The sequence below is a fragment of the Mycobacterium sp. NPDC003323 genome, assembly GCF_053589535.1.
In genome coordinates this window covers 182915-237354 of the sequence record NZ_JBSFSB010000005.1, presented here as the reverse complement: position 1 = coordinate 237354, position 54440 = coordinate 182915, and the positions used below count along the sequence as shown (strand labels likewise).

Below are 54440 nucleotides of genomic sequence, written 5' to 3'. Positions count from 1 at the left end.
TGCTGGTGGTGCTGGCGGCGGTGGTGCCGCGGGTGGCGGTGCTGGTGGTGCTGGCGGCGGTGGTGCCGCGGGTGGCGGTGCTGGTGGTGCTGGCGGTGGCGGTGCGGCTGGCGGTGCAGGTGGCGGTGGTGCCGCTGGTGGTGGTGCGGCCGGTGGCGGTGCGGCTGGCGGTGCAGGTGGCGGTGGTGCCGCTGGTGGTGGTGCGGCCGGTGGCGGTGCTGGTGGTGCCGGCGGTGGCGGTGCGGCTGGCGGTGCAGGTGGTGCCGGTGCGGCTGGCGGTGCGGCTGGCGGTGCAGGTGGCGTGAATGCCGCGATCGTGGGTCCGCTGATGGCAAGTACCGGTGGGCTGGGAGCCGTGCAGGCAGTGACGGCACCCGCGGTGGCGGCGGTTCAGGCCGCCGCGCCGGCCGGAGCGGTTGGTGTTGCCGGCCCGGGGGCCGCCGCAGGTGGTGGCACGGCATTCGCTGGCATCCCCGGCGTCATCGCACCCGCAGCCGGCGCGGCGCAGGGTATTCCGGGCTTGGTGATGGCGCCGCTGGCGGGTGTGACCGGTGTCCTGGCGGAGATGCTGCCGCAGCCGTCGCTGGGGGCGCCCAGCGGCATCGGCGGTGTGACCGGGATGCTGCCCACCCCGCAGCTCAACATGCCGAACATCTCCGGACTCGGCGTCCCGGTGCCGTCGCAGGTATCGATGCCCACCGACATGGTCTGTGAAGGTGTCGGCGGATGGTCGCTTTCGACGCCCGGCACCGACAGCGTCATGCCGGACGCCACGGCCGCCATTCGCTCCGACGACTGGTGATCGGGCGGCCGGCCACCGCGTAAGGCCTCGCCGGCCCGTCCGGATCCGACGTGATCCGCACGGGCCGGCGATCGCCGTCTCACTGCCGAAATGGTGCAGATCGCGGGGACGGCAACGGCTTGCGCTCGAGTGCATGGCAGCGAACCTGCGGGTCGACCCGGTGCAAATGGCGGCGGCCGCCGCCGCGGAAAGCGATACCGGCTCGTTCATCGCCGGCACCGCCGCGGGCGAATGCCTCTGCGTTGCCGCCGACGGCGTCGCGCAATTACTCAGCGGTGCGGCCATCCGGTCGGTGGCCATGGCCGTCGATCAGGTCACAGCCACGGTCCACGAGGAACTGCTCGCGCACGCGGAGAACCTGACGGCTGCCGCCGATACCTACTGCGCCGCCGATGAAAGCCTCGGTCGACGGGCGGCCGGGGCCGTGCGCTGAACCGACCCGGCGCTGGTCGGCCGTTGCGGGTCGCGTCAGCGGCGACGCAACGCGATCACGGTGACATCATCGTCGGTGTCATTCGGCGTCATGGCCGCCGAAATCCATGACGCAGTGAACCTCTCGGCCGCATCCAGCTTGTCGGACAACCGGTCCAAACCCTCGTCGATCGAGGTGGTCCGCCGCTCGACGAGTCCATCGGAGAACATCACCAGGCTCTGGCCGCGTTCGATCACGAACTCACTGGTGACGTACTGCGCGGCGCGCAGTCCCACCGGCGGAGACAACGCGATCGGTGCCCCGAAGGTTCCGCCGTCCGTGCCGGTGAGAAACGGCATCAGGTGCCCGGCCGAGGCCGCCTCGACGTGACCGGTCGTGGTGTCGATCCGGGCCACGATCACGGTCGCGAAGGTGCGGGGCATCAGGTGCACGCTGAAGGTGTTCAGCTCGGCGATGGCCGCACCCGGCGCAGTGCCGGCAAACAAGTTGGCACGCAGCACGTTTCGCAGCTGCGCCATGGTGCCGGCCGCGGTCAGTCCATGCCCGGCGACATCGCCGAGCAGCACCACCAGTCGGCCGTCACGTAGTTCGAAGGCGTCGTACCAATCACCGCCGACCCGGCCGCCCGCCGCCGGTAGGTAATCGGCGGTCAGGTCCCAATTCTCGATCATCGGAATCGACTCGGGCAGCAGGCTGCGCTGCAGCACCTCGGCCACCCGCAGTGCGCTGCGGGTGCGGCGGTACAGCTCCTCGACCAGGTGGAGGCGCAGCGCCTCGGCGGATTCTAGTTGGATCGGCGCCCAGGCCTCGCTGCACTTGTCGACGACCTCCCGCCAGCGCTCGAACGACTTGCGTGGACTCAACCGGACCTCGTCGCCCTCCTGCACGGCGATCGCCTTGTTGTGCGGATCGCCGCCCCAGTCGACCGAGCGCACCGCTTCGTCCCGGAACCAGATCACGTACTGGTCGTCGGGCAGCTTGAGCGCCAGTGCGCCGGCGGCCACTTCGGGATCGACCTGCAGGTCCGGCAGCTCTCGCGACAGACACTCGGTGACGGCGATCCCTTCGCCGGTTCCGCGGGCCCAGCGGGCCACCGCAGCGACCACCTCGGCCGGCGGCACCGATCCCAGCACCCGGTACTCGCCGCCGACATTGACCACGACGCCGGTGGCCGGCAGCAAATCGAGCACGCTGGGTGTGCCGAGCAAGGTGGCGGCCAACGGTTCCGCATCGTTGAGCGTCGCGGCGGTGAGGTGATTCAACAGTGACTGGGCGGCCAACTGCTCGCGCAGTTGGTCCTCGTCGAAGCGGTCGACCAACCGCAGCGACAGCGTCGATCCCAGGAATTCGGCGGCAGCCCTGGCGCCGTAGGGCGGCAGGTGCGGGCCGGAGTAGTGGTGGCACGCGATGAGGCCCCACAGCTTGCCGTGGCGCAGCAGCGAGATCGACATCGATGCCCGTACGCCCATGTTCTGCAGGTACTCGATGTGGATGGGGGACACGCTGCGCAGCGTGGCGTTGGTCAGGTCCACCGGTGATCCACTGTCGGGGTTCATCGCCGGGACCAGGGGCGCGGCGGTGTAGCTGACATCGGAGATCAGGCGCAACCAGTTCTTTTCATACATCGCACGTGCCTGCGCCGGGATGTCGCTGGCGGGATAGTGCAGGCCGAGAAAGGAGTTCAGGTCGTCGCGTTTGGCCTCGGCGACCACTTCGCCGTTGTAATCCTTGTCGTAGCGGTACACCATCACGCGGTCGAACCCGGTGAGCTCGCGCACCGCGTGGGCGGCCGCGTCGTACAACGCGGTCAGTCCGTTCGCCCGGTTGAGCACCTCCACCGAATTGCGGACGGCCTGATAGGTGTTGGGGAAGGAGAACGGGCGCTCGCCGTAGGCGATCTCGACCTCGACCAGCAGCACGCCACCGGGTTCGCGGTGTAGCAGCGCGTCGAAGGCCCGTGCCCGGCCATCGACCATGATCTCCAGTTCCAGCGGGTTGCGTTGACGCAGATCGCCGAAGGCGGAGGCGGCCTGTCGGATCAGCGCGGCCTGATCGGTGCCGATCAGCGCGGACAGATCCTGGTTCAAGACGTCCTCGACGGAGCGGCCCAGGAGTTCTGCGACGTTGGCGCTGACCTGACGGATCTCGAAGCTCGGCTCCCGAACCACGGCGAGCACACCGCGCGGCTGGATGCTGCCCGGGATGTGGATCGGTTCACGGGCACAGTTGTCGAGATCGATGACGGTTCCGGCGGGCAACAGCCCCTCGAGGGCGACATCATCGGTGCGTTGACGTGAAATGGGTGTGACCTCCGCTGTTCTGCCACTGACAACCTGCGACCAGAGTGCCAGGCGGCCTCCAGGGTGTCGCTTCGCGGTCGTGCGCGATGGGCTTACGTTAGGCTCGGTGGTACTCGGCGTTCTAACTTGACTGGTTAAGAAACAGCCCGCGAGACATTGCGCCCCGAGTCGACGCATCCGCGAGGTATTCGATGTCCGACCAACGTGAGCCCTTCCCATCACCGTGTGTATGTGCCGAATCCTGGCACGACACCACGGTCGTGGTCAGCTGTTCTGGTCCCGTGGACATGGTGACCGCGCCAGATCTGCGTCAGATCGTCAACGCGGCGCTCAAGAAGCAGCCCACCGGGGTCATCGTGGATTTGACCGATACCGATCTGCTGGCTTCCTACGGCATGTCGGTCCTGGTGGAAACGCATGAACAGCTGACCCCGGACGTGCCGTTGGTGGTCGTTGCAGACGGTCCCGCGACGCGCCGTCCGCTGGAGCTCATCGGACTGGCCAGTGTTCTGACGATTCGGCCGAATCTGGCCGCCGCGTTCGACGAGCTTCGGCTCGCGCAGGAGTGATCCGCAGTCGTCGGTAACTTACGCGCATAAGCGGAGCTTGATCGACGTGGGCTGGCGGTGAGCCTCGCCTTGTCGGACCGGCGCGATAGCGTGCGGTTGAACCGAGGAAGGGGGGCAAGATCCGCAGCGGCGACGACGTAACCGGTGAGAAGTACCCCCGACAGGATTCGAACCTGCAACCTACCGGGTAGAAGCCGGCTGCGCTATCCGTTGCGCCACGGGGGCAAAGCGTGGACCACCGTAATTTACACGTCGCAGACGTCCTTCCCGCATCAGAGGCACGGCAGGTCACCCGACGTACCCATGACCCACCGACAGGCGATGATGGCTCGACACCACACCAAGGACAAGGGTGATCTCGGCGTTGCGAAGGCTTTCGGCGATCTGGTCGCCGACGGATTCATGGTGCTGTTTCCCGCGACCGAGCACGCGCCCTTCGACCTCGTCGCGTACAAGGCGGGTCGCTTCTATCGGGTACAGGTGAAGTACCGGTCGGCACGGCACGGCGTCATCAAACTCAATCTGCGCTCCACCTGGGCAGACCGCCATGGCGTGCATTCCACGGCGCTGGACAAGGACGCTGTCGACGCCATCTGCATCTACTGTCCGGACACCGATGAGTGCTATTACATTCGGCCGACCGATCACGGTGCCTGGGTGAACCTGCGGATCGTGCCGGCCAAAAACGGCCAACAGAAACGGATCCTGGAGGCCGCGGCCTATCGCGGATTGCCGGACGAACGCCTCCCGCCGACGGGGGAAATCCGCACCTCTGCATGACGGTGCTGTGAGGTTCGGCGCTCGGGTCGGCCAACAGCGACGAAAGGGACGTCGCGTAGGCGCGACGCCGACTAGCGTGGACGCTGCATCAGGGGCGTTGGCCGGGTCGGTATCAGGAGGAGAGTTCGCGCGATGAGCAAGGTGCCGTTGGATGCGGCGGGGTTGCCCCAGAAACTGAACGGCGTCGACACACTGCTGCACCGCGGCGAGGCCAATCCGCGTACCCGCTCGGGCATCATGGGCGTCGAACTGCTTGACACCACCCCCGATTGGGATCGGTTCCGCGCCGTGTTCGAGCAGGCCTCGCGCAAGGTGCTGCGGCTGCGCCAGAAAGTGGTCATGCCGACGTTGCCGACGGCATCACCGCGCTGGGTGGTCGACCCCGATTTCAATCTCGACTTCCACGTGCGGCGGGTGCGAGCCCCCGAGCCTGGCACGCTGCGCCAGGTTCTGGACCTGGCCGAGATCGCGCTGCAGTCGCCGATGGACATCACCCGGCCGCTGTGGAGCGCGACCCTGGTCGAGGGCCTGGCCGACGGCAGGGCGGCCACCATCTTGCACCTGAGCCACGCCGTGGCCGACGGGGTCGGCACCGTCGAGATGTTCGCCCACATCTACAACCTCGAACGTGATGTCGAGATCGGCACGCCTGCGCCGCTGCCGATTCCGCAGGATCTGTCCTCCAACGACCTGATGAAGATGGGTATCAACCGGATGCCCATGAAGATCACCAACAGCGTGCTCGGTCTGCTGGGTGGGGCGGTGAACGCGGTCACCAACGTCGTGCGCGATCCCGCCGCGACGGTCAGCGGCGTCGTCGACTACGCGTTGTCCACCACCAGGGTCTCCCGGCCGGTGGCCGACCATTCGCCGCTGCTGCGCCGGCGCAGCTTGTCCTCGCGCAGCGAGGCCATCGACATCGTCTTTGCCGACCTGCACACCGCGGCCAAGGCGGTCGAAGGGTCCATCAACGACGCCTACCTGGCCGGCCTCTGCGGGGCGCTGCGGCTCTACCACGAAGCCAAGGGCATGCCCATCGATGCGCTGCCGATGGCCGTCCCGGTGAATCTGCGATCGGCCGACGATCCCGCGGGCGGAAACCGTTTCGCGGGTATCAATCTCGCGGCACCGGTCGGCATCGCCGACCCCGAACGCCGGATCAAGGCGATCCGCTCGCAGATGACCAGCAAGCGCGAGGAACGGGCCATCGACATGGTCGGCTCGATCGCGCCCATCGCGAGTTTCCTTCCCGACGCCGTGCTGGAATCGGTCGCCGGTTCGGTGGTCAATTCCGACGTGCAGGCAAGCAACGTTCCCGTGTACCCGGGCGACACCTACATCGCCGGGGCAAAGGTGTTGCGGCACTATGGACTCGGCCCGCTGCCCGGCGTCGCGATGATGACGGTGCTGGTATCGCGCGGCGGCTATGTCACCGTAACGACTCGCTATGACCGGGCCGCGTTCCTCGACGACGGCCTGTGGCAACGCTGCCTGCTGCAGGGCTTCGATGAGGTGCTGGCTCTCGGCGGCGACGGACGCGCCGCCCCGGCATCCTTCGAGGTGCCCGAGACCAACTCGCCGAAAGGGAGTGCCGCGCAATGAGTCCGGCTAACGGTGAATCTCCGGTGATGCGGCTTCCGGGTACGGTCGCCGAGATCGAGGCCAGCCCACCGGGCCCGGAAGTGGGCGCGTTCTTCGATCTGGACGGCACCCTGGTCGCCGGCTTCACCGGCGTGCTGATGACCCAGGATCGGTTGCGGCGCAGGCAGATGAGCGCGGGTGAGTTCATCGGCATGGTGCAGGCCGGAATCAACCATCAGTTGGGCCGCTCGGAATTCGAGGACCTGATCGGCAGGGGCGCCCGGATGCTGCGGGGCAATTCGATCAGCGATCTGGACGAGCTGGGGGAGCGGCTGTTCGTCCAGCACGTCCGCGACCGCATCTACCCCGAGATGCGTGCGATGGTGCGGGCGCATCAGGCCCGCGGACACACCGTGGTGCTGAGTTCCTCGGCGCTCACGGTCCAGGTCGAGCCGGTCGCGCAGTTCCTGGGCATCGACAACATCCTGAGCAACAAGTTCATCGCCGACGAGCACGGGCTCATCACCGGTGAAGTCGAGGAACCCATCATCTGGGGTCCGGGCAAAGCCAATGCGGTGCAGAAATTCTCAGCCGAGAACAGTGTCGACCTGTCCAAGAGCTACTTCTACGCCGACGGCGACGAAGATGTCGCGCTGATGTATCTGGTCGGCAACCCGCGCCCGACCAATCCCGCCGGGAAACTGGCCGCGGTCGCCGCCAAGCGGGGCTGGCCGGTCCTGAAGTTCCGCAGCCGCAGCGGCAGCAGCCCCATCTCGCAGATCCGCACCCTGGCCAGCCTGGCCACCATCCCGACGGTGGCGGCCGGTGCCATCGGCGTCGGCCTGCTCACCGGCAACCGACGCGCCGGGGTCAACTTCTTCACCACCAACTTCGGCCGGCTGCTCATGCTGACCACCGGCATCGACCTCAACGTGCTGGGCCGGGAGAATTTGACCGCGCAGCGGCCGGCGGTGTTCATCTTCAACCACCGCAACCAGGCCGATCCGTTGATCGCCGGCCGGCTCGTGGGCGACAACTTCACCGGCGTCGGGAAAAAGGAGCTCGAGCGCAACCCGCTGATGGGTCCCCTCGGCAAGGTGATGGACGCGGCGTTCATTGACCGCGAAGACACCCAGGCCGCCGTCGAAGGCCTGCGCAAGGTGGAAGAGCTTGCCAAGAAGGGTCTTTCCATCCTCATCGCGCCCGAAGGCACCCGGCTGGACACCACCGAGGTCGGTCCGTTCAAGAAGGGGCCGTTCCGAATCGCGATGGCCGCCGGTATCCCCATCGTGCCGATCGTGATCCGCAATGCCGAGATCATCGCGGCCCGCGACTCCAGCACGTTCAACGCCGGCAAGGTCGACGTCGCGGTGTTCCCGCCGATCCCGATCGAGGACTGGACGCACGAGAACCTGCCCGACCGCATCGCCGAGGTCCGTCAGCTGTATCGGGACACGCTGCAGTCCTGGCCGGTGGGCGATCTGCCGGATCACGCCATCTATCAGCATGGGAAGGACGCCCGTGAAACCGGTCGCTGAGGATTTCGCCAGCTTCAGCCCGACCGGCGACACTCTGGTGTTGGCCGCCGTCGGATCCCCGGCCGAACAGGAGCTGCTCGATGACTGGTTGGCCCGCCAGCACCGCGAGCGACCCGACGCACGCGTCGAGGTGCTGCTGCTGCCCGACCATTCCGACGACCCACCGGCCACCGTGATGGCACGCTTGGTCGAACTGCTCTCCGCCGACCCGGACCGCTCGGTGGTGCCGGTGCGCATCTTCTGGGTGCCCGGCGGCCTGCCGACGCGGTCCAAGGTCGTCGCGTTGATCTCCGGACGCGACACCTACCGCCCGCCGGAGTTGCTCCAGCGCCGCATCCTGCGCAAGGACCCGTCGCGGGCCCGTGTGGTGGCCGGTGAACCGGCCAAGGTCTCCGAGCTGCGCCAGCAGTGGAACGACACGACCACAGCCGAGAACCCTAGGGAATTCGCGCGTTTCGTCATCCGCCGCGCCATCCTCGCCATCGAACGGGTCGAACTGCGTCTGCTCGGACCCGAATACAAATCGCCGCGACTGGTCAAACCGGAGATGCTGGCCTCGGCGCGATTCCGCGAGGGTCTGGACCGTATCCCGGGTGCCACCGTCGACAAGGCCGGCGAGATGCTCGACGAGCTCTCCACTGGCTGGAGCAGATTCTCCGTCGACCTGATCCCGACGCTGGGCCGGGCCATCTTCAGCCGGGGCTTCGACCCGCACATCGATTACGACCGCACCGAGATCGAGGCCATGCGGGGATCGCTCGAAGTGCACCCCGCCGTCCTGCTGTTCTCGCACCGCTCCTATCTGGACGGTGTCATCGTTCCGGTTGCCATGCAGGAGAACCGGTTACCGCCGGTGCACACCTTCGCCGGGATCAACCTGTCCTTCGGATTCATGGGGCCGATCTTCCGGCACTCCGGGGTGATCTTCCTGCGCCGCAAGCTCGACGACCCGCTCTACAAGTACGTACTGCGCGAATTCGTCGGCTATATCGTCGAAAAGCGGTTCAACCTCAACTGGTCGATCGAGGGCACGCGCTCACGCACCGGAAAGATGTTGCCGCCCAAGCTCGGTCTGCTGTCCTATGTCGCCGACGCCTATCTCGACGGGCGCAGTGAGGACATCCTGCTGCAGCCGGTGTCCATCAGCTTCGACCAACTGCACGAGACCGCCGAGTACGCCGAATATGCCCGCGGCGGGGAGAAAACCCCCGAGAGTGTCAGCTGGCTCTACAACTTCATCAAGGCCCAGGGCGAACGCAACTACGGCAAGATCTACGTCCGCTTCCCCGAGGCGGTCTCCATGCGCCAGTACCTCGGTGAACCCAACGGCCCGATCGCCGCCGACCAGGACGCGAAACGGTTGGCCATGCAGAAGATGGCCTTCGAGGTGGCGTGGCGCATCGTGCAGGTCACCCCGGTCAACGCCACCGGCCTGGTGTCGGCGCTGCTGCTCACCGCCCGCGGCGTCGCGCTCACCGTCGACCAGTTGCACCACACGTTCGCCGACGCGCTGGACTACCTGGAGCGCCGAGAGATCCCGATGACCAACAGCGTGCTGCGGTTGCGCACCCCCGAAGGGGTGCGCGCGGCGGTGGATGCGCTCTCCGGCGGTCACCCCGTCACCCGCGTCGACGGCGGCCGCGAGCCGGTGTGGCGCATCGCTCCGGAGGACGAACACGAGGCGGCGTTCTACCGCAACTCGATCATCTACGCATTCCTGGAGACCTCGATCATCGAGCTGGCGCTGGCCCACGCCGCCGCCGCGGAGGCCGACTGGCTCGAGGTGTTCTGGTCACAGGTGATGCGGCTGCGCGATCTGCTCAAGTTCGAGTTCTACTTCGCCGACTCGGCCGCCTATCGGGACAACGTCACCCGGGAGATGTCCTGGGTGGACGGCTGGGAGGAGCGCATCGCGCAGGGACCCGACGCCATCCGCGAACTGTTGCGCACCAAGCAGCCGCTGCTCGGCGCGGCGATGCTGCGGCCGTTCTTCGAGGCCTACGAGATCGTCGCCGACGTACTGCGCGACGCCTCGGCCGAGATCTCCGAACCCGATCTGACCAAACTCGCGCTCGGCGTCGGACGCCAGCACGTCGCGCAGGGCAAGGTGCGCAGCGCCGAGTCGGTCTCGGCACTGCTGTTCGCGACCGCCCGCCAGGTCCTCGCCGACCAGAACCTGCTGCAGCGCGCACCGGATCTGTCCGAGCGCCGGCAGGCCTTCCTCGACGAGATCCGCGCCATCCTCGCCGACGTCAACACCGTCGAGAAGACCGCGCTGCGCCAGTACCTCAAGCGTGAGCGGGCGTCACGCCACTCCGCAGCCCGCTGAGGCCGCCGAATACCCTGGAGGTCATGACTACCGTTGCGCCACCGGTGCGCGTCCGCACCGTGTGGCCGACGCTGTGGGGCGTCGCGCTGCTGGCCGGGGCGGTCGCCGCCGGCTTCGGTGGGCTGTCGCTCGTGGACGCGCTGGCCGCCACCGGACTCCCCAATCCCGGTCCCGCGACCACCTACGGACTGCCGTTCGTCCGGGCCGCCGGGGAGATCGCCGCGGCCATCGCGGTCGGCTCGTTCCTGATGGCGGCGTTCCTGGTGCCCCCGCAGCGCAGCGGCGTGCTCGACGTGACCGGCTACCGCGCGCTGCGCACCGGCACCATCGCCTCCGGCGTCTGGACGGTCTGTGCGGTGCTGCTGGTGCCGCTGACCGTCTCCGATATCACCGGCGCACCGCTGACCAGCCGACTCAGCCCGATCGACATCTGGTCGGTGGCCAGCCTGGTCGAAACCGCGGGCACCTGGCGGTGGACGGCACTGTTCGCCGCCATCGTGACGGTCGTCAGCATGCCGGTGCTGCGATGGTCATGGACCCCGGTGCTGCTGGCCGGGTCGCTGGTCACCCTGCTGCCGCTGGCGTTGACGGGGCATTCCTCCTCCGGGGGCAGCCATGACGTGGCGACCAACAGCCTGTTCATCCATCTCGTGGGCGGGTTGGTGTGGGCCGGCGGGCTGTTGGCGTTGTGGACGTTGGCGGTCCGTGGCGGTGACCACCTCGATCTCGCCGCGCGCCGGTTCTCGGCGATCGCGCTGTGGTGCTTCGCCGCCATGGCGTTGTCCGGCATCATCAACGCCCTGGTCCGGGTGCGGCCGGCCGACCTGTTCGACTACACCTACGGCTGGCTGCTGCTGGGCAAGACGGCCGCGCTGGTGGCGCTGGGCATCCTGGGCTGGCTGCAGCGACGATCCGGGGTGGCGGCGCTCGCCGCGGACCCGACCGACCGTCGTCCGCTGATCCGGTTGGCGTTCGTCGAGTCACTGGTCTTCGGCATCACCTTCGGGTTGGCGGTCGCGCTCGGCCGGACCCCGCCGCCTCCGCTCGTCGAACTGCCCTCGATCACCGCCGTCGAGATCGGCTACGACCTGGCCGGGCCGCCGACGCTGGCGCGGATCCTGTTCGACTGGCGCTTCGACCTGGTCTTCGGCACCGCCGCGCTGATCTTCGCCGCGGTCTACATCGCCGCAGTGGTGCGGCTGCGCCGACGCGGGGACGGCTGGCCGGTCGGGCGCACCATCGCCTGGCTGTGTGGGTGCGCGGCGCTGCTGTTCGCGACGTCCTCGGGTCTGGGCCGCTACATGCCGGCGATGTTCAGCATGCACATGGCGGCCCACATGCTGCTGTCCATGCTGGTGCCGGTGCTGCTGGTGCTGGGCGCCCCCGTCACGCTGGCGCTGCGTGCGCTGCCCACCGCGGGCAAGGACCGGCCGCCGGGTCTGCGGGAATGGCTGCTGGCCGCGTTGCACAGCCGGGTGTCGCAAATCCTCACCAACCCGATTGTCGCGACGGCGATCTTCGTGGCCGGGTTCTACGGGTTGTACTTCGGCGGCATCTTCGACGCCGCGGCCGACAGCCACGGCGCACACCTGGCGATGAACGTGCACTTCCTGCTCAGCGGCTACCTGTTCTACTGGGTCGTCATTGGCATAGATCCGACACCGCGGCCCATCCCGCCGCTGGGCAAGTTGGCGATGGTCTTCGGGTCGCTGCCGCTGCACGCCTTCTTCGGTGTGGTGCTGATGGGGATGAACTCGGTGATCGCCGAGGACTTCTACCGTTCGTTGAATCTGCCCTGGCACACCGACCTGCTGGCCGATCAGAAACTCGGTGGCGGTATCGCCTGGTCCACCGGTGAGGTTCCGCTGGTCCTGGTGATGCTGGCGCTGCTCATCCAGTGGCGCCGCAGCGACAACCGCACGGCCAAACGCCTCGACCGCGCCGCCGATCGCGACGAGGATGCCGAGTTGGCCGCCTACAACAACATGCTCGCCAAGCTCGCGCAGGCCGAGGACCGCAACAAGACGTCCTGAGTTCAGCTGCCGTAGCGCACCGTGATGGTGCCGTCGCGGTTCACCCCGGTCTGCGGCGGCGGGTCCTGCTGCACCACGCGGGCGCGGTTGTCACCGCCGGCGGCGACGTCGGGTCCCTTGAGCAGCGGACCCGTGAAGCCCAGCGCCTGCAGCTGCTGCAGCGCCTCGCCGTAGAACAACCCGGTCAGATCGGGCATCGCGAACTGGTTGCCGCGCGACACCTTGAGCGTGACCGGGGCGTCGGTGGCCACCGATGTTCCCGGCGGCGGGTCGGTGCCCGCGACCTGACCGATGGGCAGCACGCTGTCGGCATCGGCCTGCAAGATCGTGGTGAACCCCGCGGCGTTCAAGTTCTGGGTGGCCTGCTCCACCGGCTGACCGGTGACATCGGGTAGCGGCCGTGACGACGGCCCGGACCCGACCAAGATGACGATCTCGTTGCTGGTCGCCGCATCCTGGCCGGCCGCGGGGTCGGTGCCGATGACCCGGTCGAGTTGCTCGGCAGGCGACGCCTGCGGCCGGCGCCGGACGTCGGCGAACCCGGCGTCGCGCAGCGCCTGCACCGCGTCTTCATAGGACATCGACGCGACATCGGGGATGCGGCGCTGCTCCGGGCCGGTCGACACATTGACAGTGATATCGCCGCCCGAGGCGATCGATGATCCCGCCGCGGGTTCGGTGCCGATCACCTGTCCGGCCTCCACCGTTCCGTCGGGCCTGGTGTCCACCGTCGGGTTGAGGCCGCTGTCCTGCAATTGGCTCACCGCGGTCGCCCGGTCCAGCCCCTGCACATCCGGCACCTGGATCCGGTTCATGGCGCCGACGACGTAAATACCGGCGACCACCAGCGCCAGCACGGCGGCGAGCGCGCCGGCGATCAGCCAGGGCCGCGACCACCGACGCGGCTGTTGGGCGGGCAACTGCATTGTCCGCGGGCCGCCGACCGTCGGGGTTTCGTCGGTGACGTCCGCGTCGGCGGATTGCGGGGCGGTGGCGGCGATCGGCGCCTGCCCGCTGCCGACCCGCCGCAGATCGGCCTGCATGTCGGCCGCGCTCTGGTAGCGCTTCTCGGGTTTCTTGGCCAGCGCGGTCAGCACCACGGCATCGAGTTCTGCGGAGATGCCCGCACGGCGCTGCGACGGCGGCACCGGCCGTTCGCGGACATGCTGATACGCGACCGACAGCGGGGTGTCACCGGTGAACGGCGCCTGTCCGGTCAGCATCTCGTAGAGCACACAACCCAGCGAGTACACATCGGTGCGGGCGTCCACGCGCTGACCGCGGGCCTGCTCGGGGGAGAAGTACTGCGCGGTGCCGACCACCGCGGAGGTGGCGGTCAGTCGTTCACCGGTGGTGGCGTTCATGGACCGCGCGATCCCGAAATCCATCACCTTCACCGCACCGCTGCGGGTGACCATGATGTTGGCCGGTTTGATATCGCGGTGCACGATGCCGCGGCCGTGGCTGAACTCCAGCGCCGTGCACACCTCGGCGATGACGGAGATGGCCTGCTGCGGGGGCAGCGCCCCGTGCCGTTCGATCAGCGAGCCGACGGTGTCGCCGTCGACGAATTCCATCACCAGGAACGGCAGTTTCCCGGTCGGGGTCTGCGCCTCGCCGGTGTCGTAGACCGCGACGATCGACGGATGGCTCAGCGATGCGGTGTGCCGGGCCTCGCGGCGGAAGCGCTGGTAGTAGTTCGGGTCGCGGGACAGGTCGGCACGCAGGATCTTGATGGCCACATCGCGGTGCAGCCGGACATCGCGGCCCCGATGTACCTCCGACATCCCGCCGAAGCCCAGGACTTCGCCCAGCTCATAGCGATCGGTCAGGCGTTGCGGCATGGTCATTGCGCGCGTCCGATCACAGCGGTGCCCTCATCTGCCACACCGTCGATCATCGCCTAAGACGTACCGCGGGCGGGCAACGGGCCGTCATCCACAATGGCGGATTCATCCACAGGCGGTCGCGCGTCCGGCACATCGGCGGCGGTGTCGTCGGTGTCCGTCGGGTCAATGGAGGGCACAGGCCGGCGAGACGTCGGCACCGAGATGACCGAAAGGCACCGCCATGTTCGAGACCCCGTTTTCCCTCGTCGGCACCGTCGCCACCGACCCCGTGCCGCGCCGTATCGGCGATGACGACTATCTGCGATTCCGGGTGGCCAGCAACTCGCGGCGACGCACCCCCGAGGGCAGCTGGGAGCACGGCAACTCCCTGTTCGTGACCGTCCACTGCTGGGGCAAGCTCGCCACCCACGTGTCCAACGTCTTGTACAAGGGTGACCCGGTCGTGGTGATCGGCCATGTCTACACCAACGACTACGACGACAGGGAAGGCAATCGCCGCACGGCTGTCGAGGTCCGCGCCTCGGCCGTCGGCCCTGATCTGACCCGGTGCCGGGCGAAACTGGACCGGTCGCGCTCCGAGGACGGGCAGGCAGCAGCGGCCGAGCCCGAAGTCGAGCAGGAGACCACCGTCGAGGTCGAAGACCCGGAGCTCTCACTGTCGGCGTAACGGGTGGATCGGCCGTGCCTAGGATGGGACCCGAGTTCGACGCGATTCCCAGCCCGACGAAAGGCACGACGACGGCATGGCCGATTTCATCTACACGATGCGGAAGGTCCGCAAGGCGCACGGCGACAAGGTCATCCTTGACGACGTCACCCTGAACTTCCTTCCGGGCGCGAAGATCGGCGTTGTCGGTCCCAACGGGGCCGGTAAGTCGAGCGTCCTCAAGATCATGGCCGGTATCGACCAGCCCAACAACGGTGACGCCTTCCTACAACCAGGCGCGACGGTCGGCATCCTGATGCAGGAGCCGCAGCTCGACGAGACCAAGACGGTCCGCGAGAACGTCGAGGAGGGCGTCGCCGTCAAGGCCAAGCTCAACCGGTACAACGAGGTCGCCGAGCTGATGGCGACCGACTACACCGATGAGCTCATGGAGGAGATGGGCCAGCTCCAGGAGGAGCTCGACGCCGCCGACGCCTGGGATATCGATTCCCAGCTCGAGCAGGCCATGGACGCGTTGCGGTGCCCACCGCCGGACGAGCCGGTCACCCACCTGTCCGGTGGCGAGAAGCGCCGCGTCGCGCTGTGCAAGCTGCTGCTGTCCAAGCCCGACCTGCTGCTGCTCGACGAGCCCACCAACCACCTCGACGCCGAGAGCGTGCTCTGGCTGGAACAGCACCTCGCCGACTACAAGGGCGCGATCCTGGCGGTCACCCACGACCGCTACTTCCTGGACAACGTCGCCGAGTGGATCCTGGAACTCGACCGCGGCCGCGCCTACCCGTACGAGGGCAACTACTCGACCTACCTAGAGAAGAAGGCCGAGCGACTGGAGGTCCAGGGCAAGAAGGACCAGAAGCTGCAGAAGCGGCTGAAGGAAGAACTGGCCTGGGTCCGGTCGGGGGCGAAGGCCCGCCAGGCGAAGAACAAGGCCCGCCTGGACCGGTACGAGGAGATGGTCGCCGAGGCCGAGAAGACCCGCAAGCTCGACTTCGAGGAGATCCAGATCCCGGCCCCGCCGCGACTGGGTAACACCGTCGTCGAGGTCAGCCATTTGGACAAGGGCTTCGAGGGCCGCACCTTGATCAAGGACCTGTCCTTCACCCTGCCCCGCAACGGCATCGTCGGCGTCATCGGCCCCAACGGCGTCGGTAAGACGACGCTGTTCAAGACGATCGTTGGGCTGGAAGCGCCCGACAGCGGCGAGGTCAAGGTCGGTGAGACGGTCAAACTGAGCTACGTCGACCAGAGCCGCGCCGGTATCGACCCGAAGAAGAACGTCTGGGAGGTCGTCTCCGACGGACTGGACTACATCGAGGTCGGGCAGAACGAGATCCCGTCGCGCGCCTACGTGTCGGCGTTCGGCTTCAAGGGCCCGGATCAGCAGAAACCGGCCGGGGTGCTCTCCGGTGGTGAACGCAACCGGCTGAACCTCGCGCTGACCCTCAAGGAGGGCGGCAACCTGATCCTGCTCGACGAGCCCACCAACGACCTGGACGTCGAGACGCTGTCCTCGTTGGAGAACGCGCTCGAGCAGTTCCCGGGCTGCGCGGTGGTGATCTCCCACGACCGCTGGTTCCTGGACCGCACCTGCACGCACATCCTGGCGTGGGAGGGCGACACCGACAACGAGGCCAAGTGGTTCTGGTTCGAGGGCAACTTCGGTGCCTACGAGGAGAACAAGATTCAGCGTCTCGGTGCCGAGGCGGCCCGCCCGCACCGGGTCACCCACCGCAAGCTGACCCGCGACTGATACCCCTGCAGAACCGACGAAACGGTTGCCGGGCGGTGACGCCCGGCAACCGTTTCGTCGTCTGTGGCGACGTTGTGGCATCGATCCGGTGGCGGACACCCGGCCCGACCCACCGGACAGATAGGGTCGTACAGGTGTGCTCTCGGCAGCGCGAAGGTCTCAGTGAGGAGCCCTCAACATGACGGTGAATCCCGGAACCACCGACCGGTTGCAGTTGGGTCAGGACGTGACGGCGCGCCTGACCGACGCCTATACCGAAACCCACCACGGTCCCTACGGTGACGCCCCCGCGGCGGACACCGCGGTCACCGCGCCCATCGTGCGCGGCGGCACCAAACTGGCGACTCCGGAGTTGTTGGCGGCGCACACCACGCTGGGGCACCGCCGCGCACCGGGGGAGACCCTCGTCGCGGTGTACCCGGCCGATGACCCGGCCGGGCTGGGCCCGGCGATCCAGGTGGTCACCGACCACAGCGCGATGCTGATGGACTCGGTGACGGTGCTGCTGCATCGCATGGGCGTGGCCTATGCGGGCGTGATGAATCCGGTTCTGCGGGCCCGCCGCACGGGCGACGGTGACCTGGTGGCGCTGTTGCCTGCCGCCGATCACGACGCGCCCGCCGACGGCGTCGACGAGATGTGGGTGCACGTCCGGCTCGCATCTGCGGTGGATCCCGACGCCGTCGACCGCGTCGCCTCGCTGCTGCCCGCGGTCCTGGCCGACGCACGCGAGGTGGCCGCCGATTCCGCGGCGCTCAACGCGACGCTGATCGGGCTGGCCAACGCCCTGGATTCCGATCACGCGGGGCACTTCCTCGGCCCGGACCGCCGCGATGTCGCGGCGCTGCTGCACTGGCTCGGAGACGGTCACTTCGTGCTACTCGGCTACCAGCGGTGCGCCGTGCACAACGGTCAGGCCACCGTCGATGCGGCCAGCCGGCTCGGTGTGCTCAAATTGCGCAGCGATGTGCTGCCGCAGCTGACCGATGCCGACGACCTGCTCGTGCTCGCCCAAGCGACCATGCCCAGCTTCGTGCGCTACGGCAACTACCCCTACATCGTGGTGGTCCGCGAGAACCCGGCCGGCCCGGCGTCCAGTCAGGCCATCGAGCACCGTTTCGTGGGGTTGTTCACCGTCGCCGCCATGAACGCCAATGTGCTTGAGATCCCGCTGATCTCACGTCGCGTCGACGAGGTGCTGGCCCGGTCGCACTCGGATCCGAGCCATCCCGGTCAGCTGATGCTGGACGTCATCCAGACCATTCCGCGCTCAGAGCTGTTCGCGCTGCAGACCCCGGACCTGATGGAGATGGCCAGGGCCGTCGTCGACCTCGGCTCGTTGCGGCGCACCCTGCTGTTCCTGCGGGCCGACCAACTCGGTCACTTCGTCTCGGCGCTGGTGTACCTACCGCGTGACCGCTACACCACCGCCGTCCGGTTGGAGATGCAGGACATCCTGGTCCGCGAGCTCGGCGGGGCCGGCATCGACTATGCGGCGCGGGTCAGCGAATCGCCCTGGGCCGTGGTGCACTTCACCGTCAAGATGCCCGACGGGGCGCAGCGTGGTGATATCGACACCTCGTCGGACAACGAGGAGCGGATCCAACATCTGCTCACCGAGGCCGCCCGCACCTGGGCCGACCGGCTGATCGGTTCGGTCAAATCCGGGTCGATAGCGCAGGGCGCTGCCGAGCACTATGCCACCGCGTTCTCCGAGGTCTACAAGCAGGCCTTCACGCCGCAGCACGCCATCGACGACATCGCGATCATCGAGGAACTGCAGGACAATTCGGTCAAGCTGGTGTTCCGCGACGGCGGAGACGACCGGATCGACTGGTTGACGTGGTACCTGGGCGGGCGGTCCGCCTCGCTGTCGGAGCTGCTGCCGATGCTGCAGTGCATGGGCGTGGTGGTCCTGGAGGAGCGCCCGTTCACCGTCACCCGACCCGATGGCCTGCCGGTGTGGATCTACCAGTTCAAGGTGTCACCGCACCCGTCCATCCCGTCCACCCCGGACGCGCAGATCGAGGATGTCGCGCGCCGGTTCGCCGACACGGTCACCGCGATCTGGCACGGCCGTGCCGAGATCGACCACTTCAACGAACTGGTGCTGCGTGCGGGACTGACCTGGCAGCAGGTGACCATCCTGCGCGGCTACGCGAAATACCTTCGGCAGGCCGGGTTTCCGTACAGCCAGACCCACGTCGAGGGTGTGCTCAACGGAAATCCGGGGACCGCGCGCTCGCTGGTCGAGCTGTTCGAGGCCCTGTTCACCCCGGAGGCCGATGTGGCCGACTCGGGCAAGACACTGGATGCGCAGGCCGCCGCCGCTGCGGTCGCCGCCGATATCGATGCACTTGTCAGCCTGGACACCGACCGGGTGTTGCGGGCCTTCGCCGGCCTGGTCCAGGCCACGCTGCGCACCAACTACTTCGTCAGCGCCGAGGACTCGGCGCGCGCGCAGGATGTGCTGTCGTTCAAACTGAACCCGGGCCTGATCGACGAACTACCGTTGCCCAGGCCGAAATTCGAGATCTTCGTCTATTCGCCGCGGGTCGAGGGTGTGCACCTGCGGTTCGGATTCGTCGCGCGCGGCGGGCTGCGCTGGTCGGATCGCCGGGAAGACTTCCGCACCGAGATCCTGGGCCTGGTGAAGGCGCAGGCGGTGAAGAACGCCGTCATCGTGCCCGTCGGCGCCAAGGGCGGATTCGTCGTCAAACGACCGCCGCTGCCCACCGGGGACGCGGTGGCCGACCGTGATGCCACCCGCATCGAGGGTGTGGCCTGCTACCGGCTGTTCATCTCTGGCCTGCTCGACCTCACCGACAATGTGGACAAGTCGACCGGCACGGTGGTGACCCCGACCGGGGTGGTGCGCCGCGACGGGGACGACGCCTATCTGGTGGTCGCCGCCGACAAGGGCACCGCGACGTTCTCCGATATCGCCAACGATGTCGCCAAGTCCTACGGGTTCTGGCTCGGCGACGCGTTCGCCTCCGGTGGCTCGGTGGGGTATGACCACAAGGCCATGGGCATCACCGCCAGGGGCGCCTGGGAATCGGTGAAGCGGCATTTCCGCGAGATCGGCGTGGACACCCAGTCCCAGGACTTCACCGTCGTCGGCGTCGGTGACATGAGCGGTGACGTCTTCGGCAACGGCATGTTGCTGTCCAAGCACATTCGGCTGCTGGCCGCCTTCGATCACCGCGACATCTTCTTGGACCCCAACCCCGACCCGAAGGCGTCGTGGGCCGAGCGGGAGCGGATGTTCGCGTTGCCGCGCTCCAGCTGGGCCGACTATGACAAATCGCTGATCAGCGAGGGCGGCGGGGTATTCAGCCGCGCGCAGAAGGCCATTCCGATCAGCCCACAGGTGCGCCATGTGCTGGGCCTGCCCGACGATGTCGAGGAGATGACGCCGCCGGCGTTGATGAAGGCGGTGCTGCTGGCACCGGTCGACCTGTTCTGGAACGGAGGTATCGGCACGTACGTCAAGGCCGAGACCGAATCCGATGCCGATGTCGGCGACCGTGCCAACGAGGCGGTGCGCGTCAACGGAAATCAGATGCGGGTCAAGGTCATCGGCGAGGGCGGCAACCTGGGCGTGACCCAGCGCGGCCGCATCGAGTTCAACCTCGCCGGGGGACGCATCAACACCGATGCCCTGGACAACTCGGCCGGTGTGGACTGCTCGGATCACGAGGTCAACATCAAGATCCTGGTCGACTCGCTGGTGACGGCGGGCAAGGTGGGCGCCGAGGAGCGCACCGAGCTGTTGATGTCGATGACCGACGAGGTCGGCCGACTCGTGTTGGCCGACAATATCGATCAGAACGATCTGTTGGGCACCAGCCGCGCCAATTCGGCCAGCCTGCTGCCGGTGCACGCACGCCAGATCAGGGAGTTCGTCACCCAGCGCGGACTGAACCGCGAACTGGAGGCACTGCCGTCGGAGAAGGAGATCCTGCGTCGGCGCGAGGCCGGGATCGGTTTGACCTCACCGGAACTTTCGACCTTGATGGCGCACGTGAAGCTGTCCCTCAAGGATGAAGTGTTGCGCACCGATCTACCCGACCAGGAGGTGTTCGCGGCCCGCATCCCGCAGTACTTCCCGCAAGCGCTGCGCGACCAGTTCGGCGGTGACATCCGGGCGCACCAGCTGCGCCGCGAGATCGTCACCACCATGCTGGTCAACGATCTGGTGGACACCAGCGGCATCACCTACGCCTACCGGATGACCGAGGACACCGGCGTCGGACCGGTCGACGCCGTGCGTGCCTACGCCGCCACCGACGCGATCTTCAAGGTGCGCGATGTGTGGCAGGACATCAAGCAGGCCGGTATCGATGGGCTGCCGACCACGGTGACCGATCGCATGACACTGGATCTGCGCCGGCTGATCGACCGGGCAGGACGCTGGTTGGTGAACTACCGGCCGCAGCCGCTGGCCGTCGGCGCCGAGATCAACCGGTTCGCCGATCAGGTGGCGGCGCTGACACCGCTGATGCCGCAATGGCTGCGTGGCGACGACAAGGCCATCGTGGCCAAGGAGTCCGGTGAGTTCGAGGCCCAGGGAGTGTCCGCGAAGCTGGCCTACACCGTGGCCAACGGCCTGTACCGGTACAGCCTGCTCGATGTCATCGACATCGCCGATATCGCCGACCGTGATGCCGTCGAGGTGGCCGACACCTACTTCGCGCTGATGGATCATCTGGGCATCGACGGTCTGCTGACCGCGATCTCGAGCCTGGAACGCGATGACCGGTGGCATTCGTTGGCGCGGTTGGCCATTCGGGATGACATCTATGGGTCGCTGCGTGCCTTGTGCTTCGACGTGCTGGCGGTCGGTGAGCCCGATGAGACCGGCGAGCAGAAGATCGAGGAGTGGGAGCTGACCAACACCTCCCGGGTGGACCGGGCGCAGCGGACGCTGGACGAGATCCACAGCGAGGGGCAACGCGACCTGGCCACCCTGTCGGTGGCCGCACGCCAGATCCGAAGCATGACAAGGACTTCAGGAACGGGGACAAGTGGCTGAGCGTTTCGTCACACCGGTGCCGGTGCGGTGGTCGGACATCGACATGTACCAGCACGTCAATCACGCGACGATGGTCACCATCCTGGAAGAGGCGCGGGTGCCCTTCCTGCAGGAGCCGTTCGTCAACGACATCGACACCATCGGGCTGCTCATCGCCGAGGTGAAGGTCAGCTACAAGGGCCAGCTGCGGCTGATGGATTCGCCGCTGCAGGTGACCATCTGGGTCAGCAGGCTGCGGGCGGTGGACTTCAACCTGGGTTACGAGGTGCGCTCGGTCGGCGCCGATCCGGACTCCAAGCCTGCCGTCATCGCCGAGACACAGCTGGCGGCGTTCAACATCGAGGAGCAGAAGTTGGTGCGGCTGTTGCCGCATCACCGCGAATACCTGGAGCGTTACCGGCGGTGACATCGCCCGACCGCGGCCTCTGGCTCGACAACGCCGCCCACCGTGACGATCTGTCGACATTCGTCGACCGGGCGCTGCGCCTCGACGATGCCGCGGTGATCCGGTTCCGCGAGCGCACCGGCACCGGTCAGGTGGTGGCCTGGGTGTCGACGGGTTTCGACGTGTTGGCCTGCCGGGTGGTGTCCGGGCGGGTGCGACCCAACGATCTGTCGGCCGGCGCGGACACCCTGGCGCGGGCGTTGCCGGCCATGGATGAATCGGGTTTCGTCGAACCCGGTTTCGCGATGGACTCCGCCTGGCGCGGGGTGCTGCCCCCGGACACCGGATTCACGCACTACGACGATGTGCCGGCCTGGGCCATCCTGGATCTCGCCGAACGCGGCACCGCGCTGGCCAAGGAGCACAGCAGCGCGCACGGACCGCCGGCGTCGCTACTGGACCAGGAGGTGTTGGCCGTCAGTTCGGGGGAGGCCAGCGTCGGTATCCCGATGCGCTGTGTCTTCGCGTTGACCGCCATGGGCTTCCTGCCGCAGAACGCCGACGTGCTGGCCACCGATGAGATCGTGCGGGTACGTGCGCATCCGGCGTGGCTGCGCGTCGACGCCCGGTTCGGCAGCGTCTACCGGCGCCTCGGTGATCCGGCGCTGGTGCTGCGCTGACGCGGGCTGATCGCTCCGTGGTTTCAGTCTGGTTGGGGAATTGCCGAGGCGGCTGAAGCCAGGTAGGTCGTCGGGTCTTGGTTGGCTGCGTGGTTTCAGTTTGGTTGGCGAGCGGCCGGGGCGGCTGAAGCCAGGTAGGTCGACGTGTCTTGGTTGAGTGCGTAATTTCAGTCTCGTGGCCGAACCGCCGAGCTGGCTGAAGCCAGGCTGCACCACGATCCGGCTGCGCTCAGACCACCCACACCGCAGTGTCCGGCGGCAGCAGACCGTCATCGAGCGGCCCGCTGCTCAACAACACCTCCCCGTCGGGCAACAGGCTGGGCGCGTCACCGGTGTTGAACACGCACATCAAGCCGCCCGGACGCCGGAAGACCGACTCGCCGAGCCATTCGACGCCCTCGCCGCTGAACTCCGAACGCGTGGAACGCAATTCGATCGCCCGACGGTACAGCGTCAGCGTCGACGACGGATCCCCGGACTGAGCTTCCACGGTCAACGGCCCCCAGCCTGCGGGCATCGGCAACCAGGTATCCGTCGACGACGAGAACCCGTAGGGCGGCTGCGACCCACGCCACGGCATCGGCACACGACAGCCGTCGCGACCGCGCTCGGACCGACCCGAGCGCTCCCACACCGGATCCTGCAGCACCTCGTCGGGTAGCTCGACGTTCGGCAATCCCAGTTCGGCACCGTTGTAGACGAACACCGACCCCGGCAGCGCCAGCTTCACCAGAGCCATCGCCCGAGCCCGGGCCAGCCCGCCGGTGCCATTGCCATATCGCGACACCTCGCGCACCACATCATGATTGGACAGCGTCCAGGTGGGTGCCGCACCGGCCAGTGCGGCCGCGGCCAGGGAGTTGTCGACGGCCACCCGCACGGCGTCGGCGGAGAACTCAGCCTGCGCCAGTTGGAAATTGAAGCCCAGATGCAGTTCGTCGGGACGCAGATACTTGGCGAACTGCTCGTTGCCATGGACCCAGATCTCGCCGATGGTCACCGCATCCGGGTAGTCGTCGAGCACCCGGCGGATGAACCGGTGGATGTCGTGGACGGCCTCGTTGTCGAACCGCGGATCGTCGGCCTTGTTGCGCAGCAACTGATTGGCGGTCAAGTCCATATCGGGCAGGTCGACCGGTTTGGCCATGCCGTGTGCCACGTCGATGCGGAAGCCGTCCACTCCGCGGTCCAGCCAGAACCGCAGCGTGGTTTCGATATCGGCGAACACCTCGGGGTGCTCCCAGTTCAGGTCGGGCTGGGCGGAGTCGAACAGGTGCAGGTACCACTGCCCGTCGGGCACCTGGGTCCAGGCGGGTCCGCCGAAGACCGACACCCAGTTGTTGGGCGGCCCACCGTCGACTCCCTCACGGAAGATGAACCGGTCGCGCCGGGCGGGATCGGCCAGGGCCTCGACGAACCATGGATGCGCCGAACTGACATGGTTGGGCACCAGATCCATGGTGACCCGGATGTCGCGGGCGTGCGCCGCGACCAGCAGCCGGTCGAGTGCGGCCAGATCACCGAACAACGGATCGATATCGCGCGGGTCGGCCACGTCGTAGCCGTGGTCGGTCATCGGTGACACCATCACCGGGTTGAGCCACAGCGCCTGCACGCCGAGGGCGCCCAGGTAGTCCAGGTGCGCGGTGATGCCGTCCAGGTCGCCGACACCGTCACCGTCGCTGTCGGCGAACGAGCGCGGATAGACCTGGTAGAAGACCGCATGCGACCACCAGGGCGGGCGACGGGAGCTGGGCCGCGCCATCAAAACGCCGAGTTCACCATCGAATCGGCGGCCATCTGGAAGTAGTCCAGCAGGGCCTTGCGGTGCCGGTCGTCCAGCGTCTGCGAGTCGATCGAGGCGACCGCGGTGTGCATGCAGCGCAGCCAGGCGTCGCGTTCCAGGAAGCCGATGCGGAACGGCGAATGCCGCATCCGCAACCGCGGATGGCCGCGCTGATCGGAGTAGGTCCGCGGCCCGCCCCAGTACTGCTCCAGGAACAGCCGCAGCCGCTCCTCGGCGCCGTCCATATCGTCGGCGGGGTACAGCGGCAGCAGGATCTCGTCCTCACGCACCAGTTCGTAGAACTTGGCCACGATCGCGGTGAACGTCTCGTGGCCTCCGACGTCGTCGTAGAACGTGTGCTGCGGCTGGGTCACAGCTCCATTGTTCCCGATACTGGCCCGTCGCTTCGCTTGCCCCGGGGTCAACGACCGCGCATCGGGGGCGGCCCGACGACTTCGAGGTCCAGCTCGGCGCGTGCCCGGGCGAACCCGTCGACGGGGAATCCCACGTCAGCCCCCTCGACGTGCACATGGGCTTCGGTGGGGCTGTTCATGTATTCGAAGAATTTCTCGAACACACCGGTCGTCAACAGGCCGAGCATCTGCGTGGTGTGGCTGTCGAAGGCGAAGCTGTGGACCGTGCCGGCCGGCGCGTGCACGAAGTCGCCCTTGGTCAACACCAACTCCTCGCCGTTGACGTGCAGCAGGATGCGTCCCTCCAGACAGAAGAAGTTCTCGGTGTGTTCGCGGTGGAAGTGGCGCGGGATGTAGGCGCTCTTGGCGCCGATGGTGTGCATCGCGAAATAGCTCGCGCCGGTGTTGGCCGGCCGGGCCAGATAGGTGTTCAGCTGATCGTCGGCGGCCCAACGGTCACCCTCACCCGCACGCAGCACATACGGCGTGGCCGCAGTGGGCAGGTCGGTGCCGGTTCGCGGCGGCAACACCGTCTTCTCCAGATCGTGCAGCCTGATGCCGAACCGGTCGGCCGCCTCGGATTGTTGCAGCGCCGATGGCCCGGCCGGATACACGTGTGCGGCGGTCTCGCGGTAGTCGCTGTGCGCCCAGTCGTGGCCGCCACCGGTGAGCCAGCTCAGGAACCGGGTGCGGTGCGCGAGCATCCGGTAGGCGTACGGGGTCCCGGCCGGAATGGTCACCGAATCGCCCGGGATGAGCTGGTGCGTCTCCTCGGGTAGCCACACCTGGAGCTGCCCGTCGGTGACGTACAGGAACCGGTGTCCTTGGTCGTGGGAGATGAACGTCGTCTCGGTGCCCTTCGCGCCGTAGACGTAGGCCGCTCCGAACTGACCGCCGGTGTCCTCGGGACGGGCGATGACGGTGACCAGTTGGCCGGCGGACTCATAGCGCAGACCCTCACCGGCGGCCATGTAGAAGGGCAGGCAGGTTCCGGGCAGCGTGTTGCGCAACGGGGCGGCGGATTGGATGTCGGTCAACGTCACGGCTGCTCCTTCAGGGTGAGCGCGAAGAAGGCTTCGATGGTGGAGAACGACGCGTGCGGGTGCCGTTGTGCGAATGCGCCCAGCCGCGGACCGCCGGCGCGCACGGACGCCCGAGCGTGCGGGTCCCGTTCCAGGTGGCCTTGGTCCAGCAGTTGGCCCGGACCGAGTTCCAGCACGTCACCGGGATTGAGGAAGCCGTGCCCGAAGCCATCGATCAGATAGAGCGCGGCGTCGTTGTCGTGGCGCCGCAGCGCGTCGTACAGCGCGATGCTGTGCGTGGGCGGCACCAGGGTGTCGGCACATCCGTGCAGCAACAGGAACGGCGGGGCGTGCGGGCCGACCTGCAGGGCGGGGCTGGCATCGCGTGCGGCCGCCGGCCGCTCGACGGCCGGCCCGCCGAGCAGACCGGCCTCCGGACTGCCGGCCGGCGCAGCGGTCAGATCGGCGGGCCCGTACCCGGCCACGACGGCCACGACGGCGGGGGAGACGCGGCCGCGCCCGTCGCTGGGAAGCGGCGCGAGGTTGGCGCGCAATCCGGCCAGCGCGGCCAGGTGCGCACCGGCCGAGGATCCCCACAACCCGATGCGGTGGGGGTCGGCGTTCAGCGCCGCGGCGTTTCTGCGCAACCAGCGCAGCGCCGCTCGCACGTCGTACAACTGGCCGGGATGGCGGGTGCCCGGTGTCAGCCGGTAGTCGATGCTTGCCATCACATAACCGTAAATAGCGAAGTGCTGCAACAGATCCGGCCGGGCAGTGCGATCCTGCATCCGCCATCCGCCGCCGTGCAGCCAGAGGATCACCGGCATCGGGTCGCCCGTATACGGCGGCCGTGTGATGTCGATGAGCAGCCCGGGGCTGTACTCGTGCGTGGATGTGCGGACGACGGTGGATACCGTGTCCAAGGGGTAGATTCCTCCGACTGCAGCGCCTGGGCCTGGGTCGTCGCCGAAGCGGTTGTAAGGCCCTTCCTTGAGCAACTGCGCTTAGCAAGTCTAACAGATCTTTCACCCGATGTTCACCGGACTGACCAGCGAACACCGACGAAATAGCCGTGCGAGCGGCACCGAATCGTGGTGGACTGTCCTCCGGAGGACGAATGTCGCAGCGCAAGAAAAGCCCTGCTCGACGGGCGGGCTCATACCCCACGGCCGTGGTCGCCCCTGCCGCTGCGCGCGCACTACAGGTCGCCGATGCACCCCCGACCGTCCATCAGGGATCGGTGTCGGGACGCCGCCGGGTGCTGCTGCTCAATTCGACCTATGAACCGCTGACCGCGCTGCCGATGCGCCGGGCCGTCATCATGCTGATGTGCGGTAAGGCCGACGTGGTGCACGACGACCCCACCGGGCCGGTCATCCACTCCGCCACGCGGTCCATCGTCGTCCCGTCGGTGATCCGGCTGCGGACGTTCGTCCGGGTGCCCTACCGGGCGCGTATCCCGATGACACGGGCCGCCCTGATGCACCGCGACCGGTTCCGGTGTGCATACTGCGGCGGCAAGGCCGACACCGTCGACCACGTCATCCCGCGCAGCCGCGGCGGCGAGCACTCCTGGGAGAACTGCGTCGCCGCCTGCTCGGCGTGCAACCACCGCAAGGCCGATCGGCTGCTCTCGGAGTTGGGCTGGTCGCTGCGCTCGGCGCCGATGCCGCCCAAGGGACAGCACTGGCGGCTGCTGTCCTCGGTCAAGGAACTGGACCCGGCGTGGGTCAGATATCTGGGTGAAGGCGCGGCCTGAGCGACGCTGCGATACGGTTTGCCTTGTGAGCACAGCACTTAGCCATTCCCTGATGGGTGGGGTCCCGCTGCTCGTGTTTCTGGTGTTGGCCGCGCTGGCCTACCGCCACAAGGGACCGCACCCTGAGTCATACAAGCTCGGCGACGAGTGGACGCACGCCCCGATCCTGTGGGCAGCCGATGAGCCGGCCGACCATGGTCACGGCGGCCACGGCCATCACGTGACGGTGGGAGGTGGCGCAAGTGGCAAGTGGTAGCCATGATGTGGTGCCCACCAGCGCCGAGGTCGCCCTGCCCTACGGGTACGCGCTGACCAGCAGCGGCCGGATCTCCGGGGTCACCGAACCGGGTGAGCTGTCGGTGCACTACCCGTTCTCGACCAAGGACCTGGTCGCCCTCGACAACGCCCTGAAGTACGGCTCGCGCTACGCCAAGGCGCGATTCGCGGTCTTCATCGGCGACCTCGGCACGGACACCGCCGCCACGGCGCGCGAGATCCTGGCCAAGGTGCCCACCGCCGACGACGCGATGCTGCTGGCGGTGTCGCCGAATCAGCGGGCCATCGAGGTGGTCTTCGGTGCCGGGCTCAAGGGCCGTGGCGCCGAGACGGCCGCACCGCTCGGGGTTTCCGCCGCGCTCGGTTCGCTGCGTGAGGGCAATCTGATCGACGGTCTGATCAGCGCCATCAACGTGATGTCGGCGGCGGTCTCGCCGGCCTGACGCCAGTTGTTTCTCGGCCCCGGTACCGCGGTACCGGGGCCGAGTGCTTTTTCAGATCAGCTGTGCGCGGATGGCGACGTAGCGCTCCAGGAACAAGCGTTCGGCGAGGCGCTTGCGGCGCATCCAGCCGGTGACCTCGTCGTTGCACTTGCTGGCATTGCATGCCGCGCAGGCGGGCACCACGTTCTCGATGGTGTAGCGCCCGCCGCGCGAGATCGCCATGACGCAGTCGCGCTGCAGCGGCTTGTCGACAACTCCGCAGTACGCGCATCCGCCCCAGGCGTCCCGGATCGCGGTCCACTGCTCGGCGGTCAGGTCGTTGACCACCGCCTTGACGCGGCGGGTGCGCCTGCGCGCGGCGCGGGCTCTGCGCGAGTTGCTGACGGCCACCGCAAGATCATGCGGCGCGAGCGTGCGATAACTCGGCTGCGCGAGCGGCGTGTCGGGGAGCAGACACGCACGCTCGCCGGAAGCTAGCTGACGTCGAACTTGCGCGCCCGCAGCGACCGCTCCACGCCGGCCCGGCCCTCGACCACCAGCCGGCGCAGCGCCGGCGGCACCGCCGGGTCGGCCAGGAACGCATCGGCGGCGTCCAGCCCACCCTGGCTGATATCCCACGACGGGTACAGACCGATCACCACGGTCTGGGCGACCTCACTGGACCGGCGCTCCCACACCCCGGAGATCGAGGCGAAGTACAGATCCCGGAACGTCGCCAACAACTCGGCCTGGCCGGGCTGCACGAATCCGCCGACGATGGCCCGGGTGGTGATGTTGGCCAGGCTGTCGTCCTCGATGACCCGCTGCCACGCCGCGTTCTTGACCATGCGCTGCGGACGCGCGGCGGCCGCGGCTGCGGCGTTGCGCTTGCCGGCCGCAGTGTTGTCGTTCGCGGCCTCGGTGTCGATGAACGGTGTCTCGGCGCCGTCGGCGTCGATCACCCCGGCGCGGGCCAGGGCGGTGACGATGCGCCACCGCAGATCGGTGTCGATGACCAGACCGGCCAGGTTCACCGCGGCCGGCTCGTTGTCCAGCAGCGTCGACAGCACCGCGATGTGATTCGGTGCGAGCACCGACGTGCACAGCGCATTGACGAACGCCAGCTGATGATCCGATCCCGGTGCGGACTCGCGCGCCAGGTCCAGCAGCGCATCGCCGAACGCCGGCCAACCGTTCTCTGCCGCCCACGCCGGGTCGGCGTAGGAACCCAGGGCGGTCTGCGCCTGCAGCAGCAGTCGTTGCGCCACACCTACTTCGGTCTCACCGTGGATACCGCTGATGACCAGGGTCACGAAATCGCGGGCCTTCATCTCGGCCTCGCGGGTCATCTCCCAGGCCGCCGACCACGCCAGGGTACGGGGCAGCGGATCGGCGATATCGGCGATCCGGCTCAGCACCGTCTGCAGCGACTGCGGATCCAGCCGCGACGAGCAGTAGGTCAGATCGTCATCGTTGACCAGGATGAGGCGGCCGCGCGGAACACCCACCAGTGCAGGCACATCGGTGCGTGCGCCCTCGATGTCGAGTTCCTCGCGATGCACCCGGACCAGTTTGCCGGAGGCGTCCTCGTCGTACACGCCGACGGCCAGCCGATGCACCCGGGTCTCACCGGCGCCCGGCGCCGCACCGGACTGCTGCACCGCGAACCGGCTGAACTTGCCGTCGTCGTCGACATCGAAATCGGCGCGCAACGTGTTCAGTCCGGTCGTCTTGAGCCACTGCCGACCCCAACCGGACAGGTCGCGACCCGACGACTTCTCCAGCGCGCCAAGCAGATCCCCGAAGGTGGCGTTGCCGAAGGCGTGGTCGCGGAAGTAGTCGCGCAGCCCGGCGAGGAACGCCTCCAGGCCCACGTACGCGACCAGCTGCTTGAGCACACTGGCGCCCTTGGCGTAGGTGATGCCGTCGAAGTTCACCTCGACGGCGTGCAGGTCCGGGATGTCGGCGGCCACCGGGTGAGTCGACGGCAGCTGATCCTGGCGATAGGCCCAGGACTTCTCCACGTTGGCGAACGTCGTCCAGGCCTGGGTGTACTCGGTGGCCTCGGCCTGGCACAGCACCGAGGCGAACGTCGCGAAGGATTCGTTGAGCCACAGGTCATCCCACCACTGCATGGTGACCAGATCGCCGAACCACATGTGTGCCATCTCGTGCAGCACGGTCTCGGCGCGCCGCTCGTAGGAGTAGCGGGTGACCTTGGACCGGAAGACGTAGTCCTCCAGGAACGTGACCGCCCCGGCGTTCTCCATGGCCCCGGCGTTGAACTCCGGCACGAACAGCTGGTCGTACTTGCCGAAGGCGTAGGGTTCGCCGAAGTTGCGGTGGTAGAAGCCGAAACCCTGCTTGGTCTCGGTGAACAGCCGCTCGGCGTCCATGAACTCCGCCAACGACGCCCGGCAGAAGATGCCCAGCGGGATGTCACCGTGCTCGTCGCTGTAGACGTCGTCCCAGCGGGCGTACGGGCCGGCGATCAGCGCCACCAGGTAGGTGCTCATCCGCGGCGTGGTGACGAAGGTGTGCCGGCCGCTCTCGACGGAGGCCGTCGCGCCGTTGGAGATGACCTGCCAGTGCTCGGGAGCCGTCACCGTCACATCGAAGGTGGCCTTCAGGTCGGGCTGGTCGAAGCAGGCGAACATCCGCTTGGCGTCGGCGGTCTCGAACTGTGAGTACAGGTAGACCTCATTGTCGACGGGGTCGACGAAGCGGTGCAGACCCTCACCGGTGTTCGAGTACAGGCAGTCGGCCTCGACGACGAGTTCGTTGCGCTCGGCCAGCCCGGGGAGCGCGATGCCGGTGGATTCGTCGTAGCCGGACACGTCCAGCGGGTGACCGTTGAGGGTGGCGCTGTGCACCGTGTCGGCGGCCAGGTCGATATAGGTGTCCGCGCCGGCGAGCGCGGCGAACGTCACGGTGGTGATGGACCGGAACGTCTTCTCACCGGTGGTGAGGTCCAGATCGATGCGGTAGTTGTCCACGGTCACCAGGGCGGCGCGTTCGGCGGCCTGGTCACGAGTCAGATTGGGAAGAGCCACGAGGCCTAACTTAGTCCCCGGCGGGGAACATATGCCCGGCGACGACAGTTGTGCCGTCGTGAAGACCGACCACACGACGAGCGAGAGGGTGCACGAATGGCTGGGAAAGATGTCGCCGGATTCTGGTTCGACCCGCTGTGTCCGTGGTGCTGGATCACCTCACGCTGGATTCTCGAGGTCGAGAAGGTCCGCGATATCGAAGTCAACTTCCACGTCATGAGCCTGGCGGTGCTCAATGAGGGCCGTGATCTGCCCGAGGAGTACCAGGAGATGATGAAGAAGGCCTGGGGGCCGGTGCGGGTGGCCATCGCCGCCGAACAGGCGCACGGGTCCGAGATCCTGTCCCCGCTCTACACCGCGATGGGCACGTTGATCCACAACGACGGCAACAAGGACTTCGATGACGTGATCAAGAAGTCCCTGGAGCAGGTCGGCCTGCCCGCCGAACTCGCCGAGGCGGCCACCACCGACACGTACGACGAGGCGCTGCGCAAGAGCCACCATGCCGGCATGGATGCCGTCGGTGATGATGTCGGCACGCCGACCATCCACGTCAACGGTGTCGCGTTCTTCGGCCCGGTGCTCTCGCGGATCCCGCGCGGCGAGGAGGCCGGCAAGTTGTGGGACGCGTCGGTGATCTTCGCGTCCTACCCGCACTTCTTCGAGCTCAAGCGCACCCGGCACGAGTCGCCGGAGTTCGACTGATCACAGCCCCTGCAGCTGGGACAGCGTCGCGTGGGCGATCATGAAGTAGATGATCAGTCCGGTGCCGTCGACGATGGTGGCGATCATCGGCGCCGACACCACGGCCGGGTCGACGCGGCATTTCTTGAGCACCGGCGGCAACACCGACGCCACGAAAGACGACCACAGCACGATGGCCGCGACGGTCAGTGTCACCGTCAGGGTGATCTCGGGCCCCACACCCAGCATCCAGGCCCGGATGAGCGCGGCCAACGCCATGGTGAGAGCGATCATCATGCCGGTGGACATCTCCTTGGCCAGCACGGCGGGCACGTCCCGTAGCCGCACCTGACCGGTGGCCATCGCGCGGACCAGCGTGGTGGTGATCTGGGTGCCGGTGTTGCCGCCGGTGCCGATCAGCAGCGGGATGAAGAAGGCCAGCGCGACGACGGCCTCCATCTCCTCCTCGAAGTGGCGCAGTACGGTGCCGGTGTAGGCCTCGGCGATGAACAGCAGCAACAACCAGCCGATGCGCTTGCGCCACAGCAGCCACGGCGACGCGCGCAGATAGGGCACCTCCAGCGGTTCGGACCCGCCCTGGCGTTCGGCGTCCTCGGTCGCCTCCTCCTCGGTGATATCGCCGGCGGTGTTCTCGGTGAGGATGCCCAGCAGTCGGTTCTCGGCATCGACCACCGGGACGGCGACCAGGTTGTGGTCCATCAGGGTCTGCGCGGCGTCCTCGGCGTCGGTCAGCGGGGATACCGACAGCACGTCGGTGTCGGTCAGCGCCGACACGGGCTGCTCGGCATCGGTGAGCACCAGATCGCGGAACGCCAGGACACCGAGCAGATGATTGCCGTCGTCGGTGACGTACACGTATGCGCCCGTGCGCGAATCGCTGCGCAGCGTGGCAGCGTCGGCGCGGATGGTGGCGACTGCGGCGGCGACGGTCATATCCGGTCTCACCGTCAGCGCCTCGGGAACCATGTGCGCGGCCACCGAGTCCTGCGGCCAGCTGAGCAATCCGCGCAGCGCGTCGGCGCGCGGTTGCGGCAGCGCCGACAACAGCGACTCGCGGGGCGCTTCCTTGACATCGCGCAGGACGTCGGCGGCGTGGTCGAGATCGAGGGCATCGACCGCGCCCGCGGCGTCGCGCGCGTCCATGGCCTCGAGCAGTTCGGCCGACAGCGTGTCATCGATCGATTCGAACAGTTCCGCGGCGGTGTGCCCGTCCAGTCTGGCGCCCAGCGCCCGTGACTCCTGCGCGGTCAGCCGGGTCAGTTGGTGCGTCCGCTCGGCGGGGTCGATGACCTCGCGCAACCACCGTGCGACGGTATCGCCGGTGATGGCGTCGCGCACCGACGCCGACACTGCGCTGCCCATGGATCTTCTCCGTTTCTGTCCGCCGGCCCCCGGATTGCGCAGCCAATCTAGCAAGCCTGCGGAGTGGATATTGACGCGTGGGATGGCCTGTCGGGCAACGCATTTTCAGTTGAACAGCAACCCACCGACGGATGTACGACGAGTGGACGACGACGAAATCCGTAGTGTGAAATTCGGTCGTTCCGGTTGCAAGCACGTGCCGGTGGCATCAAGGTGCTCAGAATGACAGCGGCTGAACCCACCACCGACGGCACCTATCGGGATCGCATCGTCGCGGTAGAACCGGGCGGCAACGAGTTCATCGCCGAGGCCGACCGGCACGGCCGGCCGAGCCAGTTGCTGTGGACCTGGGCCTCGCCGAATCTGGAGTTCGCCACCATCTTCTTGGGCGTGCTGGCCGTCTCCTACTTCGGCATGAACTTCTGGCAGGCCGCCGCGGGCATCATCGTCGGCGCCGGCCTGGGCGCGCTGGCGCACTTCTTCCTGTCGGCCCGCGGACCGCGACTCGGCGTCCCGCAGATGGTGGTGGGGCGACTGTCGTTCGGCTACCGGGGCAACGGTGTGCCCTCGACCTTGATGGCCATCACCGCGGGGGTCGGCTGGTTCGCCACCAACAGCATCAGCGCGGCGTTCGCGCTGTCCACCCTGTTCGGCATCGGCCCGCTGCTCGCGCTGGTGCTGGTGGTCGCCGTGCAAACCGCGCTGGCCTTCTTCGGGCACAACCTGGTGCAGGCGTTCGAACGCTGGGCGTTCCCGGTGCTGGCGGTGATCTTCGCGGTGACCTCGGTGGTGATCATGTCCAAGGCCGATCTGGCCGCCCCCGCGCTGGACGGTGGCGTCGGTGGGCTGGGCGGATTCCTGCTGACGGTCGGCACCACCTTCGGCTACGTCGCCGGCTGGGCGCCGTACGCCGCGGACTTCAGCCGCTACCTGCCCAGCAGTGTCTCCCCGATGCGCACCGGCCTGTTCGCCGCGGCCGGACTGTTCGGAGCCTGCACCATCCTGGCGATCGTCGGCGCCGCCTCGGTCACCATCGTCACCGCCGCGACCGACAACCCGACCGACGCGTTCACCAGCTCGCTGCCCGGGTGGCTGGCCGCGGCCACCCTGCTGGCCATCGCGATCGGTGCCGTCGCGGCCAACGCCATCAACGTCTATTCGGCGGGCATGGCATTCGTCACAACGGGCGTCACGCTGCCCGCCCATATCGCACGGGCCCTGGCGACGGCGTTCTTCGGGTTGGCCGGATTCCTGGTCGCCTGGTGGGCGCTGGCCGATGCCGCGACCAGTTACAAGAGCTTCCTGTTCCTGATCGCCTACTGGGTGGGGCCGTGGCTGGGCGTGGTGTTCGCCGACCAGATCCTGCGCCGCGGCCACCGCGTCGACGGATTCCTCTATGACCACACCTACTCGAACCGGCCCGGGCTACTGTCGTTCCTCATCGGCCTGGTCGTGTCATTCCTGCTGTTCTGCAATCAGGAACTGTTCGTCGGATACGTCGTGCGGGCGGTGCCTCAGCTCGGGGATATCGGGTTCTTTGTCGGATTCGTGCTCGCCGGCGGCTGTTATCTGGTGCTGTGCCGGTCCAAGATCGAAGCGGAGAAGGTGATCGCGTGACCCCGGAGCAGATGCTCGACGTCGCCGTCGACGAGGCACGAAAAGGGTTGTCCGAAGGCGGTATCCCGATCGGCGCGGCACTGTTCACCGCCGACGGCGTGCTGCTGGGCAGTGGGCACAACCGACGCGTGCAGAACGACGACCCCTCGGTGCACGGGGAGACCGACGCATTCCGCAACGCCGGGCGCCAACGTGACTACCGGTCCACGGTGATGGTGACGACGCTGTCGCCGTGCTGGTACTGCAGTGGGCTGGTGCGCCAGTTCAACATCGGTGCTGTGGTGATCGGGGAGGCCAAGACCTTCTCCGGGGGACACGAGTGGCTGGCCGAGAACGGCGTGCAGATCACCCTGCTGGAAGACGAGCGGTGCGTGACGATGATGGCGGAGTTCATCGCCGCCCGACCCGACCTGTGGAACGAGGACATCGGAGTGGCTGAATGAGCGCCATTGCAACAGTGGACATCTCGCGCTGGTACGCCGGTGGGGCCGACGCCGACGCGCTGGCCGCCGAGGTCGACGAGGGACTGCAGCGGGCCGGGTTCATCATCGTCACCGGCCACGGTGTCGACACCGATCTCGCCGCCCGGGTGCGCGCCGCGAGCCGTGAGTTCTTCGCGCTGCCGACCGAGGTGAAGCAACGCTATTCGGTGCCCGTGGGTGGGCATGGCTGGATCGGTCCCGGTGCCGAAGCCAACGCCTATGCCGAAGGCACCGAGACCCCGCCCGATCTGAAGGAGAGCTTCAGCCTGGGCGCCGAGACCCAGACCGGCGATCCCGACGTCGACCGGATCTGGTTCGCGCCCAACGTGTGGCCGGCCGAGGTGGCGCAGTTGCAGGGTTTGGTCGGTGAGTACACCGCCGCCATGCGCACACTCTCCGATGACCTGCTGGCGCTGTTCGCCAAGGCACTCGGGTTGCCGGCGAATCCTTTTGCCGCGCTGGCCAGCCGGCCGACCTGGACCATGAACATCAACCACTACCCGCCGGTCAGCGTGGTCGGCGAACCCGAACCCGGACAATTCCGCATCGGCCCGCACACCGACTTCGGCACCGTCACGGTGCTGGACCGTGAACCCGGCGCCGGCGGGCTGCAGGTGTACTCCGAGCAGGCCGGGTGGGAGGACGCGCCGTGGGAGCCGGGCGCGCTGACCGTCAACATCGGCGATCTGCTGGAGTACTGGAGCGGGCGGCGCTGGCCGTCGGGCCGGCACCGGGTGTTGCCCCCGCAGCCGCACGCCCCGGAGGAGGACCTGGTCTCGTTGATCTACTTCTACGAGGCCAACCACGATGCGCTGGTCACCCCGCTGGCGCCGCCGATCGGGCGGGTCGGCGGGCTGGAGCCGGTGACCTCGGCGGACTTCATCAAGGAGCGGCTCGACGCCATCACCGTCGGCTGAGCCGCGGCTGCCCGGCGCCGAGGTTGACGTTTCGGCGAGCCCCACTCGATCTTCGGCGCCCATATGTTCGTTTGGGCGTAGTGGCTAGATAGGGTGAGCGCCATGCGCGTCTACATCGGTGCCGACCACGCCGGATTCGAGTTCAAGAAGACCATCATCGAGCATCTCAAGAAGACCGGCCACGAGCCGATCGACTGTGGCGCCTACGCCTACGACGCCGAGGACGACTACCCGGCGTTCTGCATTGACGCCGCGATCAAGACCGTCGCCGACCCCGACAGCCTGGGCATCGTGCTGGGCGGATCGGGCAACGGCGAGCAGATCGCGGCCAACAAGGTTCCCGGCGCCCGGTGCGCGCTGGCCTGGAGCGTGGAGACGGCGAAGCTGGCCCGCGAGCACAACAAGGCGCAGCTGATGGGTCTGGGTGGTCGCATGCACACCGAGGAAGAGGCACTCGCCATCGTCGACGCCTTCCTGTCCACCCCGTGGTCGGAGGCCGAACGCCACCAGCGGCGCATCGACATCCTGGCCGCCTACGAAATCGACCACATCGCTCCGCCGGTGCCCGGCGCCCCCGCCTGAGCGATGCCCGAAGGGCACACCCTGCACCGGCTCGCCCGGTTGCACCAGAAGCGGTTCGGGCGGTCACCGGTGACGGTGTCGAGCCCGCAGGGCCGCTTCGCCGACGGTGCGGCCGCGGTGAGCGGCCGCGTGCTGCGCCGCGCCGACGCCTGGGGCAAGCACCTGTTCCACCACTACGACGGTGGCGCGGTGGTGCACGTGCATCTGGGGCTGTATGGCACCTTCACCGAGGCCGCGCTGCCGCTGCCGGCGCCCGTCGGTGCGGTTCGGATGCGGATGGTCGGCGCCGAGTACGGCACCGACCTGCGCGGCCCGACGGCCTGTGAGGTCATCGATGCCGGGGGAGTGGACGACGTGATCGCCCGGCTCGGCCCCGACCCGTTACGCGCCGACGCCGATCCGGAACTCGCGTGGAAACGAATTGCGAACTCCCGCAGGACCATCGGCGCCCTGTTGATGGACCAGGCGGTGCTGGCCGGGGTGGGCAACGTCTACCGCAGCGAGCTGTTGTTCCGGCACCAGATCGATCCGTACCGACCCGGCACCCATATCAGCGGTGACGAGTTCGAGGCCATGTGGACCGATCTCGTCGCGCTCATGAAGGTCGGCGTGCGGCGCGGGAAGATCGTGGTGGTGCGTCCCGAACACGACCGCGGCGCCCCGTCGTACCGGCCCGGCCGCCCGCGCACCTATGTGTACCGCCGCACCGGTGAGCCGTGCCGGGTGTGCGGGACACCCGTGCGCACCGCCGAGCTGGAGGCCCGCAACGTGTTCTGGTGCCCCACCTGCCAAACCTGACCTCGGCTCACCTACGCCGAACCGAACAAACGGGTGAACTTGTGCGAGTAGGAATCGACTATTCGTCGATCTCGGCGACCTAGAAGTCGAACCCGCCGAAGTCGCCGCCACCGAAGTCGCCGCCGCCATCCCAACCGCCGGAGTCCCAGCCGCCCTGATCACCGCCGCCGTCGAAGCCACCGGCGTCACCGCCGCCGTCGAGCTGACCCTGGTCGAGCCCGTCCTGGAAACCGTCGCCGTAACCGTTCTCGAACGCCTGCGCGTCATAGCCGACGCCGGACATTCCGCTGAACATCGCGCTGAACAGCATCGCCGAACCCAGGCCCCAGGCGCCGGCGACCAGAGCCGGCTTCCACCACGGTTCGGAGTACCAGCCGGCCGGGACGGGTCGTCCGGCGACGCGGCCACCGGGGTAGTAGTTCGGGGTCCGCTCCGACGGTGTGGGGGACGCCTCGATCTGTCGGCCCTCGAAATCGACGCGCCGATCCTCGGTGACCGCACCCGCCGTCCGTTGTCCGGCAAGCGATTCCAGCTCGGGTCCGGGATCCATGCCCATCGCGGTGCGCGCCGCGCGCACGTAGTAAAGGCCCTCGATGGCGCTCTCCTTGGCCAGCTCGGCCTGCTTGGCGGTGGTGGCCTGTTCGATCTGGGAGGAGGCCGCCGTGTAGCGCTCGGAGGCGTCGGCCATCGCCTGCTTGGAGGCGTCGTCGTTGCCGGTGAGGTTGAGCACCTGCCCGCCGAGCCGCTCGATGACGCGTCGCGCGTCGGCCTTCGCGTCGGCGAGGGACTCGGCCGACTTCCGGTTGTTCGCTTGCGACGAGTTGTAGACGACGAATGCGATCGCCGCGATGACGAGGACGATGAGGATGAGCAATACGCCGTTCATGCGTCCAGCGTACCGACAGGAAACCGCCGTTCCTGTGCTCGATCACAGCGAACACAGCGGTGCGCGGCCGACTTTCACGCCCAGCTGAACACACGCTTGCGGCGATCGTGGTTCGGTGACGGTGCCTGCGGGTCTACGGTTGTGCCGAGGGGGCGCTGATGATCTGCCGAGCAGTGGCGGTCGTGCTGGGAGCTGCCGCGACGATCACCGCGTGCAGCACCACGACCGGTGTGGCGACTGCCCCGGACCGGGTCACCCCGCTGACCTCGACCACGCCTTCGCGCAAGGCCGTGCTGCCTCCGGAGATCACCCGGACCGTGACGGCCCCGCCGGGAGCGCCAGGCCTGACACCGGAGGCGTTCGCGGAGGTGCGTGCCGCCGGCGTCGACCTCTCCGACGGCGTGATCATCGATCAGACCAGGCTCGCCTGCATCATGGGCGAGGGCAGCTTCGTCGAAACTCGGCAGGATCTGGCCAAGGTGCTCGTCTATATCGGCAGCCAACTGCGACCGGCCGAGTTGGCAGCCGTCATCGACGTGGCGATCAAGTATGAATGTCCACAGCTTTCCGACAAGCTCGGCTGACCGGTGACAGCCGTTCCTGCGCGGCGTAAATTCGGATCACCAGCAGGGTCGGGGCGTCTCCGGTGGAGGGCCTGCACATGAATATCGATATCGGTCGATCGGTCACCGTCGGTATGGCAGCGGTGTTGCCGTTCGCGTTCGTGACATTCGTCTCGGTGGGTACGGCCAGTGCCGCCGAATGCGGTGCCGGGACGATCTATGACCCGCCGACCGACACCTGCGTGGCCGCACCGCTCCCGCCGCCGCCGTTGCCCCCACCACCGCCCCCACCGCCGTGGAACGGGGACCCGACGCCCGGCTTCTCGATCGGAGTGTGTGCGCCGATCCCGTTCGTCTCGCTGTGCACCGGGATCTGAGGACAAAAAAACGGCCCTACCAGCATTTCCGCCGGTAGGACCGTTCTCGCGTGGAGCGGGCGACGGGAATCGAACCCGCGTAGCTAGTTTGGAAGACTAGGGCTCTACCATTGAGCTACGCCCGCATGCGTGCATCGGAGACTGTACCGGCGAAGGCGCGATCAAATCCAATTGATGGCGTCACGACACTTGCCCGTAGTATCTCGCGTGGTCGGCGTGCGTGCGTGCCGACCGGGCAGGCACGGTGAGCACGGGGTGTAGCGCAGCTTGGTAGCGCATCCGCTTTGGGAGCGGAAGGCCGCAGGTTCAAATCCTGTCACCCCGACCGTACGAGCAACACGGAAACACACATACAAGGAGTAACGCAGTGAAGAGCACCGTCGAGAAGTTGAGCCCGACCCGGGTTCGGATCAACGTGGAGGTGCCCTTCACCGAGCTCGAACCCGACTTCGACAAGGCGTTCAAGGACCTCGCCCGCCAGGTCCGTCTCCCCGGCTTCCGCCCGGGCAAGGCCCCGCGCAAGCTGCTGGAGGCCCGCATCGGCCGCGGCGCCGTGCTCGAGCAGGTCGTCAACGACGCGCTGCCCAGCCGCTACAGCGAGGCCGTCACCTCCGCGGAGATCCAGCCGCTCGGCCAGCCCGACATCGAGGTCACCAAGCTCGAGGACAACGAGGAGCTGGTGTTCACCGCCGAGGTGGACATCCGCCCCGAGATCGAGCTGCCGGACCTGAGCGCACTCAACATCACCGTCGACCCGATCGAGATCGCCGACGATGAGGTCGACACCGAACTGCAGAATCTGCGCGCCCGCTTCGGCACCCTGACCGGTGTCGAGCGCCCGGCCGCCGAGGGTGACTTCGTCTCCATCGACCTGTCGGCCACCGTCGACGGCACCGAGGTTCCCGAGGCCGCCACCGAGGGCCTGTCGCATGAGATCGGCTCCGGTCAGCTCATCGAGGGTCTCGACGAGGCCATCGTCGGTCTGCAGGCCGGCGAGTCCAAGGTCTTCACCACCACGCTGGCCGCCGGCCCGCATGCCGGCCAGGAGGCCGAGGTCACCGTCAAGGTGAACTCGGTCAAGGAGCGCGAGCTGCCCGAGGCCGACGACGAATTCGCCCAGCTGGCAAGCGAATTCGACACCATCGACGAGCTCAAGGAGAGCCTGGTCGAGCAGGTCAAGCGGGTCAAGCGCATCCAGCAGGCCGAGCAGATCCGCGACAAGGCGCTCGAAGCGCTGCTCGAGGACGTCGAGGTCCCGTTGCCCGAGGCCATCGTGCAGGCGCAGGTCGACGACACCCTGCACAACTCGATCCACCCCATGGAACACGATGAGGACAAGTTCAACGAGAGCCTCACCGAGCAGGGCAGCAGCCGCGAGGAATTCGACGCCGACAACCGCAGCAACGCCGAAAAGGCCGTCAAGACCCAGCTGCTGATGGATGCCGTCGCCGACAAGCTCGACATCCAGGTCGGCCAGGCAGACCTGACCGAGCGTCTGGTGCTGATGTCGCGCCAGTACGGCATCGAGCCGCAGCAGCTGCTGCAGGTGCTGCAGCAGAACAACCAGCTGCCGGCCATGTTCGCCGATGTCCGTCGCGGCCTGACCATCGCCGCGGTGGTGCACGGCGCCACCGTCACCGATACCGAGGGCAACGTGGTCGACACCACCGAGTTCTTCGGACCGGCCGGCGGCGAACAGGCCGCCGAGGCCGAGGCGGCCGAGGATCTGGCCATCGATGACACCGACGGCACCGACGGCGCCGAGGACGTCGATACCTCGGAGGCCGAGGCCGAGGACTCCGCCGACGAGAAGTCGGAGAAGAAGGCGAAGAAGGAAAAGGCCGAGAAGAAGGCCAAGAAGAAGTCCGACAAGAAAGATCAAGACGCGGACGAGTGACGCTGTGAGCGAAAGCGCGCCTTTTGCGGCGTGCTCTTCGCCGCGCGTTCGTTAATGTCGGTGAACGAGTACGACAACTCGAAGAAAGCAGGTATCCAGCCGTGACTGACATGCGTGGTGGCACGTCGGGGCTCAACCTCATCGACTCGGTATATGAGCGTCTGCTCGCCGAGCGCATCATCTTCCTGGGCACCCAGGTCGATGACGACATCGCGAACCGGTTGTGCGCGCAGATTCTGCTGCTGGCCGCGGAGGACCCCACCAAGGACATCCACCTGTACATCAACTCGCCGGGTGGTTCGGTGACCGCCGGTATGGCCATTTACGACACCATGGTGCTTGCGCCCTGCGATGTGGCCACCTACGCGATGGGTCTGGCCGCCTCGATGGGCCAGTTCCTGTTGGCGGCCGGCACCAAGGGCAAGCGTTACGCCCTGCCGCACGCGCGCATCATGATGCACCAGCCTTCGGCGGGTATCGGTGGCAGCGCCGCCGATATCGCCATCCAGGCCGAGCAGTTCGCCTTGACCAAGAAGGAGATGAACCGGCTCAACGCCGAGTTCACCGGTCAGACGCTGGAGCGGGTGGAAGCCGACGCGGACCGTGACCGCTGGTTCACCTCCGCAGAGGCGCTGGAGTACGGCTTCGTCGACCACATCATCACCAGTGTCAGCGTCAACGGCGAGGGACCAGGAGCAGGTATCAAATGAATCCGATGCAGTCGCGCTACATCCTGCCGTCGTTCATCGAGCACTCCAGCTTCGGCGTCAAGGAGTCCAACCCGTACAACAAGCTGTTCGAGGAGCGCATCATCTTCCTCGGCGTGCAGGTGGACGACGCCTCGGCCAACGACATCATGGCCCAGCTGCTGGTGCTGGAGTCGCTGGATCCCGATCGAGACATCACGATGTACATCAATTCCCCGGGTGGCTCGTTCACCTCGTTGATGGCGATCTACGACACCATGCAGTACGTCCGTGCCGACATCCAGACCGTCTGCCTCGGCCAGGCCGCCTCGGCCGCCGCGGTGCTGCTGGCCGCGGGAACCCCCGGCAAGCGGCTGGCGCTGCCGAACGCCCGTGTGCTGATCCATCAGCCCGCCGTCGGCGGTGCGATCCAGGGGCAGGTGTCCGATCTGGAGATCCAGGCCGCCGAGATCGAGCGCATGCGCAGCCTGATGGACACCACGCTGGCCCGCCACACCGGCAAGGACCCCGCGGTCATCCGCAAGGACACCGACCGCGACAAGATCCTGACCGCCGAGGAAGCCAAGGATTACGGCATCATCGACACGGTTCTGGAGTACCGGAAGCTGTCGGCGCAGAACGCCTGATCACCAGTACCGAATACTCGACCCCGGTTCGCCTCGCGAACCGGGGTCGAGTGTTTTCAGGCCTCGGCGGCTGAGTCGGCTTCCTCGGACGACTCTGTCGGCGAGTCGGCGGTGTCCGTCGGGGCTCGATCGGTACCGGGGTCCTTCTCGACGTCGTCGTCGGGTTCGTCCGTGGTCGGCTCCTCGACGCCGATGTCCGCAGCCTCGTCCGCGACCGGTTCGGACGCCTCCGGCGCCAGCGAATCGCCGAGCGCATCCTCGGGCTCGGTCGCGTCGGCCTCGGTCGGTGCGCCGTCTTCGGCGGGGGCCTCGGTGCTGACGGACTCCTCCGTGGCGAGCGTGGTCTCGGCGACGACGACGTCGTCGGTCTCCGTGCCGAAGGGCTCCCGCTGTGGCGGTTCGTTCTCGATCACCGGATCGGCGTCGACGGGTGCGGGTTCGGTGACGTCGGCGGACTTCGCTGCCTGGGCGGATGATCCGGAGGCGGGCACCGCCACGGCCCCGGACAGCGCGGCTGCGGGCGGCCCGAACAGTCCGCCGATGCTCTTGACGACCCCGGCCAGCGCGTCCTCGATGAGCATCGCCACCGAAGCCGCCGCGGTCCCGATGAACGAACTCAACAGCATGAACGCGAAGAACGGCGGAGCGACGATCGCGTTGAGGGCGTCGTTGTCGAGCGCCGGCCGCACGATGGCATATACCGTCCCGACCACGGCCCGCACGGTCGCGACGATCAGCGACGAGATCGGGTGCGCGAACTCGATCGGAAGCGCCGCGGCGTTCGGAGCAGGGGACACAGTGGTTCCACCACCTGACCCGAAGATCGGTGTGATCAGCTCCGTGAAGGTGTCGACGTGTTCGATCAGTTCGGGCAGCGTGATGTCCAGTGGGGCCGAGGTTGCGGTGAGCGCGACGGCCGGCGCCGTCCCGTGCACGGGTGGTGCGGCGGTCGCCGGTGGGACAGACACGCTCGACGCGAGTAGACACGTGCACGCGACGGCGCCGATGAGAGACCGCTTCGGCTCGTACATGATCGTTCCTTCCCCTGGAGTGACGCTTCGTGACCGGAATTGTCGGTCGCGTCGGCGGCAGGGGAACCGAGTAGGACGGCACTCAAGTTTTCAATAGCTGAAGGTCGTCGCGCCGTCGCCGATCCACTCCCACAGTTGCACGGTGCCGCCCGGCTCGGCGCCGGCGATGAAATTGCCGGCATCGAGTTGCTTGGACTCGATGCAGATCGGGCAGACGAGGTAGCGGCCGCCGGCCTTCTGGTAGCGCTCCATCAGCGCGGCCAGCGGTGGGCAGCCGGCGCAGGCGGTGGCGACGGCCACCCCGGGCACCATGAGTCGGACGGCCTCCTTGGTCAGGAACATCATCGTCGGGCGTCCCGACTCCGCGGCCCCGACCGCGACCAGAAAGGCCACGGTCACTTTCTCGGCATCTTCGAGGCCGGTGGTGAGGCTGATCGCGGCCTTGTTCGTTGTGTTGGTCATGGCTTCATCGTTCTCTCGCGGGCACCGCAGGGATATGGGGCGTATCACCCACTTCTGCGCCGGACGCATGGGTAGTTTGACGTTTGCGTCAAAAAAGCCGCGGATTGTCGGTCCGGGATGCAACGCTGATGCCGGATCGGGTCGGATCGAGGGGAGATATGGCGATGAGGCGAAACGGGACGCGTATCGGGGTCGGATTGGTCGCGGGAGCAGGTCTGCTGCTCGTGCAGCTGGCGACAGCCGCGATCGGCCAGGCCGAAGAGCCGGTGTGCCCGGCCGGGACGTACTGGAATCCGGCGGTGGTGAAGTGCCTGCCTTACGGCGTCAACCCGGTGGTCGGGCCGGTGGGACCGGTCGGGGTCGGCGGCGTCGTCGGCCCGGTGGGTGTCGGTCCGGTCGGTCCCGGTCCGGTGGGTCCCGGTGGCCTCGGACCCCGCTGACCGGATAACCCGATGTTTGCCGGCTGGTGCGGACGGTATCGTGGAGGGCGGCGAGCTGCCCGTCGCGACCTGGTCGTTTACACCGCGATCGCATCACGGCGGCGACACGCCAGGGACACGGTCCGCGTGCCGCCGGGTGGCGAGCCATCAGGAGGGATATGTTCTCCTGCACGCGAACAAATACCACCGACGCGATTCGGCCCTTCGGTCGCACCGTGACGGAACGAACGGGTAGCGTCGGGTTATCACCCGGGGCAACCCACATTGAGTGACGGCGAACAGGAAGTAGGACCCTCCCACATGGCGCGCATCGGAGACGGCGGAGACCTGCTGAAGTGCTCGTTCTGTGGAAAGAGCCAGAAGCAAGTCAAGAAGCTCATCGCAGGGCCTGGTGTGTACATCTGCGACGAGTGCATCGATCTGTGCAACGAGATCATCGAAGAGGAGTTGGCTGACGCCGACGACGTCAAACTCGATGAGTTGCCCAAGCCTGCCGAGATCCGGGAGTTCCTGGAGGGCTACGTCATCGGTCAGGACACCGCCAAGAAGACACTCGCCGTGGCGGTCTACAACCACTACAAGCGCATCCAGGCCCAGGAGAAGACGCGCGATTCCCGCGCCGAGCCGGTGGAACTGGCCAAGTCCAACATCCTGATGCTCGGGCCGACCGGTTGCGGCAAGACCTACCTGGCGCAGACGCTGGCCAAGATGCTCAACGTCCCGTTCGCCATCGCCGACGCCACCGCGCTCACCGAGGCCGGCTACGTGGGTGAGGATGTCGAGAACATCCTGCTCAAGCTCATCCAGGCCGCCGACTACGACGTCAAGCGCGCCGAGACCGGCATCATCTACATCGACGAGGTCGACAAGATCGCCCGCAAGAGCGAGAACCCGTCGATCACCCGCGACGTCTCCGGTGAGGGTGTGCAGCAGGCCCTGCTGAAGATCCTGGAAGGCACCCAGGCTTCGGTTCCCCCGCAGGGCGGCCGCAAGCACCCGCATCAGGAATTCATCCAGATCGACACCACCAACGTGCTGTTCATCGTGGCCGGTGCGTTCGCGGGTCTGGAGAAGATCGTCTCCGACCGGGTCGGCAAGCGCGGTCTTGGCTTCGGCGCCGAGGTGCACTCCAAGGCCGATATCGACACCCAGGACCACTTCGCCGAGGTCATGCCCGAGGACCTGATCAAGTTCGGTCTGATCCCCGAGTTCATCGGCCGCCTGCCGGTCGTTGCCTCGGTGACCAACCTGGACAAGGAGTCGCTGGTCCAGATCCTGTCGAAGCCGAAGAACGCTCTGGTCAAGCAGTACACCAGGTTGTTCGAGATGGACGGTGTGGAGCTGGAGATGACGCCGGAGGCGCTCGACGCGATCGCCGATCAGGCCATCCACCGCGGCACCGGCGCCCGTGGCCTGCGCGCCATCATGGAAGAGGTCCTGCAGCCGGCGATGTACGACATCCCCAGCCGCGACGACGTCGCCAAGGTGGTCGTCACCAAGGAGACCGTGCTCGACAACGTGCTGCCGACCATCGTCCCGCGCAAGCCCTCGCGCACCGAGCGTCGCGACAAGAGCGCCTAGGCGCCCGAACCACAGCGAAAGCCCCCGCCGGTCGGCGGGGGCTTTCGTGTTTCACGCGCGCACACTGATCCGGTGCTCGGCGACCACCTCGTCGAGCAGCCGCGCGATCTCGGCCACGCCGTCGCGCTGCGCAAAGGCGGCCTCGAAGGCCCGGGCCCGCTCGCGGTAGCGCCCGCCGTCGAGAACCTCGCGGACCGCGCTGCGTACCTGTTCGGGCGTCGGCGTTCCGGTCCGCAGATTCACCCCGACACCGAAGTGCTCGACCCGGGCGGCGACCTCCGGCTTGTCCTCCGTCTGGCCGGCCACCACCAGTGGCACACCGTCGGACAGTGCCCGCTGCACCGCGCCGTAGCCGCCGTTGGTGACCATCACGTCGACCATGGGCAGCAGGATGTCATGCGGAAGATACTTGGCGGCAAAGGTGTTGGCGGGTAACGGCACCCGCAGCTGGGACAGCGGTCGGCCGCCGGTGGTGACGACGACGGTGACGTCCTCGTCGGCCAGTGCGGTGACGGTCGGCTCGATCAGTCGGCCCAGGTCGGCGTTGTCGACGGTGCCCTGGGTGACGTGTACGACCGGACGGCCGCTCTGCAGGACGTGCCACCAATCCGGCGGCATGAACCCGCCGCTCGGCAGTGGATTGACTGCGCCGACGAAACGCACATGATCGGGCAGATCGCTGCGGTGATACTCGAATTCGGGGATGGTCGGCACGATGACACGGTCGGCCAGTGCGGCGCAGTCCAGCACGAACACCGGCAGGCGCGGAAGACCCATCGCGGTGAGCATCCGATCGGCGGCGCGGTGCGCCGGGCGCAGCAGCACGTGGTGAGCGAGCACCGTGAGGGCCCGGTTGCGTAACCGCCCGATCGCGCCGGGCATCGGGGTGATCCCGGGACCGCCGGGTGCGGTATCGCGACTGGTCAGGAAGAGCGGGGTGGTGGTGTAGCTGAGGATCGGCGGCCGGGGCATGCTGTCGTCGAGCAGGTAGGGCAGCGTGCCGAGGAAGAACGCGTCGGTGATGATCGCGTCATAGTCGTTGTCGGCCAACAGTTCCTGCAGAGCGCTGAACTGATAGGGCATCGGTCGCACGAAGACGTGTTCGACGTCGAAATTGATCCGTGCGATGCCCGACGTTTCGGCGCGGCCGGGTAGGTCGGCGTCGAAGGCCGAGTCCTCGTAGTCGGCGGCCGCCGGCAGTGGGCGGGCCTCGGCCCCGACGGCACGGATCTTGTCGGCGTGGCGGGAACTGGTGAGCACGGTGACGCGGTCACCCCGGGCCACCAGACCGCGCGCGACGTTCAGCAGCGGCGAGATGTGTCCGATGGGTGGGCAGCAGGCGATGAGGATCTCGGGCATGGGACAAGATGCTGCGTGATCCTTCGGTGTCCGGACTTGGAGGTTGTCTGGAGATTCGGTGGAGATCGCAGGTAGAAGGCTCAGCCGAGGCGGTCGGGCCGACTGTAGACGTTCATCGAGTCGCCGCGCAGGAAGGCGACCAGCGTGAGCCCGGACTGCGTGGCCAGGTCCACGGCCAGTGAGGACGGCGCCGATACCGCCGCCAGCACCGGGATACCGGCCATCACGGCCTTCTGGGTCAACTCGAAGGAGGCGCGGCCACTGACGAGCAGCACGGTGCCGGTCAGCGGGACACGGTCGGATTCCAGCGCCCAACCGATCACCTTGTCGACCGCGTTGTGCCGACCGATGTCCTCGCGCACCACCAGCGGTTCACCGTCGGTGTCGAACAGGGCGGCGCCGTGCAGTCCTCCGGTCGCCGCGAAGACCTTCTGCCGGTCACGCAATTTGTCGGGCAGACTCGCCAGCGTCTCGGCGGACACCGTCGACGGGTCGTCGCCGGGGCCGTGCTTGCTGCTCAGCCGAACCGCTTCCAGTGAGGCCTTACCGCAGACGCCGCACGAGGAGGTCGTATAGAAGTTGCGGGTGACATCGACATCCGGCAGCGCGACGCCCGGTGCCAGTGTCACGTCCAGCACGTTGTAGGTGTTGAGTCCGTCCGGTCCTGCGCCACTACAGTATTGGACCCGTGCGATGTCGGATCGTCGGGTGATCAGGCTCTCGGTGAGCAGAAAGCCTTGCGCCAGTTCCACATCGGAGCCCGGGGTCCGCATGGTCACCGTCAGCGGCGTGCCGTTGACGCGTATCTCCAGCGGCTCCTCGACCGCGAGGGTCTCCGGTCGGGCGACGGCGGCGTCGGCCGTCACGTGCTGCACCCGGACCCGGGTGGTCACCCTACCCATGCTTTTCCAGCCTCACCACGACCGCCTTGGACACCGGCGTATTGGACCGGGCCGCAACATGATCGAGCGGCACGAGCGGGTTGGTCTCGGGGTAGTAGGCCGCCGCATTGCCGACCGGGGTGGAATACGGGACCACCCGGAATGCCTCCGCGCGGCGTTCCTGACCGTCGAACTCGGACACCAGATCGACGATGTCACCGTCGGCGAGGCCGAACGCGGCGATATCGGCCGGATTGACGAACACCACGCGGCGTCCGCCCTTCACACCGCGATAGCGATCGTCGAGGCCGTAGATGGTGGTGTTGTACTGGTCGTGGCTGCGCATGGTCTGCAGCACCAGTCGCCCCGGCGGTACCGGCACCCACTCCACGGGATACGTCGCGAAGTTGGCCTTGCCGGTGCTGGTCGGGAACTCGCGCGAATCGCGTGGGGGATGGGGCAGCTGGAAACCGTCGGGGGCGCGGACCTTGCGGTTGTAATCGGCACATCCGGGTACGACGTCGGCGATCGCGTCCCGAATGGTGTCGTAATCGGCGTTGAAGCTGCTCCACGGCACCGGATGGTGCGGGCCGAACAGTGCCTGGGCGAGTTGGCAGATGATGCTCACCTCGCTGCGCACCTGCTCGCTGGGCGGGTGCAGGCTGCCGCGGGAAAGGTGCACCATCGACATCGAATCCTCGACGGAAACCAGTTGTTTGCCACTGGTCTGGACATCGCGGTCGGTGCGGCCGAGGGAGGGAAGGATCAGCGCGGTGCGGCCGTGCACCAGATGGCTGCGGTTGAGCTTGGTCGAAACCTGCACCGTCAGGGCGCAATTGCGCAGCGCAGATTCGGTGACCTCGGTGTCGGGGGTGGCCGAGGCGAAGTTTCCGCCCATCGCCATGAACACCTTGGCCTTGCCGTCGCGCATCGCCCGGATGGCGTCCACGGTGTCGTAACCATGCTCGCGAGGGCTGACGATGCCGAACCTGGTGTCGAGCGCGTCGAGGAAAGCGTTGGGCACCTTCTCCCAGATGCCCATGGTGCGATCGCCCTGGACGTTGGAGTGCCCGCGGACCGGGCACAGACCGGCGCCGGGCTTACCGATCATGCCGCGCAGCAGCAGCAGGTTGGAGATCTCGGCGATGGACGGCACCGCATGCTTGTGCTGGGTCAGACCCATCGCCCAGCACACGATGATGCGCTGAGCGCCGGCCATCATGTCGGCGACCTTGTCGAGCTGGGCGCGGTCGATACCCGTTGCCGACGATACGGTCTCCAGGTCGACCTCCCGGGTCCGGCGTTCGTAGCTGTCGAACCCGGCGGTGTGCTCGGCGACGAATTCCCGGTCGACGATGGTGCCCGGCGCCGCGTCGTCGGCCTCGAACAGCAACCGGCCCAGACCGGCGAACAGCGCCATATCGCCGCCGATACGGATCTGCACGAACTCGTCGGCGATGGGCACCCCGTCGCCCACGACGCCGTGCACCTTCTGCGGGTCCTTGAACCGGATCAAACCGGCCTCCGGCAGCGGGTTGATCGCGATGATCTTGGCGCCGTTGGCCTTTGCCTTCTCCAGGATGGACAGCATGCGCGGGTGGTTGGTACCGGGATTCTGTCCCGCGATGACGATCAGGTCCGCCACGGTCATGTCCTCGACGGTGACCGAGCCCTTGCCGATGCCGATCGCGTCGATGAGTGCGGTGCCCGAGGATTCGTGGCACATGTTCGAGCAGTCCGGCAGGTTGTTGGTGCCGAAACTGCGGACCAGCAACTGGTACAGGAAGGCGGCCTCATTGCTGGTGCGCCCCGAGGTGTAGAACACCGCCTCGTGCGGGCTGGCCAGCGCGCCCATCTCGGCGGCGATCAACCGGTAGGCGTCATCCCAGGCGATCGGACGGTAGTGCTGCTCGCCGGGGTGCAACACCATCGGTTCGGTGAGGCGACCCTGCTGGGACAGCCAGTACTCGGGCTTCTCGGACAGTTCGGCGATCGAGTGGCGGGCGAAGAACTCGCGCGTCACCGTGCGTCTGGTGGCCTCCTCGGCGACCGCCTTGGCGCCGTTCTCGCAGAACTCGGCGACCTTACGTCCGCCGTGCTCCTCTGGCCAGGCGCAGCCCGGGCAGTCGAAACCGTGCCGTTGATTCAGTCGCGTCAGCGTGGCCGCGGTGCGGAGCGGACCCATCTGCTCGAGGGCGCGTTGCATGCTGACCATCACGGCCTTGACGCCGGCGGCCTCGTCCTTGGCGCCGGTGACGACGACATCGTCCTCGTGGTAGGTCGCGTCGATGTCGGTCATGACTCCAACCTAGCCCTGGGGTCCGATAACGCGGGCCAGATCATATTTGCCATTTCACATGCAGTGATAGACGCTATCTATCGATGGCCAACGACATCCAGCTGCAGCACCTCGACTACCTGCTCGCGCTGGCCGCCGAACGACATTTCGGGCGCGCCGCGGCCCGCTGTCACGTGAGTCAGCCGACGCTGTCGGTGGCCATCCGTCGGCTGGAGCGCGACCTCGGCATTGTCATCGTGCAGCGCGGACACCGGTTCGAGGGGTTCACCGAGGAAGGCCGCCGAGTGGTGGCCTGGGCGCAGCGCATCGTCGCCGAACGCGATGACATGCTCACCGATATCGACCGGATGCGGGGACGGCTGACGGTCACCGCGCGTATCGGCGCGATCCCGACCGCGGTGCCGGTCAGCCCCGTCATCTCAGCGGAGTTCCTGTCCCGGAATCCGGCGGCCTCGGTGCGCATCGAGGCGTTGTCGTCGCGGGAGATCGCGCGCAGGCTGGCGGACTTCGAGATCGACGCCGGTCTGACTTATCTGGACGACGAGGCGCCCCCCGGGACGCGGTCGGTCGAGTTGTACCGGGAGCAATATGTCCTGCTCGCTCGGGAGGACCATCCGCTGCTGGCTGCGGCCGAGGTGGCGTGGTCGGACGCCGCCGAGCTGGAGTTGTGCGTGCTCACCACGACGATGCGCAACCGCCGCATCCTGGATGCCAACATGGCTGCCGAGGGTGTGCGGTATCGCCCGGCGGTGGAGGCGGATTCGGTGGATGCGCTGTACGCGCACCTGACAGGTTCGGGGCGTGCGACGATCGCCTCGACCGCGTGGCTGCCCACGCTGGGGCTGCCGCAGGGGTTCGCCGCGCGGCCGATGGTGCAGCACGGTGCCCGGCCGGCCATCGGTCTGGTGGTGCTGGACCGGGTGCCGGCCTCCATCGTGGCGGCCGCGCTCGTCGAGGTGGCGTCCGGGCTGGATCTCGGCGACCACCTCGACGGTTGGTGAATGGGGGCTAGAGCACCGTCAGGGCGGAGTCGGCGGCGAGTTTCAGGGCTTCGGCCACCGGGAGCTCGCGGAAGGCATCCGACAGGATCTCCACGCCCCAGGGCCCGCGGAACTCGAAGTACCGCAGCACCGCGACCAGCCCGGCCAGATCGAAAGCGCCGTCGCCGCACAGTAGGCGGTTGTGCACGGTGTCCTCGAAGAGGCTGCCCACCGCCGCGTCGGCGGCGTCGTCGAGTTCGACTCCGAAGATCATTTCGGGGCTGAGTGCGCGGGCCAGATCGCCGATCGTGGTGCCGGCGCGGAACACATGCCAGGCGTCGATCACCAATCCGACGGCCGGATGTGCTGCGGCACGGACGAGTTCGGCTCCGGTCGGGATGGTGTCGACGGTCGAGAAGGGCATCGGCTCGATCGCGATCCGGGTGCAGTGCTCCTGCGCCTCGTCACCCAGTTCGCGCAGCGGTGCCACCAGCTCAGTGAGATCGCTTGTGCGGCTGCCTTGTTCGGATCCGATCTTGATGAACGCCGGGTAGAGCGCGTCGGCGGCCTCGAACAGTAGATCCCGCACATCGTAGGAATGCCCGAGCCGACCACGCGGAATCCACCAGCGCTCGATCAATTCGATCTCGATGTGGGTCAGGCCGGCCCCGGCAGCCATATCGCTCAGCGCATCGAAACCGACGGAATCTCGGATCACCCGCAGGTCATCGGCGATCAGACCGAACCCGGTGAACCCGGCCTCTGCGATGGCCGTGATGCGGTCGGCGATCGGGACCGGGCTGGTCGCCGGGTTGTGCATCGGGGAGACATCGCCTGCGCTGGTCCACGCACTCGCGACGAGTTGGTGTCTGGTCACGGTTCTCCTCATCGTGAGCGTGCGTGAAGTTCGCCCCCGAGCGCGCGTGTCGTCCCACAGACACGCACGCTCGCCGGGATCAGTCTGTGCGGGGGCGGAGCTGGTCGTGGATCACTTTCCGTATTTCGAGACGTATTCGGTCATGGTCTTGAGTTGGTAGCGGGACACCTCGTGGGCGGTCTCGTCCTCGGCGAACACCGAGGACACCATGACGGTGTCGTCGCGGTCGTAAAAGCCCAGTTCGGCCAGGCCGCCGAAGAATTCGTCCCAGTCGATGTCACCGTCACCGATCTTCAGGTGCTGATGCACACGCACCGGGTTGCCGGGCGGATTGGTGATGTAGCGCAGACCGTGGCTGCGGTGGTGGTCCATGGTGTCGGCGACATGCACCAGGCGCAGCTTCTCGCCGGCGGCGCGCATGATCTCGGTCATGTTGCCACCCATGTGGTAGCTGTGGCACGCCACGTACACCATGCCGATATTGGGGGAGTTGACCCCGCGGATGATGCGGACCGCTTCCAGCCCGTCCTCGACGAAATCGTCAGGGTGCGGGTCGATCCGGACGTCGATGCCCTCACGCTCGATGATCGGCAGCAACTCCTCCATCGACCGGAAGAAGGCCCGCTCGGACTCCTCGGCCTTTTCCGGGCGGCCGGAGAACTCGGTGTTGATCACGTTGACGCCCAGATCGACGGTGATCTGGATGACGCGTTTCCAGTTGCGCACCGCGGCTTCGCGGGCGTCCGGGTCCGGGCTGGACCAGCGCAGCACCGGCAACACCGAGGCGATCCCGACACCCGCGTCGGCGCAGGCCTTGCGGAACTTGGACACCAGGTCGTCATCGGCGCGGGGATGGTTGAAGAACGGGATGAAATCCCGGTGCGGGGTCAGTTGCAGATACTCATATCCCAGCTCGGCCACCAACTGCGGGAAGTCCAGCAGTGCGTGATCGTGGTGGAAGGGGGTGGGATCGAGGGCGATCTTCACCTCAGGCGCCCCTGATGGACGCGCGGTCGACCATCGTCACCTCGACCGGCAGACCGGTGCTCAGCGACTCGACGCCGGCCTCGCACACGGCCGAGGACGCATATCCGTCCCACGCCGTGGGACCGTCGGTGTAATCACCCGTCTCGGCGCCGGCGTGAACCGCGTCCACCCAGCGCTGGAACTCGGTGTCATAGGCCTGTCCGAACCGCTCGCGGAAACCGGGCGTGATCTGGCCGCCGCGGGTGCCGTTGCTGTGTGAGCGGACCAGTCCGACATCGAGACCGATCATGGCGCTGCCCTTCTCGGCCACCAACTCGGTGCGCACCTCATAGGCGACATCGGTGGTGACGAACAGTTCGACATCGACATGCTTGCCCGAGGCGGTGCGCATGATGGCGATCTGCGGGTCGGCCAGCCCCTCCGGCGCACCGGGATTTGGCGACGGCTTGATGATCTGGATGGAGGTGATCTCCTCGTCGAACAGGAAGCGGGTCACGTCGACCTCATGCACCAGCGAGTCCCGCACGACCATGGAGCTGTCGAATCCGGACGGGACCG

49 protein-coding genes and 3 tRNA genes (1 of these 52 cut by a window edge) are annotated in these 54440 nt (G+C 67.4%); 32 read left to right on the top strand and 20 right to left on the bottom strand.

Going from position 1 to position 54440, the window contains the following annotated elements; genetic code table 11:
• The 3 genes from ACWDUN_RS15195 to ACWDUN_RS15185 form a co-directional block, all read left to right on the top strand.
• A partial coding sequence (locus ACWDUN_RS15195; RefSeq protein WP_449929959.1) for a hypothetical protein occupies positions 1-305 on the top strand: 305 nt, incomplete at its 5' end.
• Complete coding sequence (locus ACWDUN_RS15190; RefSeq protein ID WP_449929957.1) at positions 302-802, top strand: hypothetical protein; 501 nt, start codon at positions 302-304, stop codon at positions 800-802. The genes ACWDUN_RS15195 and ACWDUN_RS15190, both read left to right, overlap by 4 nt.
• Before the next feature lie 133 nt (positions 803-935).
• Positions 936-1235, top strand: coding sequence for an ESX-1 secretion-associated protein (locus tag ACWDUN_RS15185; protein ID WP_449929955.1), 300 nt, complete (start codon positions 936-938; stop codon positions 1233-1235).
• 35 nt (positions 1236-1270) lie between these two features.
• Here the strand turns inward: ACWDUN_RS15185 and ACWDUN_RS15180 are convergent, their stop codons facing one another.
• The gene (locus ACWDUN_RS15180; RefSeq protein WP_449929953.1) at positions 1271-3493 is read right to left on the bottom strand and encodes a SpoIIE family protein phosphatase; all 2223 of its coding nucleotides are present in this window, start codon (positions 3491-3493) and stop codon (positions 1271-1273) included.
• A 233-nt stretch (positions 3494-3726) separates the two neighbouring features.
• Here ACWDUN_RS15180 and ACWDUN_RS15175 point away from each other — a divergent pair, with 233 nt between their 5' ends.
• Positions 3727-4104 carry an STAS domain-containing protein gene (locus ACWDUN_RS15175; RefSeq protein ID WP_449929952.1) on the top strand — a complete coding sequence of 126 codons (378 nt, stop codon included), beginning with the start codon at positions 3727-3729 and terminating at the stop codon, positions 4102-4104.
• Between the two features lie 152 nt (positions 4105-4256).
• Here the strand turns inward: ACWDUN_RS15175 and ACWDUN_RS15170 are convergent.
• Positions 4257-4329: transfer RNA gene (locus ACWDUN_RS15170), tRNA-Arg, on the bottom strand.
• 78 nt (positions 4330-4407) lie between these two features.
• Between ACWDUN_RS15170 and ACWDUN_RS15165 the strand changes: the two genes are divergently transcribed.
• The 5 genes from ACWDUN_RS15165 to ACWDUN_RS15145 all read left to right on the top strand — a co-directional run bounded on the left by ACWDUN_RS15165 (position 4408) and on the right by ACWDUN_RS15145 (position 12365).
• Positions 4408-4884 (top strand): group I intron-associated PD-(D/E)XK endonuclease, encoded by a 477-nt coding sequence (locus ACWDUN_RS15165; protein ID WP_449929950.1) that lies wholly within the window; start codon positions 4408-4410, stop codon positions 4882-4884.
• 132 nt (positions 4885-5016) lie between these two features.
• Positions 5017-6486, top strand: a complete 1470-nt coding sequence (locus tag ACWDUN_RS15160) for a wax ester/triacylglycerol synthase family O-acyltransferase (RefSeq protein WP_449929948.1) — start codon at positions 5017-5019, stop codon at positions 6484-6486.
• The gene (locus ACWDUN_RS15155) at positions 6483-8003 is read left to right on the top strand and encodes an HAD-IB family hydrolase (protein WP_449929946.1); all 1521 of its coding nucleotides are present in this window, start codon (positions 6483-6485) and stop codon (positions 8001-8003) included. Before ACWDUN_RS15160 ends, ACWDUN_RS15155 begins: the two co-directional genes overlap by 4 nt.
• Positions 7987-10332 (top strand): glycerol-3-phosphate 1-O-acyltransferase, encoded by a 2346-nt coding sequence (locus tag ACWDUN_RS15150; protein WP_449929944.1) that lies wholly within the window; start codon positions 7987-7989, stop codon positions 10330-10332. The genes ACWDUN_RS15155 and ACWDUN_RS15150 overlap by 17 nt, the downstream gene beginning before the upstream one ends.
• 23 nt (positions 10333-10355) lie before the next feature.
• Entirely contained in the window at positions 10356-12365 is a 2010-nt protein-coding gene (locus ACWDUN_RS15145) for a cytochrome c oxidase assembly protein (protein ID WP_449929942.1), read from the top strand.
• Between the two features lie 2 nt (positions 12366-12367).
• On the opposite strand, the gene pknB is transcribed toward ACWDUN_RS15145, so the two are convergent.
• The gene (pknB, locus tag ACWDUN_RS15140) at positions 12368-14215 is read right to left on the bottom strand and encodes a Stk1 family PASTA domain-containing Ser/Thr kinase (RefSeq protein ID WP_449929940.1); all 1848 of its coding nucleotides are present in this window, start codon (positions 14213-14215) and stop codon (positions 12368-12370) included.
• Between the two features lie 220 nt (positions 14216-14435).
• Between pknB and ssb the strand changes: the two genes are divergently transcribed.
• From ssb to ACWDUN_RS15115, 5 genes are all read left to right on the top strand, one after another.
• On the top strand, positions 14436-14882 hold the full coding sequence (gene ssb / locus ACWDUN_RS15135; RefSeq protein ID WP_449929938.1) for a single-stranded DNA-binding protein: 447 nt from the start codon (positions 14436-14438) through the stop codon (positions 14880-14882).
• A gap of 76 nt (positions 14883-14958) precedes the next feature.
• Complete coding sequence (gene ettA, locus ACWDUN_RS15130; protein ID WP_449929936.1) at positions 14959-16632, top strand: energy-dependent translational throttle protein EttA; 1674 nt, start codon at positions 14959-14961, stop codon at positions 16630-16632.
• A gap of 178 nt (positions 16633-16810) precedes the next feature.
• Entirely contained in the window at positions 16811-21670 is a 4860-nt protein-coding gene (locus ACWDUN_RS15125) for an NAD-glutamate dehydrogenase (protein WP_449929934.1), read from the top strand.
• Positions 21663-22076: an acyl-CoA thioesterase gene (locus tag ACWDUN_RS15120; protein WP_449929932.1), complete on the top strand. Its 414-nt coding sequence runs from the start codon at positions 21663-21665 to the stop codon at positions 22074-22076. The genes ACWDUN_RS15125 and ACWDUN_RS15120 overlap by 8 nt, the downstream gene beginning before the upstream one ends.
• Positions 22073-22735: a hypothetical protein gene (locus tag ACWDUN_RS15115; RefSeq protein ID WP_449929930.1), complete on the top strand. Its 663-nt coding sequence runs from the start codon at positions 22073-22075 to the stop codon at positions 22733-22735. Before ACWDUN_RS15120 ends, ACWDUN_RS15115 begins: the two co-directional genes overlap by 4 nt.
• 229 nt (positions 22736-22964) lie before the next feature.
• On the opposite strand, the gene ACWDUN_RS15110 is transcribed toward ACWDUN_RS15115, so the two are convergent.
• The 4 genes from ACWDUN_RS15110 to ACWDUN_RS15095 are packed head-to-tail and all read right to left on the bottom strand — an operon-like array spanning position 22965 to position 26879.
• A complete protein-coding gene (locus ACWDUN_RS15110) occupies positions 22965-24500 on the bottom strand; it encodes an alpha-amylase family glycosyl hydrolase (RefSeq protein ID WP_449929928.1) in 1536 nt (511 codons plus the stop codon).
• Positions 24500-24895, bottom strand: coding sequence for a globin (locus tag ACWDUN_RS15105; RefSeq protein ID WP_449929926.1), 396 nt, complete (start codon positions 24893-24895; stop codon positions 24500-24502). Before ACWDUN_RS15105 ends, ACWDUN_RS15110 begins: the two co-directional genes overlap by 1 nt.
• A 47-nt stretch (positions 24896-24942) precedes the next feature.
• The gene (locus tag ACWDUN_RS15100; RefSeq protein ID WP_449929924.1) at positions 24943-25977 is read right to left on the bottom strand and encodes a quercetin 2,3-dioxygenase; all 1035 of its coding nucleotides are present in this window, start codon (positions 25975-25977) and stop codon (positions 24943-24945) included.
• On the bottom strand, positions 25974-26879 hold the full coding sequence (locus ACWDUN_RS15095; RefSeq protein WP_449929922.1) for an alpha/beta hydrolase fold domain-containing protein: 906 nt from the start codon (positions 26877-26879) through the stop codon (positions 25974-25976). Before ACWDUN_RS15095 ends, ACWDUN_RS15100 begins: the two co-directional genes overlap by 4 nt.
• Before the next feature lie 194 nt (positions 26880-27073).
• On the opposite strand from ACWDUN_RS15095, the gene ACWDUN_RS15090 reads away from it, so the two are divergent.
• The 3 genes from ACWDUN_RS15090 to ACWDUN_RS15080 are packed head-to-tail and all read left to right on the top strand — an operon-like array spanning position 27074 to position 28434.
• Complete coding sequence (locus ACWDUN_RS15090; protein ID WP_449929920.1) at positions 27074-27715, top strand: HNH endonuclease; 642 nt, start codon at positions 27074-27076, stop codon at positions 27713-27715.
• A 52-nt stretch (positions 27716-27767) separates the two neighbouring features.
• Positions 27768-27971, top strand: a complete 204-nt coding sequence (ctaJ, locus tag ACWDUN_RS15085) for an aa3-type cytochrome oxidase subunit CtaJ (RefSeq protein ID WP_449930189.1) — start codon at positions 27768-27770, stop codon at positions 27969-27971.
• Positions 27958-28434: a DUF5130 domain-containing protein gene (locus tag ACWDUN_RS15080; RefSeq protein ID WP_449929918.1), complete on the top strand. Its 477-nt coding sequence runs from the start codon at positions 27958-27960 to the stop codon at positions 28432-28434. Before ctaJ ends, ACWDUN_RS15080 begins: the two co-directional genes overlap by 14 nt.
• A gap of 51 nt (positions 28435-28485) precedes the next feature.
• On the opposite strand, the gene ACWDUN_RS15075 is transcribed toward ACWDUN_RS15080, so the two are convergent.
• Both ACWDUN_RS15075 and pepN read right to left on the bottom strand, forming a co-directional pair.
• On the bottom strand, positions 28486-28824 hold the full coding sequence (locus ACWDUN_RS15075; RefSeq protein ID WP_449929916.1) for an HNH endonuclease: 339 nt from the start codon (positions 28822-28824) through the stop codon (positions 28486-28488).
• An 83-nt stretch (positions 28825-28907) separates the two neighbouring features.
• Positions 28908-31466, bottom strand: coding sequence for an aminopeptidase N (gene pepN, locus ACWDUN_RS15070; protein ID WP_449929914.1), 2559 nt, complete (start codon positions 31464-31466; stop codon positions 28908-28910).
• A gap of 96 nt (positions 31467-31562) precedes the next feature.
• Here pepN and ACWDUN_RS15065 point away from each other — a divergent pair, with 96 nt between their 5' ends.
• Positions 31563-32171, top strand: a complete 609-nt coding sequence (locus ACWDUN_RS15065; protein ID WP_449929912.1) for a mycothiol-dependent nitroreductase Rv2466c family protein — start codon at positions 31563-31565, stop codon at positions 32169-32171.
• Here the strand turns inward: ACWDUN_RS15065 and mgtE are convergent, their stop codons facing one another.
• A complete protein-coding gene (gene mgtE / locus ACWDUN_RS15060; protein ID WP_449929910.1) occupies positions 32172-33533 on the bottom strand; it encodes a magnesium transporter in 1362 nt (453 codons plus the stop codon).
• A 222-nt stretch (positions 33534-33755) separates the two neighbouring features.
• On the opposite strand from mgtE, the gene ACWDUN_RS15055 reads away from it, so the two are divergent.
• From ACWDUN_RS15055 to ACWDUN_RS15035, 5 genes are all read left to right on the top strand, one after another.
• On the top strand, positions 33756-35150 hold the full coding sequence (locus tag ACWDUN_RS15055; protein ID WP_449929908.1) for a purine-cytosine permease family protein: 1395 nt from the start codon (positions 33756-33758) through the stop codon (positions 35148-35150).
• An 11-nt stretch (positions 35151-35161) separates the two neighbouring features.
• On the top strand, positions 35162-35593 hold the full coding sequence (locus ACWDUN_RS15050) for a nucleoside deaminase (protein ID WP_449930187.1): 432 nt from the start codon (positions 35162-35164) through the stop codon (positions 35591-35593).
• Entirely contained in the window at positions 35590-36549 is a 960-nt protein-coding gene (locus ACWDUN_RS15045; protein ID WP_449929906.1) for an isopenicillin N synthase family dioxygenase, read from the top strand. The genes ACWDUN_RS15050 and ACWDUN_RS15045 overlap by 4 nt, the downstream gene beginning before the upstream one ends.
• Before the next feature lie 102 nt (positions 36550-36651).
• Positions 36652-37131 carry a ribose-5-phosphate isomerase gene (locus ACWDUN_RS15040; protein ID WP_449929904.1) on the top strand — a complete coding sequence of 160 codons (480 nt, stop codon included), beginning with the start codon at positions 36652-36654 and terminating at the stop codon, positions 37129-37131.
• Between the two features lie 3 nt (positions 37132-37134).
• Positions 37135-37929, top strand: coding sequence for an Fpg/Nei family DNA glycosylase (locus ACWDUN_RS15035; RefSeq protein WP_449929902.1), 795 nt, complete (start codon positions 37135-37137; stop codon positions 37927-37929).
• Between the two features lie 79 nt (positions 37930-38008).
• Here ACWDUN_RS15035 and ACWDUN_RS15030 read toward each other — a convergent pair whose 3' ends face one another.
• A complete protein-coding gene (locus ACWDUN_RS15030; RefSeq protein WP_449929900.1) occupies positions 38009-38815 on the bottom strand; it encodes a DUF1542 domain-containing protein in 807 nt (268 codons plus the stop codon).
• A 158-nt stretch (positions 38816-38973) separates the two neighbouring features.
• Between ACWDUN_RS15030 and ACWDUN_RS15025 the strand changes: the two genes are divergently transcribed.
• Entirely contained in the window at positions 38974-39399 is a 426-nt protein-coding gene (locus ACWDUN_RS15025; RefSeq protein WP_449929898.1) for a hypothetical protein, read from the top strand.
• 77 nt (positions 39400-39476) lie between these two features.
• A complete protein-coding gene (locus tag ACWDUN_RS15020) occupies positions 39477-39755 on the top strand; it encodes a hypothetical protein (RefSeq protein WP_449929896.1) in 279 nt (92 codons plus the stop codon).
• Positions 39756-39806: 51 nt separating this feature from the next.
• On the opposite strand, the gene ACWDUN_RS15015 is transcribed toward ACWDUN_RS15020, so the two are convergent.
• Positions 39807-39880 (bottom strand) — tRNA-Gly (locus ACWDUN_RS15015).
• Positions 39881-40006: 126 nt separating this feature from the next.
• Between ACWDUN_RS15015 and ACWDUN_RS15010 the strand changes: the two genes are divergently transcribed.
• The 4 genes from ACWDUN_RS15010 to ACWDUN_RS14995 all read left to right on the top strand — a co-directional run bounded on the left by ACWDUN_RS15010 (position 40007) and on the right by ACWDUN_RS14995 (position 42985).
• Positions 40007-40080, top strand: a tRNA-Pro gene (locus ACWDUN_RS15010).
• 42 nt (positions 40081-40122) lie between these two features.
• Positions 40123-41652, top strand: a complete 1530-nt coding sequence (tig, locus tag ACWDUN_RS15005; RefSeq protein ID WP_449929894.1) for a trigger factor — start codon at positions 40123-40125, stop codon at positions 41650-41652.
• A gap of 110 nt (positions 41653-41762) precedes the next feature.
• A complete protein-coding gene (locus ACWDUN_RS15000) occupies positions 41763-42362 on the top strand; it encodes an ATP-dependent Clp protease proteolytic subunit (protein ID WP_449930185.1) in 600 nt (199 codons plus the stop codon).
• On the top strand, positions 42359-42985 hold the full coding sequence (locus tag ACWDUN_RS14995) for an ATP-dependent Clp protease proteolytic subunit (RefSeq protein ID WP_449929892.1): 627 nt from the start codon (positions 42359-42361) through the stop codon (positions 42983-42985). Before ACWDUN_RS15000 ends, ACWDUN_RS14995 begins: the two co-directional genes overlap by 4 nt.
• A 56-nt stretch (positions 42986-43041) precedes the next feature.
• Here the strand turns inward: ACWDUN_RS14995 and ACWDUN_RS14990 are convergent, their stop codons facing one another.
• Both ACWDUN_RS14990 and ACWDUN_RS14985 read right to left on the bottom strand, forming a co-directional pair.
• Entirely contained in the window at positions 43042-43953 is a 912-nt protein-coding gene (locus ACWDUN_RS14990) for a hypothetical protein (RefSeq protein WP_449929890.1), read from the bottom strand.
• A 153-nt stretch (positions 43954-44106) separates the two neighbouring features.
• Positions 44107-44478: a DsrE family protein gene (locus ACWDUN_RS14985; protein ID WP_449929888.1), complete on the bottom strand. Its 372-nt coding sequence runs from the start codon at positions 44476-44478 to the stop codon at positions 44107-44109.
• A 164-nt stretch (positions 44479-44642) separates the two neighbouring features.
• On the opposite strand from ACWDUN_RS14985, the gene ACWDUN_RS14980 reads away from it, so the two are divergent.
• Positions 44643-44918, top strand: a complete 276-nt coding sequence (locus ACWDUN_RS14980) for a hypothetical protein (RefSeq protein ID WP_449929886.1) — start codon at positions 44643-44645, stop codon at positions 44916-44918.
• 300 nt (positions 44919-45218) lie between these two features.
• On the top strand, positions 45219-46499 hold the full coding sequence (clpX, locus tag ACWDUN_RS14975) for an ATP-dependent Clp protease ATP-binding subunit ClpX (RefSeq protein ID WP_449929884.1): 1281 nt from the start codon (positions 45219-45221) through the stop codon (positions 46497-46499).
• A gap of 51 nt (positions 46500-46550) precedes the next feature.
• Here the strand turns inward: clpX and ACWDUN_RS14970 are convergent, their stop codons facing one another.
• The 3 genes from ACWDUN_RS14970 to ACWDUN_RS14960 form a co-directional block, all read right to left on the bottom strand.
• Complete coding sequence (locus ACWDUN_RS14970) at positions 46551-47858, bottom strand: glycosyltransferase (RefSeq protein WP_449929882.1); 1308 nt, start codon at positions 47856-47858, stop codon at positions 46551-46553.
• An 80-nt stretch (positions 47859-47938) separates the two neighbouring features.
• Positions 47939-48760 (bottom strand): formate dehydrogenase accessory sulfurtransferase FdhD, encoded by an 822-nt coding sequence (fdhD, locus tag ACWDUN_RS14965; protein WP_449929880.1) that lies wholly within the window; start codon positions 48758-48760, stop codon positions 47939-47941.
• Entirely contained in the window at positions 48753-51038 is a 2286-nt protein-coding gene (locus ACWDUN_RS14960; RefSeq protein WP_449929878.1) for an FdhF/YdeP family oxidoreductase, read from the bottom strand. Before ACWDUN_RS14960 ends, fdhD begins: the two co-directional genes overlap by 8 nt.
• 83 nt (positions 51039-51121) lie before the next feature.
• Here ACWDUN_RS14960 and ACWDUN_RS14955 point away from each other — a divergent pair, with 83 nt between their 5' ends.
• Entirely contained in the window at positions 51122-52039 is a 918-nt protein-coding gene (locus ACWDUN_RS14955; protein WP_449929876.1) for a LysR family transcriptional regulator, read from the top strand.
• Positions 52040-52046: 7 nt separating this feature from the next.
• Here ACWDUN_RS14955 and ACWDUN_RS14950 read toward each other — a convergent pair whose 3' ends face one another.
• The 3 genes from ACWDUN_RS14950 to ACWDUN_RS14940 form a co-directional block, all read right to left on the bottom strand.
• Positions 52047-52895: a sugar phosphate isomerase/epimerase family protein gene (locus ACWDUN_RS14950; protein WP_449929874.1), complete on the bottom strand. Its 849-nt coding sequence runs from the start codon at positions 52893-52895 to the stop codon at positions 52047-52049.
• 111 nt (positions 52896-53006) lie between these two features.
• Complete coding sequence (locus tag ACWDUN_RS14945) at positions 53007-53882, bottom strand: sugar phosphate isomerase/epimerase family protein (protein WP_449929872.1); 876 nt, start codon at positions 53880-53882, stop codon at positions 53007-53009.
• 1 nt (position 53883) lies between these two features.
• A protein-coding gene (locus ACWDUN_RS14940; protein ID WP_449929870.1) for a Gfo/Idh/MocA family protein crosses the window boundary here: on the bottom strand, positions 53884-54440 show its 3' portion. 475 nt of this gene lie beyond the right edge of the window; the window shows 557 of its 1032 coding nt (coding positions 476-1032); its start codon lies beyond the right edge, outside the window; it ends in the stop codon at positions 53884-53886.

What these genes read in the sequence shown, in the direction of transcription:
- ACWDUN_RS15185 (WP_449929955.1), top strand. Translation starts at nt 936, where the DNA reads ATGGCAGCGAACCTGCGGGTCGACCCGGTGCAAATGGCGGCGGCCGCC.
- ACWDUN_RS15175 (WP_449929952.1), top strand. Translation starts at nt 3,727, where the DNA reads ATGTCCGACCAACGTGAGCCCTTCCCATCACCGTGTGTATGTGCCGAA.
- ACWDUN_RS15165 (WP_449929950.1), top strand. Translation starts at nt 4,408, where the DNA reads ATGACCCACCGACAGGCGATGATGGCTCGACACCACACCAAGGACAAG.
- ACWDUN_RS15160 (WP_449929948.1), top strand. Translation starts at nt 5,017, where the DNA reads ATGAGCAAGGTGCCGTTGGATGCGGCGGGGTTGCCCCAGAAACTGAAC.
- ACWDUN_RS15155 (WP_449929946.1), top strand. Translation starts at nt 6,483, where the DNA reads ATGAGTCCGGCTAACGGTGAATCTCCGGTGATGCGGCTTCCGGGTACG.
- ACWDUN_RS15145 (WP_449929942.1), top strand. Translation starts at nt 10,356, where the DNA reads ATGACTACCGTTGCGCCACCGGTGCGCGTCCGCACCGTGTGGCCGACG.
- pknB (WP_449929940.1), bottom strand. Translation starts at nt 14,215, where the DNA reads ATGACCATGCCGCAACGCCTGACCGATCGCTATGAGCTGGGCGAAGTC.
- ssb (WP_449929938.1), top strand. Translation starts at nt 14,436, where the DNA reads ATGTTCGAGACCCCGTTTTCCCTCGTCGGCACCGTCGCCACCGACCCC.
- ettA (WP_449929936.1), top strand. Translation starts at nt 14,959, where the DNA reads ATGGCCGATTTCATCTACACGATGCGGAAGGTCCGCAAGGCGCACGGC.
- ACWDUN_RS15125 (WP_449929934.1), top strand. Translation starts at nt 16,811, where the DNA reads ATGACGGTGAATCCCGGAACCACCGACCGGTTGCAGTTGGGTCAGGAC.
- ACWDUN_RS15110 (WP_449929928.1), bottom strand. Translation starts at nt 24,500, where the DNA reads ATGGCGCGGCCCAGCTCCCGTCGCCCGCCCTGGTGGTCGCATGCGGTC.
- ACWDUN_RS15090 (WP_449929920.1), top strand. Translation starts at nt 27,074, where the DNA reads ATGTCGCAGCGCAAGAAAAGCCCTGCTCGACGGGCGGGCTCATACCCC.
- ctaJ (WP_449930189.1), top strand. Translation starts at nt 27,768, where the DNA reads ATGGGTGGGGTCCCGCTGCTCGTGTTTCTGGTGTTGGCCGCGCTGGCC.
- ACWDUN_RS15065 (WP_449929912.1), top strand. Translation starts at nt 31,563, where the DNA reads ATGGCTGGGAAAGATGTCGCCGGATTCTGGTTCGACCCGCTGTGTCCG.
- mgtE (WP_449929910.1), bottom strand. Translation starts at nt 33,533, where the DNA reads ATGGGCAGCGCAGTGTCGGCGTCGGTGCGCGACGCCATCACCGGCGAT.
- ACWDUN_RS15055 (WP_449929908.1), top strand. Translation starts at nt 33,756, where the DNA reads ATGACAGCGGCTGAACCCACCACCGACGGCACCTATCGGGATCGCATC.
- ACWDUN_RS15050 (WP_449930187.1), top strand. Translation starts at nt 35,162, where the DNA reads ATGCTCGACGTCGCCGTCGACGAGGCACGAAAAGGGTTGTCCGAAGGC.
- ACWDUN_RS15045 (WP_449929906.1), top strand. Translation starts at nt 35,590, where the DNA reads ATGAGCGCCATTGCAACAGTGGACATCTCGCGCTGGTACGCCGGTGGG.
- ACWDUN_RS15040 (WP_449929904.1), top strand. Translation starts at nt 36,652, where the DNA reads ATGCGCGTCTACATCGGTGCCGACCACGCCGGATTCGAGTTCAAGAAG.
- ACWDUN_RS15035 (WP_449929902.1), top strand. Translation starts at nt 37,135, where the DNA reads ATGCCCGAAGGGCACACCCTGCACCGGCTCGCCCGGTTGCACCAGAAG.
- ACWDUN_RS15030 (WP_449929900.1), bottom strand. Translation starts at nt 38,815, where the DNA reads ATGAACGGCGTATTGCTCATCCTCATCGTCCTCGTCATCGCGGCGATC.
- ACWDUN_RS15025 (WP_449929898.1), top strand. Translation starts at nt 38,974, where the DNA reads ATGATCTGCCGAGCAGTGGCGGTCGTGCTGGGAGCTGCCGCGACGATC.
- ACWDUN_RS15020 (WP_449929896.1), top strand. Translation starts at nt 39,477, where the DNA reads ATGAATATCGATATCGGTCGATCGGTCACCGTCGGTATGGCAGCGGTG.
- ACWDUN_RS15000 (WP_449930185.1), top strand. Translation starts at nt 41,763, where the DNA reads ATGCGTGGTGGCACGTCGGGGCTCAACCTCATCGACTCGGTATATGAG.
- ACWDUN_RS14995 (WP_449929892.1), top strand. Translation starts at nt 42,359, where the DNA reads ATGAATCCGATGCAGTCGCGCTACATCCTGCCGTCGTTCATCGAGCAC.
- ACWDUN_RS14985 (WP_449929888.1), bottom strand. Translation starts at nt 44,478, where the DNA reads ATGACCAACACAACGAACAAGGCCGCGATCAGCCTCACCACCGGCCTC.
- ACWDUN_RS14980 (WP_449929886.1), top strand. Translation starts at nt 44,643, where the DNA reads ATGAGGCGAAACGGGACGCGTATCGGGGTCGGATTGGTCGCGGGAGCA.
- clpX (WP_449929884.1), top strand. Translation starts at nt 45,219, where the DNA reads ATGGCGCGCATCGGAGACGGCGGAGACCTGCTGAAGTGCTCGTTCTGT.
- ACWDUN_RS14970 (WP_449929882.1), bottom strand. Translation starts at nt 47,858, where the DNA reads ATGCCCGAGATCCTCATCGCCTGCTGCCCACCCATCGGACACATCTCG.
- fdhD (WP_449929880.1), bottom strand. Translation starts at nt 48,760, where the DNA reads ATGGGTAGGGTGACCACCCGGGTCCGGGTGCAGCACGTGACGGCCGAC.
- ACWDUN_RS14960 (WP_449929878.1), bottom strand. Translation starts at nt 51,038, where the DNA reads ATGACCGACATCGACGCGACCTACCACGAGGACGATGTCGTCGTCACC.
- ACWDUN_RS14955 (WP_449929876.1), top strand. Translation starts at nt 51,122, where the DNA reads ATGGCCAACGACATCCAGCTGCAGCACCTCGACTACCTGCTCGCGCTG.